General features: G+C 74.6%; 58 protein-coding genes and 1 pseudogene (1 of these 59 only partly in view). 18 read left to right on the forward strand and 41 right to left on the reverse strand.

Translation table 11 applies throughout. The features are described 5' to 3' along the window. The 3 genes and pseudogenes from NH342_RS02150 to NH342_RS02160 form a co-directional block, all read right to left on the reverse strand. Positions 1–265 (reverse strand): annotated as a pseudogene (locus tag NH342_RS02150) (hypothetical protein); the annotation flags it as partial. A 7-nt stretch (positions 266–272) separates the two neighbouring features. Next, positions 273–1,208, reverse strand: coding sequence for a siderophore-interacting protein (locus NH342_RS02155; RefSeq protein WP_253010799.1), 936 nt, complete (start codon positions 1,206–1,208; stop codon positions 273–275). A gap of 264 nt (positions 1,209–1,472) precedes the next feature. Next, on the reverse strand, positions 1,473–1,640 hold the full coding sequence (locus tag NH342_RS02160) for a hypothetical protein (RefSeq protein ID WP_253010801.1): 168 nt from the start codon (positions 1,638–1,640) through the stop codon (positions 1,473–1,475). 157 nt (positions 1,641–1,797) lie between these two features. Here NH342_RS02160 and NH342_RS02165 point away from each other — a divergent pair, with 157 nt between their 5' ends. Then, positions 1,798–2,814, forward strand: coding sequence for a LacI family DNA-binding transcriptional regulator (locus NH342_RS02165; RefSeq protein ID WP_253010803.1), 1,017 nt, complete (start codon positions 1,798–1,800; stop codon positions 2,812–2,814). Here NH342_RS02165 and NH342_RS02170 read toward each other — a convergent pair. Continuing rightward, on the reverse strand, positions 2,807–4,039 hold the full coding sequence (locus tag NH342_RS02170) for an acetyl-CoA C-acetyltransferase (RefSeq protein WP_253010805.1): 1,233 nt from the start codon (positions 4,037–4,039) through the stop codon (positions 2,807–2,809). The two genes, NH342_RS02165 and NH342_RS02170, sit on opposite strands and share 8 nt — an antisense overlap. A 17-nt stretch (positions 4,040–4,056) precedes the next feature. Further along, positions 4,057–4,389: a hypothetical protein gene (locus NH342_RS02175; RefSeq protein WP_253010807.1), complete on the reverse strand. Its 333-nt coding sequence runs from the start codon at positions 4,387–4,389 to the stop codon at positions 4,057–4,059. Positions 4,390–4,478: 89 nt separating this feature from the next. On the opposite strand from NH342_RS02175, the gene NH342_RS02180 reads away from it, so the two are divergent. From NH342_RS02180 to NH342_RS02195, 4 genes are read left to right on the forward strand one after another with little or no spacing between them, the layout of a single operon-like run. Then, a complete protein-coding gene (locus NH342_RS02180; protein WP_253010809.1) occupies positions 4,479–5,372 on the forward strand; it encodes an SDR family oxidoreductase in 894 nt (297 codons plus the stop codon). Then, positions 5,369–7,207, forward strand: coding sequence for a glycoside hydrolase family 15 protein (locus tag NH342_RS02185; protein WP_253010811.1), 1,839 nt, complete (start codon positions 5,369–5,371; stop codon positions 7,205–7,207). Before NH342_RS02180 ends, NH342_RS02185 begins: the two co-directional genes overlap by 4 nt. After that, positions 7,207–8,586, forward strand: a complete 1,380-nt coding sequence (locus NH342_RS02190; RefSeq protein WP_253010813.1) for an FAD-binding oxidoreductase — start codon at positions 7,207–7,209, stop codon at positions 8,584–8,586. Before NH342_RS02185 ends, NH342_RS02190 begins: the two co-directional genes overlap by 1 nt. Positions 8,587–8,635: 49 nt before the next feature. Further along, positions 8,636–9,856 carry an FAD-dependent oxidoreductase gene (locus NH342_RS02195; protein WP_253010815.1) on the forward strand — a complete coding sequence of 407 codons (1,221 nt, stop codon included), beginning with the start codon at positions 8,636–8,638 and terminating at the stop codon, positions 9,854–9,856. 61 nt (positions 9,857–9,917) lie between these two features. Here the strand turns inward: NH342_RS02195 and NH342_RS02200 are convergent, their stop codons facing one another. Further along, the gene (locus NH342_RS02200) at positions 9,918–10,604 is read right to left on the reverse strand and encodes a hypothetical protein (RefSeq protein ID WP_253010817.1); all 687 of its coding nucleotides are present in this window, start codon (positions 10,602–10,604) and stop codon (positions 9,918–9,920) included. Between the two features lie 128 nt (positions 10,605–10,732). Between NH342_RS02200 and NH342_RS02205 the strand changes: the two genes are divergently transcribed. Further along, complete coding sequence (locus NH342_RS02205) at positions 10,733–11,158, forward strand: YccF domain-containing protein (RefSeq protein ID WP_253010820.1); 426 nt, start codon at positions 10,733–10,735, stop codon at positions 11,156–11,158. Here NH342_RS02205 and NH342_RS02210 read toward each other — a convergent pair. From NH342_RS02210 to NH342_RS23840, 4 genes are all read right to left on the reverse strand, one after another. Continuing rightward, positions 11,155–11,940, reverse strand: a complete 786-nt coding sequence (locus tag NH342_RS02210; RefSeq protein WP_253010823.1) for an ABC transporter permease — start codon at positions 11,938–11,940, stop codon at positions 11,155–11,157. The two genes, NH342_RS02205 and NH342_RS02210, sit on opposite strands and share 4 nt — an antisense overlap. Before the next feature lie 2 nt (positions 11,941–11,942). After that, positions 11,943–12,746: an ABC-2 family transporter protein gene (locus tag NH342_RS02215; protein WP_253010825.1), complete on the reverse strand. Its 804-nt coding sequence runs from the start codon at positions 12,744–12,746 to the stop codon at positions 11,943–11,945. Further along, complete coding sequence (locus NH342_RS02220; protein WP_253010827.1) at positions 12,743–13,729, reverse strand: ATP-binding cassette domain-containing protein; 987 nt, start codon at positions 13,727–13,729, stop codon at positions 12,743–12,745. The genes NH342_RS02215 and NH342_RS02220 overlap by 4 nt, the downstream gene beginning before the upstream one ends. A 70-nt stretch (positions 13,730–13,799) precedes the next feature. Then, positions 13,800–15,692: a DUF222 domain-containing protein gene (locus NH342_RS23840; RefSeq protein ID WP_308200602.1), complete on the reverse strand. Its 1,893-nt coding sequence runs from the start codon at positions 15,690–15,692 to the stop codon at positions 13,800–13,802. 99 nt (positions 15,693–15,791) lie between these two features. Here NH342_RS23840 and NH342_RS02230 point away from each other — a divergent pair, with 99 nt between their 5' ends. After that, on the forward strand, positions 15,792–16,073 hold the full coding sequence (locus NH342_RS02230; protein WP_253010829.1) for a DUF427 domain-containing protein: 282 nt from the start codon (positions 15,792–15,794) through the stop codon (positions 16,071–16,073). A 7-nt stretch (positions 16,074–16,080) separates the two neighbouring features. Here NH342_RS02230 and NH342_RS02235 read toward each other — a convergent pair whose 3' ends face one another. Then, complete coding sequence (locus NH342_RS02235; RefSeq protein ID WP_253010831.1) at positions 16,081–16,815, reverse strand: hypothetical protein; 735 nt, start codon at positions 16,813–16,815, stop codon at positions 16,081–16,083. 193 nt (positions 16,816–17,008) lie between these two features. On the opposite strand from NH342_RS02235, the gene NH342_RS02240 reads away from it, so the two are divergent. Continuing rightward, a complete protein-coding gene (locus NH342_RS02240) occupies positions 17,009–18,172 on the forward strand; it encodes an RtcB family protein (protein ID WP_253010833.1) in 1,164 nt (387 codons plus the stop codon). A gap of 66 nt (positions 18,173–18,238) precedes the next feature. Here NH342_RS02240 and NH342_RS02245 read toward each other — a convergent pair whose 3' ends face one another. Continuing rightward, positions 18,239–19,207: a ferritin-like domain-containing protein gene (locus tag NH342_RS02245; RefSeq protein WP_253010835.1), complete on the reverse strand. Its 969-nt coding sequence runs from the start codon at positions 19,205–19,207 to the stop codon at positions 18,239–18,241. A gap of 189 nt (positions 19,208–19,396) precedes the next feature. Here NH342_RS02245 and NH342_RS02250 point away from each other — a divergent pair, with 189 nt between their 5' ends. Then, entirely contained in the window at positions 19,397–19,633 is a 237-nt protein-coding gene (locus NH342_RS02250) for a hypothetical protein (RefSeq protein WP_253010837.1), read from the forward strand. Positions 19,634–19,636: 3 nt separating this feature from the next. On the opposite strand, the gene NH342_RS02255 is transcribed toward NH342_RS02250, so the two are convergent. The 3 genes from NH342_RS02255 to NH342_RS02265 all read right to left on the reverse strand — a co-directional run bounded on the left by NH342_RS02255 (position 19,637) and on the right by NH342_RS02265 (position 21,910). After that, complete coding sequence (locus NH342_RS02255) at positions 19,637–20,626, reverse strand: LLM class flavin-dependent oxidoreductase (RefSeq protein ID WP_253010839.1); 990 nt, start codon at positions 20,624–20,626, stop codon at positions 19,637–19,639. 65 nt (positions 20,627–20,691) lie between these two features. Beyond that, entirely contained in the window at positions 20,692–21,471 is a 780-nt protein-coding gene (locus NH342_RS02260) for an enoyl-CoA hydratase/isomerase family protein (RefSeq protein ID WP_253010841.1), read from the reverse strand. A gap of 1 nt (position 21,472) precedes the next feature. Then, positions 21,473–21,910 (reverse strand): hypothetical protein, encoded by a 438-nt coding sequence (locus NH342_RS02265; protein ID WP_253010843.1) that lies wholly within the window; start codon positions 21,908–21,910, stop codon positions 21,473–21,475. Positions 21,911–21,944: 34 nt separating this feature from the next. Between NH342_RS02265 and NH342_RS02270 the strand changes: the two genes are divergently transcribed. The 4 genes from NH342_RS02270 to NH342_RS02285 all read left to right on the forward strand — a co-directional run bounded on the left by NH342_RS02270 (position 21,945) and on the right by NH342_RS02285 (position 24,963). Continuing rightward, entirely contained in the window at positions 21,945–22,379 is a 435-nt protein-coding gene (locus NH342_RS02270) for an SRPBCC family protein (RefSeq protein WP_253010845.1), read from the forward strand. Between the two features lie 79 nt (positions 22,380–22,458). After that, positions 22,459–23,349 carry an SMP-30/gluconolactonase/LRE family protein gene (locus NH342_RS02275; RefSeq protein ID WP_253010847.1) on the forward strand — a complete coding sequence of 297 codons (891 nt, stop codon included), beginning with the start codon at positions 22,459–22,461 and terminating at the stop codon, positions 23,347–23,349. A 67-nt stretch (positions 23,350–23,416) separates the two neighbouring features. After that, on the forward strand, positions 23,417–23,773 hold the full coding sequence (locus NH342_RS02280) for a YciI family protein (RefSeq protein ID WP_253010849.1): 357 nt from the start codon (positions 23,417–23,419) through the stop codon (positions 23,771–23,773). Further along, on the forward strand, positions 23,770–24,963 hold the full coding sequence (locus NH342_RS02285) for an RNA polymerase sigma factor (protein ID WP_253010851.1): 1,194 nt from the start codon (positions 23,770–23,772) through the stop codon (positions 24,961–24,963). Before NH342_RS02280 ends, NH342_RS02285 begins: the two co-directional genes overlap by 4 nt. Here NH342_RS02285 and NH342_RS02290 read toward each other — a convergent pair. Beyond that, the gene (locus NH342_RS02290) at positions 24,956–26,077 is read right to left on the reverse strand and encodes a serine hydrolase (protein ID WP_253010852.1); all 1,122 of its coding nucleotides are present in this window, start codon (positions 26,075–26,077) and stop codon (positions 24,956–24,958) included. The two genes, NH342_RS02285 and NH342_RS02290, sit on opposite strands and share 8 nt — an antisense overlap. Continuing rightward, a complete protein-coding gene (locus NH342_RS02295) occupies positions 26,074–26,823 on the reverse strand; it encodes an IclR family transcriptional regulator (RefSeq protein ID WP_253010853.1) in 750 nt (249 codons plus the stop codon). The genes NH342_RS02290 and NH342_RS02295 overlap by 4 nt, the downstream gene beginning before the upstream one ends. A 47-nt stretch (positions 26,824–26,870) precedes the next feature. Between NH342_RS02295 and NH342_RS02300 the strand changes: the two genes are divergently transcribed. Beyond that, a complete protein-coding gene (locus tag NH342_RS02300; RefSeq protein ID WP_253010854.1) occupies positions 26,871–28,715 on the forward strand; it encodes an FAD-dependent monooxygenase in 1,845 nt (614 codons plus the stop codon). Between the two features lie 116 nt (positions 28,716–28,831). On the opposite strand, the gene NH342_RS02305 is transcribed toward NH342_RS02300, so the two are convergent. The 15 genes from NH342_RS02305 to NH342_RS02375 form a co-directional block, all read right to left on the reverse strand. Further along, positions 28,832–29,524 carry a class II aldolase/adducin family protein gene (locus tag NH342_RS02305; RefSeq protein ID WP_253010855.1) on the reverse strand — a complete coding sequence of 231 codons (693 nt, stop codon included), beginning with the start codon at positions 29,522–29,524 and terminating at the stop codon, positions 28,832–28,834. A 43-nt stretch (positions 29,525–29,567) separates the two neighbouring features. Further along, positions 29,568–30,359 carry an IclR family transcriptional regulator gene (locus tag NH342_RS02310; protein ID WP_253010856.1) on the reverse strand — a complete coding sequence of 264 codons (792 nt, stop codon included), beginning with the start codon at positions 30,357–30,359 and terminating at the stop codon, positions 29,568–29,570. A 24-nt stretch (positions 30,360–30,383) separates the two neighbouring features. Next, a complete protein-coding gene (locus tag NH342_RS02315; protein ID WP_253010857.1) occupies positions 30,384–31,100 on the reverse strand; it encodes a class II aldolase/adducin family protein in 717 nt (238 codons plus the stop codon). Beyond that, complete coding sequence (locus tag NH342_RS02320; protein ID WP_253010859.1) at positions 31,097–32,323, reverse strand: FAD-dependent oxidoreductase; 1,227 nt, start codon at positions 32,321–32,323, stop codon at positions 31,097–31,099. The genes NH342_RS02315 and NH342_RS02320 overlap by 4 nt, the downstream gene beginning before the upstream one ends. A 1-nt stretch (position 32,324) precedes the next feature. Beyond that, entirely contained in the window at positions 32,325–32,519 is a 195-nt protein-coding gene (locus tag NH342_RS02325; protein ID WP_253010861.1) for a ferredoxin, read from the reverse strand. Positions 32,520–32,545: 26 nt separating this feature from the next. Beyond that, entirely contained in the window at positions 32,546–33,355 is an 810-nt protein-coding gene (gene hcaB, locus NH342_RS02330) for a 3-(cis-5,6-dihydroxycyclohexa-1,3-dien-1-yl)propanoate dehydrogenase (RefSeq protein WP_253010863.1), read from the reverse strand. Then, positions 33,352–33,729: a hypothetical protein gene (locus NH342_RS02335; RefSeq protein ID WP_253010865.1), complete on the reverse strand. Its 378-nt coding sequence runs from the start codon at positions 33,727–33,729 to the stop codon at positions 33,352–33,354. Before NH342_RS02335 ends, hcaB begins: the two co-directional genes overlap by 4 nt. Beyond that, the gene (locus NH342_RS02340; protein ID WP_253010867.1) at positions 33,726–34,304 is read right to left on the reverse strand and encodes a 3-phenylpropionate/cinnamic acid dioxygenase subunit beta; all 579 of its coding nucleotides are present in this window, start codon (positions 34,302–34,304) and stop codon (positions 33,726–33,728) included. The genes NH342_RS02335 and NH342_RS02340 overlap by 4 nt, the downstream gene beginning before the upstream one ends. Next, positions 34,301–35,749, reverse strand: a complete 1,449-nt coding sequence (locus NH342_RS02345; RefSeq protein WP_253010869.1) for a Rieske 2Fe-2S domain-containing protein — start codon at positions 35,747–35,749, stop codon at positions 34,301–34,303. Before NH342_RS02345 ends, NH342_RS02340 begins: the two co-directional genes overlap by 4 nt. 80 nt (positions 35,750–35,829) lie before the next feature. After that, positions 35,830–37,296 (reverse strand): aldehyde dehydrogenase family protein, encoded by a 1,467-nt coding sequence (locus tag NH342_RS02350; protein ID WP_253010871.1) that lies wholly within the window; start codon positions 37,294–37,296, stop codon positions 35,830–35,832. A gap of 30 nt (positions 37,297–37,326) precedes the next feature. Next, positions 37,327–38,100 carry an SDR family NAD(P)-dependent oxidoreductase gene (locus tag NH342_RS02355; protein ID WP_253010873.1) on the reverse strand — a complete coding sequence of 258 codons (774 nt, stop codon included), beginning with the start codon at positions 38,098–38,100 and terminating at the stop codon, positions 37,327–37,329. Continuing rightward, entirely contained in the window at positions 38,097–38,387 is a 291-nt protein-coding gene (locus NH342_RS02360; protein WP_253010875.1) for a hypothetical protein, read from the reverse strand. The genes NH342_RS02355 and NH342_RS02360 overlap by 4 nt, the downstream gene beginning before the upstream one ends. Continuing rightward, entirely contained in the window at positions 38,384–40,372 is a 1,989-nt protein-coding gene (locus NH342_RS02365; RefSeq protein WP_253010877.1) for a hydantoinase B/oxoprolinase family protein, read from the reverse strand. The genes NH342_RS02360 and NH342_RS02365 overlap by 4 nt, the downstream gene beginning before the upstream one ends. Before the next feature lie 13 nt (positions 40,373–40,385). Continuing rightward, positions 40,386–42,485 carry a hydantoinase/oxoprolinase family protein gene (locus tag NH342_RS02370; protein ID WP_253010879.1) on the reverse strand — a complete coding sequence of 700 codons (2,100 nt, stop codon included), beginning with the start codon at positions 42,483–42,485 and terminating at the stop codon, positions 40,386–40,388. A gap of 116 nt (positions 42,486–42,601) precedes the next feature. Then, entirely contained in the window at positions 42,602–43,975 is a 1,374-nt protein-coding gene (locus NH342_RS02375; protein WP_253010881.1) for an SLC13 family permease, read from the reverse strand. A gap of 151 nt (positions 43,976–44,126) precedes the next feature. Between NH342_RS02375 and NH342_RS02380 the strand changes: the two genes are divergently transcribed. The 3 genes from NH342_RS02380 to NH342_RS02390 are packed head-to-tail and all read left to right on the forward strand — an operon-like array spanning position 44,127 to position 46,992. Continuing rightward, a complete protein-coding gene (locus NH342_RS02380; protein ID WP_305884820.1) occupies positions 44,127–45,800 on the forward strand; it encodes a thiamine pyrophosphate-binding protein in 1,674 nt (557 codons plus the stop codon). After that, positions 45,797–46,015, forward strand: a complete 219-nt coding sequence (locus tag NH342_RS02385; RefSeq protein ID WP_253010885.1) for a hypothetical protein — start codon at positions 45,797–45,799, stop codon at positions 46,013–46,015. The genes NH342_RS02380 and NH342_RS02385 overlap by 4 nt, the downstream gene beginning before the upstream one ends. Then, positions 46,012–46,992, forward strand: coding sequence for a hypothetical protein (locus NH342_RS02390; RefSeq protein ID WP_253010887.1), 981 nt, complete (start codon positions 46,012–46,014; stop codon positions 46,990–46,992). The genes NH342_RS02385 and NH342_RS02390 overlap by 4 nt, the downstream gene beginning before the upstream one ends. 54 nt (positions 46,993–47,046) lie before the next feature. Here the strand turns inward: NH342_RS02390 and NH342_RS02395 are convergent, their stop codons facing one another. Both NH342_RS02395 and NH342_RS02400 read right to left on the reverse strand, forming a co-directional pair. Then, positions 47,047–48,279, reverse strand: a complete 1,233-nt coding sequence (locus NH342_RS02395) for a lipase family protein (RefSeq protein ID WP_253010889.1) — start codon at positions 48,277–48,279, stop codon at positions 47,047–47,049. 207 nt (positions 48,280–48,486) lie between these two features. Then, positions 48,487–48,936 (reverse strand): NUDIX domain-containing protein, encoded by a 450-nt coding sequence (locus NH342_RS02400; RefSeq protein ID WP_253010891.1) that lies wholly within the window; start codon positions 48,934–48,936, stop codon positions 48,487–48,489. Between the two features lie 59 nt (positions 48,937–48,995). Here NH342_RS02400 and NH342_RS02405 point away from each other — a divergent pair, with 59 nt between their 5' ends. Next, a complete protein-coding gene (locus NH342_RS02405) occupies positions 48,996–49,961 on the forward strand; it encodes a serine/threonine-protein kinase (protein ID WP_253010893.1) in 966 nt (321 codons plus the stop codon). Here NH342_RS02405 and NH342_RS24030 read toward each other — a convergent pair whose 3' ends face one another. The 7 genes from NH342_RS24030 to NH342_RS02440 all read right to left on the reverse strand — a co-directional run. Further along, entirely contained in the window at positions 49,962–51,221 is a 1,260-nt protein-coding gene (locus NH342_RS24030) for a HAMP domain-containing sensor histidine kinase (protein WP_253010895.1), read from the reverse strand. It abuts the gene before it with no gap. Then, positions 51,218–51,904: a response regulator transcription factor gene (locus NH342_RS02415; protein WP_253010897.1), complete on the reverse strand. Its 687-nt coding sequence runs from the start codon at positions 51,902–51,904 to the stop codon at positions 51,218–51,220. The genes NH342_RS24030 and NH342_RS02415 overlap by 4 nt, the downstream gene beginning before the upstream one ends. Positions 51,905–51,913: 9 nt before the next feature. Next, positions 51,914–52,306, reverse strand: coding sequence for a hypothetical protein (locus NH342_RS02420; protein ID WP_253010899.1), 393 nt, complete (start codon positions 52,304–52,306; stop codon positions 51,914–51,916). Then, positions 52,299–52,916 carry a hypothetical protein gene (locus tag NH342_RS02425; protein WP_253010940.1) on the reverse strand — a complete coding sequence of 206 codons (618 nt, stop codon included), beginning with the start codon at positions 52,914–52,916 and terminating at the stop codon, positions 52,299–52,301. Before NH342_RS02425 ends, NH342_RS02420 begins: the two co-directional genes overlap by 8 nt. Before the next feature lie 36 nt (positions 52,917–52,952). After that, a complete protein-coding gene (locus tag NH342_RS02430; RefSeq protein WP_253010901.1) occupies positions 52,953–53,975 on the reverse strand; it encodes an LLM class flavin-dependent oxidoreductase in 1,023 nt (340 codons plus the stop codon). Between the two features lie 99 nt (positions 53,976–54,074). After that, a complete protein-coding gene (locus NH342_RS02435) occupies positions 54,075–55,271 on the reverse strand; it encodes a dipeptidase (RefSeq protein ID WP_253010902.1) in 1,197 nt (398 codons plus the stop codon). Then, on the reverse strand, positions 55,268–55,836 hold the end of the coding sequence (locus NH342_RS02440; protein WP_253010904.1) for a M20/M25/M40 family metallo-hydrolase. It continues 772 nt past the right edge of the window; only the last 569 of its 1,341 coding nucleotides appear in the window; the start codon falls outside the window, past its right edge — the gene reads right to left on this strand; the stop codon is at positions 55,268–55,270. The genes NH342_RS02435 and NH342_RS02440 overlap by 4 nt, the downstream gene beginning before the upstream one ends.

Consider the following 55,836-nt stretch of genomic DNA (forward strand, 5'->3'; position numbering starts at 1 on the left):
GCAGGCCGCGGTCGGCGGTCACCACCACCAGCGGGGGGCCCAGCCGCTGCGCCTCGGCGGCCAGGGCGTCGTCGCCGCTGCCGGCCGCGCGGACCAGCCGGACGCCGGGCACCTCCGGGACATCGCGCGCCCGGCCCTCCACCACCGCGACCACGTCCAGGGGCAGCGTCGCGAGCCGGGTCAGCAGCCTGCTGGTCGCGCCGGCCCGGTCCCGCCACCAGCCGTCGGGCCGGGACCCGACGACGTTGGCGACGTCGACCAGCACCGGCGGCTCAGCCGCGGGACCCGACCTTCCAGTAGCCCATGAACGCCACCGCGTCACGGGGGACGCCCAGGTCGCGGACCAGCCGGCGGCGCAGGCCCTTCACCATCCCGGCCTCGCCGGCCAACCAGGCGTAGCACCCGGTGTGCGCCCCGGTCTCGGGCACCTCCCAGAGGATGCCCTCCTCGACCGGCTCACCCGGGTCGGCGCCGGGGACGTCGCGCGCGATGCCCAGCTCGCGCAGCGCGGTGTGCACGGCGGGCTCCAGCAGCTCGCCACGAGCCCGGGACCCGCGGGCCAGCCAGCGGACGTCGACCCCGGGCGGCAGGCGCAGGGCCAGGAAGTCCCCGACCTCGGGCACCTCCAGCACCGCCACCACCCGCGGGCCCGGGACCAGCGACTCCAGGACCGCGGCGATCGCGGGGACGGCCGTCTCGTCGCCGGCGAGGAAGAGGGTGTCCGCGTCCGTCGGCGGGGCCCACTCCACCCCCCACATCCGGCCCGACCCCGGCCGGTCGGGACCCAGCAGCACCATCGGGTCACCGGGCTGCGCGGCCGCCGCCCACAGCGCCGCGGGGCCGGCGTCGGGGGCGGCCGTGCCGTCGGGGCGGATGCCGTGCAGCACCACGTCGACGTCCATCTCGGCGACCTCGGGGCGCAGTGCGCGGACGGTGTAGGTGCGCATGTGCGGCCGGGCCCCGTCGGGCATCGCGCACCAGGCGGCGTACCAGTCGGGCCCGGCGACCGAGAGCAGCTCGGTGACGGGCGCCCCGTCGTCCGGGATGAGGAGCTTGAACCGCTGGTCGTCCCCGCCGGCACCGAACAGGTGCAGGTCGGGGCCGGTGAAGGTCAGCCGCAGGAAGCCCGGCGAGAGCCGCTCGGTCCGCGCGACGGTGGTCTCGAAGAACCGGTACGTCGGCTGCAGGGTCTCGGTGGCGGTGCTCATGCGCGCTCCCGGGTCGGCGGTTCGTGGAGGGTGCACAGGTGAGGCTAGCCTCACCTGTCGCGCGAGGGAACCGTGGGAGCCGGTCGACCGAACCGGTCGGGCCGTCCGGCCCGAACCCGTGGTGAGCCGCCACCCTCCGGGCACGGCGGCTGGACCTCTGTGGGAGGTCCGACGGTCGACGGCCGGGAGGTCTCTCCCCCGGTCGCCGACCGTCCCCGCCCCGGAGCGGGCGGCCCCTGACCCCGGCCGCCGTTCCGCGGGTGGTCAGGCCTGCGCGGACACCCCGGCGGCGGCCTCGTGGCGCCGCTGCTGGGCCCGGCGGAGCGCCACCCGCTCGGCCAGGCCGCGGGGCACCCGGGTCGACCAGCTCTCGTGGGCCTCGGCCGCCAGTTGACGGGCGGCGACCACCGACGCCGGCTCGTGCACGACCATCCTGGACCTCCTGCCCGGTGCGGCGCATCCCCCGTGTCGCCGAACCGCACCGTCACCGTATCGGTACCGACCGTGCGGGCACCAGGGGTTCCTGCGCGCCCCGTGCGCCGACGGGACGACCTGGCCGCTGCCGCACCGACCAGGGAGGATGGGCACCGTGCCGGTCACCCTCACCACCGTCGCCCGCCGCGCCGGGGTCAGCACCAGCACCGCCAGCCGGGCCCTCACCGGCCACCCGTCGGTGCTGCCGCACACCCGCCAGCGCGTCGAGGCGGCAGCCGCCGAGCTGCACTACCACCCGAACCGCATCGCCACCGCGCTGCGCACCCGCCGCTCCGGCCTGCTCGGCCTGGTGGTCAACAACCTGCGCAACGCCACCTTCCACGTCATCGCCGAGACGCTGCAGGCCCGCGCGGCCGCGCACGGCCTGCAGGTGCTGGTCTGCACCACCGGCGGGGACCCAGCCCGCGAGGCCGCCTTCCTCGACACCGTCCGCGCCCAGGGCCTGGACGGCGTGGTGGTGGCCGGGTCCGGTGCCAACGGCGAGCTGGTCAACACCCTGGTCGCCGAGGGCCGCGCCGTGGTCACGATGAACCGCGAGGTGGGCGGCGCCCACGCGCCGTCGGTGATGAGCGACTACGCCACCGCCGCCCGGCTGGCCGCCGAGCACCTGCTCGCGCTGGGCCACACCCGCATCGGCGCGGTCGAGGGACCGCCGGAGGTGACGTCGGGGCGGCTGCACCACGCCGGGTTCGTCGCCGCCATGGACGCCGCCGGGGTCCTGCTGGACCCCACGCTGGTCCGCCGCGGCCCGTTCCGCGCCGGTTTCGGCCGGGACGCCGCCCGCGAGCTGCTGGACCTGCCCGAGCCCCCGACGGCGCTGCTGGTGAGCAACCACGAGGCCTCGTTCGGGGTGCTGGCCGAGCTCTCCCGCCGCGCGGTCGCCGTGCCCGGCCAGCTGTCGGTGGTGTGCACCGAGGACGAACCGTTCTGGGAGTTCTGGACCCCGCCGCTGACCGTCGTCGACAACCGGGCCGCGGTGCTCGGCGAGCGGGCCGCGGACCTGCTGCTCGCCCAGCTCGACGAGGACGCCGGTCGACCGGAGCCGGCCGCCGAGCAGGTGGCCCCCGAGCTGGTGCTGCGGGGCTCGACCGCCCCGCCGCCGGTCAGCTGACCCGCTCGAAGACCGCAGCCAGCCCCTGGCCGCCGCCGATGCACATCGTCTCCAGCCCGTAGCGGCCCTCCCGGCGGCGCAGCTCGTGCGCCAGGGTGGCCAGGATGCGGGCGCCGGTGGCGCCGACCGGGTGGCCGAGGGAGATCCCGGACCCGTTGACGTTGACCCGCTCCCGGTCGGCCTCGCCCAGCTGCCCCGACGACTCCCAGGCCGCCAGGCAGGCCAGCACCTGGCTGGCGAAGGCCTCGTTGAGCTCGATGAGGTCCATGTCGGCCAGCGTCAGACCGGTGCGGGCCAGCGCGGCGGCGACGGCGGGCACCGGGCCGATGCCCATGGTCTCGGGGTCCACGCCGGCGACGGCCCAGCCGCGCAGCGACAGGAAGGGGTCCCAGCCGCGGCGGTCGGCCTCGGTGCGGGTGGTGACCAGGCACATCGCGGCGCCGTCGTTCTGGCCGGACGCGTTGCCGGCGGTGACCGTGGCGGCGGGGTCGACGGCGGCCATCACCGGGCGCAGCGCGGCCAGGTCCGCCATGGTCGTGCCCGGCCGGGGGTGCTCGTCCTCGGTGACGACCCGGGCGGGGGCCTTCCGGGTACCGGGCACCTCGACGCCGACCACCTCGTCGGCGAACCGGCCCTCGGCGATCGCCGCGCCGGCCCGCTGCTGCGAGCGCAGCGCCCAGGCGTCCTGCGACAGCCGGTCGACGTCGTGCTCGCGGCGCACGTTCTCGGCGGTCTCCAGCATGCCGCCGGGCACCGGGTGGTGGATGCCGCCGGCGGTCTCCCGCGCCCGGGCGAGCCGGTCGTGCAGCATGGTGCCGTCGCCGCGGACGCCGGTGCGCAGACCCAGCGCGTAGTGCTCGACCTGGCTCATCGACTCCACGCCGCCGGCCACCACCGTCGTCGCCGCGCCGGTGGCGACCTGCATGCACGCGTAGAGCACGGCCTGCAGGCCCGACCCGCAGCGCCGGTCGACCTGCAGCCCGGGGACGCCGGTGCCCAGGCCCGCGTCCAGCGCCGCGATGCGGCCGATCGCCGGGGCCTCGCCGTTGGGGTAGCACTGCCCGAGCACCACGTCGTCGACGTCGCCCTCGGCCAGACCGTTCCGGGCGACCAGCTCCCGCAGGACGGTGGCCGCGAGCGAGGCGGCGGTGAGGCCGGCGAACACGCCGCCGAAGCGGCCGACCGGGGTGCGCAGGGGCGAGCAGACGACGACGTCGGTGTCCATGCCTCGACCCTGCCACCTCACGCCGCGACGAGGCAGAGCACCTCGTCCGGGGTGGCCGACAGGCCGCCGGCGGAGTAGCTGGCCGTGGAGCGCGGGAAGACGCCCGCGCAGACGGGTTGGGACTGCAGCGGCGGGACGTCGTCGAGCACCCCGATGACCCGGAAGGCGGCAGCCGGGTCGCCGCAGTCCACCACCACGACGGTCTGGTCGGGGCCGGCCGCGACGCAGTCCCCCACCCCGGGCGAGCGGCCACCCCGCACCAGCAGCACCCCGACCACGACGAGCACGACGGCGACCGCGGCGAGCACGACGCGGGCACGCAGCACCCCGCCGACGGTAGGCGAGGTCACCGGTTGAGGACGGCCCGCCCCGGGCAAGGGCGTCCTGGTCGTTCAGCCACCAGCGGCCCGTCTGAGCAGACCACGACCACGGAGGCCTCGTGCCCGACCAGTACACCTTCACCAACCCCGTCGACCAGTACCGCACCGACGGCTACCCCGAGCAGGGCATCGCCGAGCCGGGCCTGGAGTCGCAGCTGGAGGTCCGCGCCGACCACGGCGAGGACACCTACCGCGGCACCGGGCGGCTGACCGGCCGCAAGGCGCTGGTCACCGGTGCCGACTCCGGCATCGGCCGCGCCGCCGCCATCGCCTACGCCCGCGAGGGCGCCGACGTCGTCCTGGCCTACCTGCCCGAGGAGCAGTCCGACGCCGAGGCCGTCGCGCGGCTGGTCGAGGACGCCGGCCGCCGGGCCGTGCTCGCCCCCGTCGACCTGTCGGTGGAGAGCGAGGCACGGCAGCTGGTGCGCACCGCCGTCGAGGAGCTCGGCGGCCTGGACGCGATCGTGCTGGTCGCCGGCAAGCAGACCTGGGTCGACGACCTCGCCGACCTGACCAGCGAGCAGTTCGACGCCACCTTCAAGACCAACGTCTACTCGGTGTTCTGGGTGGTCCAGGAGGCCCTCCCGCACCTGCCCGCCGGTTCGACGATCGTCACGACGTCCTCGATCCAGGCCTACTCCCCCGCCCCCGGGCTGGTCGACTACGCCACCACCAAGGCCGCCATCAACACGATCTCCAAGGCCCTGGCCCAGCAGCTCGCGCCGAAGGGCATCCGGGTCAACGTGGTCGCCCCCGGCCCGTTCTGGACGCCGCTGCAGGCCTCCGGTGGGCAGCCGCCGGAGAACCTGCCCGAGTTCGGCAAGGAGACCCCGCTCGGCCGCGCCGGGCAGCCCGCCGAGCTGGCCGGCGCCTACGTCTACCTCGCCTCGGCCGAGTCGGGCTACACCATCGGCGAGACGCTGAACGTGAACGGGGGCATGCCCACCCCGTGAGCACGAACCTGGGGGCCGCCCCGGCGCAGCTGCGCTGGGGCGCCACCGGCCCCGGGCCGGTGGACGAGCGCGACGAGGACGGCTACGCCGACCTGCGCACCTACGCCGCGATCGGCGACGGCCGCGCGCTGGCGCTGGTCGCCCGCGACGGCAGCATCGACTGGCTGCCCCTGCCGGCGATCGACGCCCCGCCGGTGTTCGGTGCGCTGCTGGACGCCGAGCGCGGCGGCTGCATCGAGCTGCGCCCGGTCGAGGAGTTCACCTGCGAGCGGGCGTACGTGCCCGGCACCAACGTGCTCACCACGACGTTCTCCACGGCCTCGGGCAGCGTGCGGGTCACCGACGCGCTCAACACCGGCGTGGCCGGGCGGCTGCCCTGGTCCGAGCTCGCCCGCCGGGTCGAGGGCCTGAGCGGCACGGTGCGGATGCGGGCCGCCGTCCGGCCGGGGACCTGTCTGGGGACCGCGTCGCCCTGGGTCGAGGAGACGGTGCACGGCGTGGTGCTGCGCGACGACGGCCTGACCATGGCGGTGCGCACCCTCGGCGAGGACCGCGTGGTCACCGGCGACCAGCGGATCGACGTCGAGTACACCGCCACCCCCGGCTCCCGCGCGCTGCTGGGCCTGGTCGCCACCGAGCGCGAGCCGTTGTTCCTGCCCGCCCCCGAGATGGTGGACGCCGGTATCGACCGGACCGTCCGCAACTGGGCCGCCTGGGGCGAGGAGTTCCGCTGGGAGGGCGAGTTCGACCGGTCGGTGCGGCGCAGCGCGCTGGCGATGAAGCTGCTCATCCACGCCCCCAGCGGGTCGATGGCGGCCGCCGGCACCACCTCGCTGCCCGAGGACCTCTCCGGGGGCAAGAACTGGGACTACCGGTTCGCCTGGGTGCGCGACTCCGCCTACGCCCTCACCGCGCTGTTCCGGTTCGGGCTGCGCGAGGAGACCCACGAGGCGATGAGCTGGCTGCTGGGCACCATCCGCCGGCACGGCCCGGAGCCGCGGGTCTGCTACACGCTGGAGGGCGAGCTGACCGACGGCGTGCACGAGCCCGACGTCCCCGGCTGGCGCGGCATCGGCCCGGTGCAGGCGGGCAACGCCGCGGCGCAGCAGCTGCAGCTCGGGGTCTACGGCGATCTGTTCTCCATCGTGTCCCTCTACGTCGAGCACGGCAACGTGCTCGACGCCGACACCGGCCGGTCCCTGGCCGCCATCGCCGACACCGCCTGCGACCGCTGGCAGCAGAAGGACTCCGGCATGTGGGAGCTGCACGACCTGCAGCACTTCACGACGTCCAAGCTGGGCTGCTGGCAGGCGCTGACCAAGGCCGTGCAGCTGGCCGAGGCCGGTCAGATCCCCGGCGACCCGTCCCGGTGGCGGGCCGAGGCCGGCCGCATCCGGGCCTGGGTCGAGGAGCACGCCTGGGACGACGACCGCGGCGCCTACCTCATGCACCCCGGCAGCGACGCCCTGGACTGCTCGATCCTGCTGCACGCGATCAGCGGGTTCGACCGCGGCGAGCGGATGAGCTCCACCCTCGACGCGCTGCGCCGCGAGCTCGGCGTCGGCCCCCACCTGTACCGCTACACGGGGATGGACCGCGAGGAGGGCGTGTTCCTGGGCTGCTCGTACTGGATGGTGTCGGCGCTGCAGCTGTGCGGGCGGGGCAGCGAGGCGCGCATGCTGATGCAGGAGCTGGAGGACGGGACGGCCAACGACGTCGGCATGCTGGCGGAGATGCTGGACCCGGCCGACGGGGCGTTCCTGGGCAACCTGCCGCAGGCGCTGTCCCACCTGGCGCTGGTCAACGCAGCCATCACGCTGGAGGAGCACTCCTGATGACCCTCACCACCGGTGTCGTCGACACCCTCCGGGACGCCGTCCCCGCCGACCGGTTGGTCACCGACCCCGACGTCCTGGCCTCCTACGCCCACGACGAGGCCGAGTGGGCACCGTGGGAGCTGCCCGCCGCCGTCGTCCGCGCCCGCACGGCGCAGGAGGTGCAGGCCGTCGTCCGGGCCTGCATCGAGCACCGGGTGCCGGTCATCGCGCGCGGTGCCGGCACCGGCCTGTCCGGCGGGGCGAACGCCGTCGCCGGCGCCGTGGTGGTCTCCCTGGAGGCCATGGACGCCGTGCTGGAGGTCGACGAGCTGGAGCGGTTCGCCGTCGTGCAGCCCGGCGTGGTCAACGACGACCTGCGGGCCCGGGTCGCCGAGCACGGGCTCTGGTACCCCCCGGACCCGGCGTCCTCGCCCTGGTCGACGATCGGCGGCAACGTGGCCACCAACGCCGGCGGCGTGTGCTGCGTGAAGTACGGCGTCACCCGCGACTACGTGATCGGCCTGCAGGTCGTCACCGGCACCGGCGAGCTGGTCCGGCTGGGCCGGCGCACCGCCAAGGGCGTGGCCGGCTACGACCTGACCGGCCTCCTGGTGGGCAGCGAGGGCACGCTGGGCATCGTCACCGAGGTCACCGTCAAGCTGCGGCCGCTGCGCGACCCCGAGCGCACCGTGGCCGGCTACTTCGACTCCGTCGTCGCCGCCGGCGAGGCGGTCACCGCCGTCGCCGCCGCGGGGCTGACGCCCTCAGCCCTGGAGCTGGTGGACCGGCACTGCCTGGCCGCCGTCGACGCGTGGAAGAACATGGGCCTGTCCGCCGACGCCGAGGTCGTGCTGCTGGGCCGGGTCGACACCCCCGGGGCCGCCGGCGACGCCGAGGCCGAGCAGTTGCTGGCCGCCTTCGAGGCCGGCGGCGCGTCGTGGGCCGCGGTGAGCACGGACGCCGAGGAGGCCGACGCGCTGTTCGCCGCCCGCCGGCTGGCCTACCCCGCCCTGGAGCGGCTGGGCCCCCTGCTGACCGAGGACGTCTGCGTGCCGAAGGCCGCCGTCCCCACCATGCTGGCCCGGATCGAGGCCATCGGCGCCGCGCACGACGTGCGGATCGCCAACATCGCGCACGCCGGCGACGGCAACCTGCACCCGCTGCTCTCGACCCCGGCCGGGGACGACGCCGCCCGGGAGCGCGCGCTGCTGGCCTTCCACGAGATCATCGCCGCGGCGCTGGAGCTCGGCGGGACGGTCACCGGCGAGCACGGCGTGGGTCTGCTCAAGCGCGACGGCCTGGCGGCCGAGGTCTCCCCGGCGGTCCTGGACATGCACCGCGCGGTCAAGGCCGCGCTCGACCCGCACGGCATCCTCAACCCCGGCAAGGTCGTCTGACCAGCACTACCCGGGGTTACCGGGGCCGCCTCCCGGGCACGAGGGTCGCGTGCAACGCGACTACGACTACCTGATCATCGGCGCCGGCATGGCGGCCGACAGCGCGGCTCGCGGCATCCGCGAGTCCGACCCCGACGGCAGCATCGGGATCGTCGGCGAGGAGGTCGACCCGCCGGTCGCCCGCCCCTCGCTGTCCAAGAAGCTCTGGACCGACCCGGAGTTCGACCTGGAGAAGTCCTGGCTGGGCACCGAGGAGACCGGCGCGGCCCTGCACACCGCCACCCGCATCCGGTCGGTCGACCGCGCGGCCCGCACCGCGACCGCCGAGGACGGCGACGTCTTCGGGTACAGACGCCTGCTGCTGGCCACCGGCGGCCACCCGAAGCAGCTGGACCTGCCCGCCGACGACCGGGTCGTGCACTTCCGCACCATGGAGGACTACCGCCGGCTGCGCGGTCTCTCCGGCGAGGGCCGGCACGTCGCCGTCGTGGGCGGTGGCTACATCGGCACCGAGCTCGCCGCGGCGCTGGTGCAGAACGACACCCGGGTGACCTTCGTCTTCCCGCAGGAGTTCGTGGGCGGTGCCTCCTACCCCCGCGAGCTCGCCGAGCAGCTGTCCGAGGACTACGCGTCGCACGGCGTGCAGCTGAGGCCGGGAACCCGGGTGACCGGTGGCTCGGCCGACCAGGAGGGCGTGCACCTGGAGCTCTCCGACGGCAGCACGCTGGACGTCGACGGCGTCGCGGTCGGCCTGGGCATCGCGCCCGCGGTGCAGCTGGCCGAGGACGCCGGCCTCGCGGTGGACGACGGCATCGTGGTCGACGCCTGCGGCCGCACGGAGGACCCGGCCGTCTACGCCGCCGGCGACGTCGCCCGGTGGCCGGACCCGATCCTGGGCCGCACCCGGGTGGAGCACGTGGAGAACGCCACCGACATGGGCACCGCCGTCGGCAAGGCGATGGCCGCGGACCTGCGCGGGGAGGACGCCGAGCCCTACACCCACACGCCGAGCTTCTACTCCGACCTGTTCGACGTCGGGTACGAGGCGGTCGGCACGCTGTCGGCCGACCTGGACCTGGTCACCGACTGGAAGGTGCCGCCGGGCACCGGGGAGATCGCGCAGGGGGTCGTCTACTACCTCGAGGGCGACCGGCTGCGCGGCGTCCTGCTGTGGAACGTGTGGGACAGCACCGACGCCGCCCGCGAGCTGCTCGCCGCCGAGCGCGGGTACACCGCAGACGACCTGGTCGGCGCGATACCGAACGGCTGACCCCGCAGACGCCACCACCCCGGCACCGCGTCGGCGCCGGGGTGGTGGGTGGGGGCTCAGCTCAGGAGACGGGCTCGAGGCAGATGCCGGTGCCCTTCTCGTCCGGGTCGGTCTCCGACACGGCGTAGGCCGCGGAGTTCGGCCACTGGTCCAGGCACAGGGCCGGGTTGTCCTGCAGCTCGTTGCTGCTCACGTCGTCCACCGTGCCGGCCACGCGGTAGGCAGCCTCGGCGGAGTCGCAGTCGACGACCTGCAGGTCGGTGGTGCTGGCGTTGGTGCAGTCCCCGGCCTCCGGCAGCCCGCCGCCGAAGATGCCGTTGCGGAACAGCGCGAGCGCGACGGCGACGACGACCGCGCCGATCACCAGCGGCAGCCGCTTCTGCCACGCCGGGCGCTCCTTCTTCGGCGCTTCGCCGGAGAACTGCTGCCCGCCCCACGGCTGCTGACCGGGGCCCTGCTGACCGGGCCCCGGCTGACCGGGACCCTGCGGACCGGGCTGGCCCGGCTGCTGGCCGTAGCTCTGCTCCCCCGGCTGGCCGTACTGGCCGGGCCCGGGCTGGCCGTGCTGCTGCTGGCCGTACTGCTCCTGGCCCGGCTGCTGCGGCTGGCCGCCGGGGGGCGCCCACTGCTGGCCCTGCTGGTCGGCCGGGCCGGGCTGCGGGGTGCCCTGCGGCCCGGACGGCGGCTGCTGCCCCCAACCCTGGCCGGAGTTCTGCGGCGGCTGGTCGCCTGAGCCGGGAGTGGTCACGGGATGTCCTCCAAGGGGTTCGTCGGGCCGCACGATCATCCCCGCCGGACCGCACGGTCCGCACATCGGGTGCGCACAGGATCACCCCGCGGTGGGAACGCACCCGCGCCCCGGGTCGTCGTCCAGGCATGGACGGACTGCGGCTCGTGCTCAACCTGGTCTGGCTGGTGCTGCACGGCTGGGTGCTGGCGGTGGCCTACCTCGTCGCCGGCGCGCTGGCCTGCCTGACGGTGGTGGGCATCCCGTTCGGCATCGCGGCGTTCCGGCTGGCGTTCTTCGTCGTCCTGCCCTTCGGCCGCACCACCGTGCCCGCCCCCGGCGCGGGTGTCGCGTCGGCGCTGGGCAACCTGGTCTGGTTCGTGCTGGCCGGGTGGTGGCTGGCAGTGGTGCACGTGCTGGCCGGCCTCGTGTTCTGCCTGACCATCATCGGCATCCCGTTCGGCGTCGCCTCCTTCAAGCTGGCCGCCGTCGGCCTGTTCCCCCTCGGCAAGCAGGTCGTGGAGACGAACGCGCCGCAGAGCTGGTTCGGCGCCGGGCAGGCGGTCGTACGCTAGGCACTGGCGCCGCTGTACGCGCGGACGCCGACGGTCCACACCCACCGGGTCAGCGCCACGAGCACGGCGGTGAAGGCGGCGGCGCCGAGCAGCAGCCAACCCGGCAGCCGTCCGGTGAGGGCCTGTGCGGGCACCGTGATGGCGAAGGCCAGCGGGACCAGGAAGGTGAACCCGATCCGCAGCCAGCCCGGGTAGATCGTCACCGGCCACCGACCGGCCTGGTACATCCCCGACAGCAGCTCGACCAGCGAGTCGGTGCGCACCACCCAGAACGCCGCGGTGGTCAGCAGCAGCCAGAACGCCCACAGCACGACCACGCCGAGGGCCAGCGCGACGGCGAACCCGACCACCGCCAGCGCGCTCGGGGCGGTGTCCAACCGGGTCAGCGCGTAGCCGACGATGCCGGCGCCGACCAGCACGTCCACGGCCTGCCACAGCTCGATGCGGCGGATGCTCACCAGCAGCATCGCGTCGGCGGGCTTGGTGAGGACGAAGTCCAGGGTGCCGTGCTGGACGTCGTCCATCAGCTGGGTCATCGAGGGCTGCACGACGCTGCGCAGCACCCCGCCGAGCAGCACGTAGATGCCCATGACCACCAGCAGCTCGTCGCTGGACCAGCCGCCCAGGTCGTCGGTGTGGCTGAACACCAGCGCCAGCACCGCCAGCGACGTCCCTACGGCGACCAGCGACTGCACGATGCTGAACAGCACGTTCGACCGGTACTGCAGCTCGGTCTGCACCCCCACCCGCAGGTAGGTGCCGACCAGCCGCAACGCCTCCACGATCAGTTCCCCACGGCCGAGTAGCGCCGGACGCCGAACCGCCAGACGAGGGCGACCAGCCCCGCGCCGATGGCCACCCACGCCGCCTGCGCGGCCAGCCCGCCCCACAGCTGCGCCGTCGTGAGGTCCCCGGCCAGCACCTCGATCGGGTAGCCGAAGGTGTAGCGGAAGGGCAGCCAGTCCGACGCGGTCGCGGCCCACGCGGGCAGCAGGGCCAGCGGCAGCAGCCGGCCCGACAGCAGCAGCTCGGCGGTGAAGTACAGCTCGTAGAGCGCGCTGACCCGGGTGGTCCAGAAGGTGACCATGCCGAGCACCCACAGCAGCATCGACCGGATCAGGTACGCGCCCCAGATCGCGACCAGGAAGACCAGCACCTCGACCAGGCCGACGTCGAAGGTGGGCCGGAAGAGCAGCGCCAGGACGGCGGCGATCGGCACCCACAGCAGGACGACGACGACCTTCCAGCCGGCGAAGTAGGCCAGGTCGAAGTGCAGCGGGTGCACCGGCTGCACCAGGCGGCCGGACAGCTCGCCGCGCCGGATCCGGTCCTCCCACCCGTAGGGCGTGAAGACGATGTTCATGTTCCGGACCAGCGTCCAGACGATGTAGTAGGCGGCGAAGTCACCGGCGGTGATGCCCTGCACGGACCCGCCCTGGGCGTCGGCGACGGTCTGCCAGACGACGAGGTAGACCACCGGTTCGGCGACCATGCCGAGCATGAACAGGTAGTTCGACGTCCGGTACTGGAACTGGGTCTGCACCGCCGTCCGGCCGACGACGGAGTACAGGCCGGGCAACCCGTTCATGCCGGCAGCCCCGAGCGGTCGGCGAAGGCCTGCTCGATGACGTCCTCGATGGGCGGGTCCTCGATGGTGAGGTCGGTGACCGCGTGGTCGGCCAACAGCCGGGCGGCGACCGCGGAGGTCTCGGCCTTGGGCACCTGCACCGCCACGCGGCCCTCGGCGTCGGAGACCACCGTGCCGTAGCCGGTGAGGTCGGCGCCGGGGACGGCGAGCTGGACGGTGATGGTCTGGTGCGGGGAGAACCGGGCGGTGAGCTCGCGCAACCCGCCGTCGAAGAGCACCTGGCCGTGGTCGATGACCACCACCCGGGGGCACAGCGCCTGCACGTCGGCCATGTAGTGGCTGGTGAGCAGCACGGCGGCGCCGTACCGCCGGTTGTACTCGGCGACGAACCCGCGCAGCCGCTTCTGCGCGCCGATGTCCAGGCCGATGGTGGGCTCGTCGAGGAAGAGCACCTGCGGCCGGTGCAGCAGCGCGGCCGCGACCTCGGCCTTCATCCGCTCCCCCAGCGACAGGGTGCGCACCGGCTTGCGGACCAGGTCGCCGATCTCCAGCAGCTCGACCAGCTCGTCGCGGGTGCGCCGGAAGTCGGCCTCGGGGATGCGGTAGACGGCGCGGTTGAGCTCGAAGCTGTCCAGCGCGGGGATGTCCCACTGCAGCTGGTTGCGGTTGCCCATGACCAGCGTCATCCGGCCCAGGTAGGCCTTCTCCCGGCGGGAGGGTTCGTGCCCGAGCACCGACACCTCGCCCGAGGTCGGCACGAGCAGGCCCGACAGCATCTTCAGCGTGGTGGTCTTGCCGGCGCCGTTGGGGCCGAGGAAGCCGACCACCTCCCCCGGCGCGACGTCGAAGGAGACCCCGCCGACGGCGTGCACCTCGCGGTACCGGCGGCGGACCAGGCTCCTCACCGACGCGGCCAACCCGGCGTCCCGTTCCGGCACCCGGAAGGTCTTGCGCACGTCCCGCACCCGGATCGCCGTCTCCACCCGGCGACCGTAGCCAGCAGTCGTCCCACGGCCCAACGAATTCGATCCACGCTCCCCGCGGCGCTCGGGCTCAGAACGGCGGTGGATCCTCCGCCGCGGCGCGCGCCGCGAGATCCCGCACGGCGTCGCGGCGGTGGCGGGCGGTCGCAGCTGCAGGTGCCGCTCCGCCGGTCCCGACCTCGTCGGGCTCCTCGACCAGCCCGAGCACGGGTGGCGGGCGCGTGGTGACGGTCCGGCCGGTGGGGGTGGTCCAGGTCAGACCGGTGCCGTCGCCGTCCCGGGACAGCGTCCACCCCGGAGCCTGGTGCGACAGGCGGTGGTGGTGGGTGCACAGGCACGCCAGGTTGCACTCGGCGGTCGGCCCACCCTGGGCGAACGGTTGCTGGTGGTCCACGTCGCAGACACCCGCGCGGACCCGGCACCCCGGGAACCGGCAGCGCCGGTCCCGCAGCCGGATGAACGCGTCGAGGAGGGCGCCGGGCCGGTACCCGTCCGTCGGGGGTGGCGGACCCAGGCCCGCACCCTCGCGCGCTGCCCGACGCAGGCCCGCCACGTCGGTGAGCGCGGCGAGCTCGCCGGTCCGCTCGTCGACGACCGCGATGCGCGGCACCCCGGCCAGGCCGGTGCCCGCCGTCCTGCGCCGGGCGAGCAACGCCCCGACCGTGTCGGCCCCCGCATCGTCGTCGGCACGGGTCCCCTCGTCGCGGGTGTCGTCGCAGGTGTCGTCGCTGGTGTCGTCGTCGCGGGCCCGACCGTCGGGCTTCCCGGGCTCCGGCAGGAGACCCAGCGACCGGAGCAGGTCACGGACCATGGCGGCCGGCACCACGTCGCCGGACACCTCCCCCGGCTCGTCGTCACCCAGCAGCGTCTGCAGAGCCACGACGACGGTGAGCTCGGCCTGCACCGCGGTCAGGCCGTGCGCGCCCGGGTCGAGGACGAACGCCACGAGGCAGTCGGCCATCCGCTCGCCGGCCGAACGCTGGTCGTCGGCCGTGCGCGCGGCCCGCGCGGCGCGGCGCAGACTGTCCTCGACGGCCCGGGCGACCGGCAGCGGCAGCGTGGCCGCGAGCGTCGCCATGCCGTCGGCACCGGGGTGCACGGCCACCGTCCGGTCGCGCACCGCCTGCGCGACCCGCCGGGTGATCGCCTCGGCATCGGCCTCCAGGACCCACCGCCGCACCACCTGACGCCAGTCGGAGGCGGTGCGGCCGGTGGCCCGCCCCAGCAGGTCGGCCTGGGCACGGTCGCGCAGCTCGGCGGACAGTCCGCCGAGCAGGTCGCAGGCCACCCGCACGTGGTCCCAGGTGATCCGGCCGTCGGCGAGCGCTGCGAGCACCAGGGGCAACCGCTCGACCAGGAGCACGCACTCGGTGAGCAACCGCTCGGCCCGCTGCGGGGGCAGGGTCATCCCGGCAGCGACCTCGTCGACGCAGAACTCGCTGACCGCGGTGAGCGCGTCGGGGCGGCGGGCACGGGAGTCCCTCGCCTGCGCCCCCACCGCGTCGTCGGGGAGGTCGAGGGTGGCCGGCCGCCGGGCCGCGAGCGCCGCCAGGGCGCGCGCCTGCTCGGCCTGGGCCGCCCCGATGACCCGCTGGGCGGACCGGGCCGTGTCCAGCAGCGCGGCGTCGGCGTCCAGACCGGAACGGAACGCAGCGAGGACGTCCTCACCGAGCGAGCCGCCGGCCCCGGGACCGGGAGCCCCGGGAACGGGAGCCTCGAAACCGAGAGCGTCGGGGACGGGAGCGTCGGGACCGGGCGCCGCGGGGCGGACGTCGGGGTCGGCGGTCCGGGCCAGGCGGACCGGACCGATCAGCCGCTCCGGGGTCACCGGTCGCCATCCACCGACCGGGGGGACCAGCACGACGGGCACCGGCCAGCTGCGCCGGACCACGAGCCCGGGCGGCCGGCTGCCGAGGCGGGACCGCAGACCCGCCTCGAGCACCGACGGCCTGTGTTCGAACACGTGTTCGATGATAGCCCCCGCAGGACGCCCTGGCCAGTCGTGGCCGGGAGCTGTGGACGACCGGCTGCGCGAGCGACCGGGCCGGCGGACGATGGGCACATGACCACCGCTACCTGGAACGGCACCGTGATCGCCGAGTCCGACGACGTCGTCACCGTCGAGGGCAACGCCTACTTCCCCCTCAGCTCGGTGAAGGAGGGCGTGCTCACCCCGACCGACACGCACACCACCTGCCCGTGGAAGGGCGAGGCGAGCTACTTCTCCATCGAGGCCGGCGGGCAGACCAACACCGACGCCGCCTGGACCTACCCGCAGCCCAAGGAGGCCGCGAAGGAGATCACCGACCGCGTCGCCTTCTGGAAGGGCGTCGAGGTCAGCTAGTAGGGGGTCAGCTGACGGTCTCGCGCTCGGCGGCGACCCACACGGGGGCGGCGTCGGGCGTGAGGCCGGCCAGCTCGGCCGCCGTCGGGCCGTCGTCCACCGGCTCGGCGACCTCGCCCTCCCAGGGCGAGGGCTGGTCCAGCAGCACCAGCGCGTGCTGGGCCATGACCAGGCTCGGTGCGGCCTCGGCGATCACCAGCAGGTCGCCGTGCAGCTGCTTGTGCACCGTGCCCAGCCGGCGCAGGGCGGCACGGCAGGAGGCCCGGTCCCCGGTCTCGGTCCACACCAGCTGGTCCACCAGGGCCCGCTGGTCGGCGACGGCGTCGGCGAACTCGGTACCCCCGGCCAGGCGGTTGAGCAGGTCGAGGTGGGCCTGGTGCCGGAAGCCGGCCGGCTCGCGACCGGGCTCCCGCTTCGTGCCGACCCACGCGCGGTGGGCGGCCAGGCCGTGCTGGGCGAAGCGTCGCTCGGCCTTGGCGGCGAACCGCTGGTCGCGCAGCTCCCAGGTGGCGTGGCTGTCGTCGAAGCGGAAGAACAGCAGGGCGAACCCGCGCCGGTTGAGCTCGCGCATCCGCGAGAACGGCAGCGGGACGACGTCGCCGCCGACGGTGCAGCAGTAGAGCGCACGGTCGGTGAGGACGGCGGTGCGGGCGACGTCCTCGGCCGGCGCGTCGAGGGACTCGGTGAGCGGCACGCAGTCGGTGACCGCCACGACGGACTCGCCGTCGGCCAGCGCGGACACCAGCCGTGTCGGCGCGCGTCGTGTTCCCCAGCTCACCTCTGCGTTGTCGGCCGACACGCCGGTTCCTCAAGCCGAATCCACCCTCTCGGGGCACGGTGGCCAGCCGTCCGGGGGACGGCGGGAAAACCGGGAGCGCGGAGCGTGAGCAGCAGGTTGACTCCACCGGCCCCACCCCACCGATCGAGGAAGGACCATGCAGACCATCACCGGACGCCTGCTCAGCTGGGCGTCCATCCTGGAGGACACCACCCGGGAGCAGGCGTTGCGCACCGCGCGGATGCCGTTCATCCACCCGCACGTCGCCCTCATGCCCGACGCCCACCTCGGGCTGGGCGCCACCGTCGGCTCGGTGATCCCGACCGACGGCGCGATCATCCCGGCCGCGGTCGGGGTCGACATCGGCTGCGGCATGGCCGCCGTCCGCACGCAGTTCACGCGGACCGACCTGGCCGGGCGCGACCTCGCGCCGCTGCACGCCCAGATCAGCCGGTCGATCCCGCTGTCCGCCGGCGGGCGCAATCGGAGCATCCGCACCACCGCGGAGCCGCGGATCGAGGAGCTGCGCGCGCTGCCGGGTGCTGCGCAGGCCGACGCGGTGGCGAAGCACTGGCCGCAGCAGCTGGGCTCGCTGGGCTCGGGCAACCACTTCATCGAGGTGAGCCTCGACGAGTCCGACCGGGTGTGGGCGTTCCTGCACTCGGGGTCCCGCGGCGTGGGCAACAAGCTCGCGCAGAAGCACATCGCGGTGGCCCGGGAGCAGTGCCGCCGGCGGTTCGTCGACCTGCCCGACCGCGACCTGGCCTACCTGGTCGAGGGCGAGCCCGAGTTCGACGCCTACCTGGAGGCTCTGATGTGGGCGCAGCGGTTCGCGTTCCTCAACCGGGAGGAGATGGTCGACCGGGTGCTGGACCAGCTCGGCCGGTTCCTGCAGGCGGACGTCGAGCGGCTCGAGGAGGTCCGGTGCCACCACAACTACACCGCGCGCGAGCGGCACTTCGGGCGCGACGTGTGGCTGTCCCGCAAGGGCGCCATCTCCGCGCGGGCCGGTGAGCCGGGGCTGGTCCCGGGGTCGATGGGGGCGGCGTCCTACGTCGTCGTCGGCAAGGGTGACCCGCGGTCGCTGCACTCGGCCCCGCACGGGGCCGGGCGGAGCCACAGCCGGACGGCGGCCCGGAAGCTGTTCGACCGGGCCGACCTCGACGCCCGGATAGCCGGTGTCGTCTGGGGCGAGTCGGACGCCTTCCTGGACGAGCACCCCGACGCCTACAAGCCGATCGACCAGGTGATGGCCGACGCCGCCGACCTCGTGGAGGTCCGGCACACCCTGCGCCAGGTCGTGAACGTCAAGGGCGACTGAACGGGCGACTGAACAGACGAGGCCCGCACCCCGGGTGGGGTGCGGGCCTCGTCGTCGTGCCGGGTGTCAGCTGACGCCGACGGCGTGCTTGGCCAGGGCGGCCAGCCGGGCCTGCGCGGCGCTCACCACGGACGAGCGGTCCTTGTGCTCCTCCTCGTACCGGATGACGGCCTGCAGGTCGGCGGCGCCGTCGAGCTTCTTCACGGCCTCGACGGCCTTGCCGACGGTCAGCTCGTCGTACTCCGGGATCGGCAGCTCGGCGGCGTCCAGGGCACCGAGCTCCCGACGGGTCTCGTGCAGGGCCTCGGCGGTGTCGCGGGCGCCCTGCTGGCGGGCCTGCTGCTCCGCCTCCTCCAGCGAGGCGTCGCGGCCGACGGACAGGGACTCGCGGACCGCGCCGGCGAAGGTGGTGGCCCGGGCGGCCGCGGCGTCGATCGTGGCCTGGGCGGCGTCGGCGGCCTGCTGCGTCGAGTCGATGACCTTGTTCACCGAGTCGGCCGCGTAGCGGGCCGGCATCGAGGCCAGGCGGGCGGCGCCACCGGCAACGCGCTGCAGCGGGGTGGCCCGCAGCGCGGCGGGGCCGCCGAGGGCGGCTTCGGCCAGCACGACGGTCAGCCACTCGACCGTGGCGGTGTGCGCGGCGACGAGCCGCTCGGCCAGGCGGACGACCCGGGGCAGCTCGGCGGCCTCGGCCAGCACCTTGAGGTACGTGGCGCGGTCGAGCAGCTGGTGCTCCAGCGAGAGGTCGGACAGCAGCGCCTCGTCCAGCGGGCCGGCCTGCTCGACGGTGGCCTTGACCACGGCGCCCAGCCGGCCGAGGGCCGGGGTCACGACGTCCGGGACGCCGCCGAGCTCGCGGAGGGTCCGGGTGATGGCCTCGGTGCGCGAGGCCGCGTTGTCGGCGTTCTGCTGCAGCTCGCGGCGGACCGCGTCGGTGCGTGCCTGCGCGGTGCGGGTGCGGGCGACCTGCTCCTCGGTCCGGGTCAGCAGGAGGAGGGCGCGGAGCTGGGCGGTGAGGACTGTGGTGTCGGCCATGACGTCTCCCTGGGGTGTGGACTCGGTGGGCCGCACCGGAGATGCCCTCCTGCTAGCGGTAGCAAGCACGCAGCTAGCGGTGTTCTCGGTCACCGCCCCGGGTGACGGGAGGGACGCGTGGGACGACGTGCCCGACGGACACGGGCCACCTCCGCGGACCCGGCGCGCCGCGGCGGCACCCTGGGGCGCATGGGGTTCGTCTACGGCACCGCGCGGGCCGAGGTGATGGTCGGCTCGTTGGTGGGTGCCGGGGCGCGGCCCACCCTGATCGGCCCGGCCCACGCCACGATCGGCAGTGCCGCCGGCGGCCGCCGCAACGCCCTCTGCGGGGCGTGGGTCACCCACGACGACGACCTGTCCTGGCCGCCGGACCCCCACGAGGTCGGTGCGCTGTGCCCGATCTGCGAGGAGATGACCCACTGGTGACGGTCAGGCGCTGACGGTCTCCATCGCCTCGGCGAGCAGCTGGACCGAGCGCAGCCGCTGCTCCACCTGCGGGGAGGCGTGCCCGACGATGAGCTCGTCGGCGTCGGCGAACCGGCGGAACTCCACCAGCTGCTCGCGCACCTGCGAGGGCGTGCCGACGGCGGAGTGGGTGAGCATCGAGTCGACCTGCCGGCCCGCGCCGGACTCCATGAGCAGGTCGGTCTCGGCCTCGGTGAACTGCTTGCCGCGGCCGAACAGCCGGGTGGCGCGGTCGCGGCGCATCGCGGCGAACTGGGCGCGGGCGTCGTCCTCGTCGTCGGCGGCGAGGACGTTGACCCCGGCGATGACGTGCGGGGCGGCCAGCTGCGCCGAGGGCTGGAAGTCGCGCCGGTAGATCTCGACGGCGGCCTGCAGGGCCTGCGGCGCGAAGTGCGAGGCGTGCCCGTAGGGCAGGCCGAGCGCGGCGGCCAGCTGGGCGCCGAAGGTGGAGGAGCCGAGGATGTAGAGCGGGACCCGCGAGCCCTTGCCGGGGACGGCGTCGACACCGGGTACCCGGGTCTCCCCCGCCAGGTAGGCCTGCAGCTCCAGCACGTCCTGCGGGAAGCGGTCGGACGAGCGCGGGTCGGTGCGCATGGCGTACATCGTGTTCTGGTCCGAGCCCGGAGCCCGGCCCAGGCCGAGGTCGATCCGGCCGGGGTACATCGCGTCGAGGGTGCCGAACTGCTCGGCGATCACCAGCGGCGAGTGGTTGGGCAGCATGACCCCGCCCGAGCCCAGCCGGATGGTCGAGGTGTGCGCCCCGACGTGGCTGATCAGCACGCTGGTCGCCGAGGAGGCGATGGACTCCATGTTGTGGTGCTCGGCGTACCAGACCCGGGTGTAGCCGTGCTGCTCCGCGGCCTGCGCCAGCGCGACGCTGTGCGCGATCGACTGCCCGACGGTCTCCCCGGGGGCGACGGGGGCGAGGTCGAGGACGGAGAGCGGGAACGACATGGGTGGGGCCTCTCTGCGGGGGTGCTTCTACCGGGGCCAGCGCGCTCCTCCGCGCGGTTGTTCCCTCAGCGACCGGTCCACCGCGGCGCGCGCTTGTCCAGCTGCGCCGCGATCCCCTCCTTGCGGTCCTCGGAGGTGTAGGGGTTCGGCCCGACGTCCAGCCGCAGCGCCTGCCACAGCGGCAGCTCCAGGCCCTTGACCGCGGTCTGCTTCATCCGGCGGACCGAGACCGGGGCGTTGCCGGCGATCGTGGCGGCGATCGCGAGCGCGGTGTCGAGCACCTCCTCGCGCGGCGCGAGCCGGTTGACCAGGCCCCACCGCTCCAGGACGTCGGAGTCGACGTAGGCGCCGGTGTAGAGCATCTCCAGCGCGACGCCCATCGGGATCCGCTTGGGCAGCACCACCGAGCCGAAGTTGGCGCCCATCCCGATCTTCGCCTCGGGCAGGCCCATCGGGACGCCGGGCGCGGCCACCCGGAGGTCGGCCGCCAGCGCCAGCTCGAACCCGCCGGCCACGGCCGCGCCGGTGATGGCCGCGATGACCGGCACCGGGCACTCGGTGACCACCTCGAACAGCGACCGGCCCGGCCGCTCCATGGGCGGCCGGAAGGGCTCGCCGCGGTCGTCGGCCGCCCGGATCTCCTTGAGGTCGAACCCCGCGCAGAACGCCGGTCCGTTGCCGGCCAGCACGACCACCCGGGTGCCGTCGGAGCCCGCGGTCAGCAGCTCCTCGACCAGGTCGGCCTGCAGCGCCGAGGACAGCGCGTTGCGCCGCTCGGGCCGGTCCAGGGTGAGCAGCCGGACGTGGTCGCGGGTCTCGACGACCAGGCCCGAGTCGTGCCGCACGTCAGGCCGGTCGCGGGCCGGCGAGCTGGCGGGCGGTGTCCGCCGCGCCGGAGTCCAGGCCGCCGGGGCCACCGCGCCGGTGCAGCTCGAACTGGTCGCGGATCCACCGCTGGTGGGCGTCCCACGCCAGCCCCGCGTCGCCGTCCAGGGCGGTGGCGATGTCGGCCCAGCTGGCGCCCTCGCGCAGCGCGGCGTGCATGCCCAGGTGCCGGCTGTCGTGCGCCTTGCGGTAGACCACCTCGCCGAGCGCGAGCAGCTCCAGCGCCTCGTGCCGGTCCAGCGAGGTGCCGGTGTTGCGCAGGTCGGCGAGGAAGTCGTCGGCGTCGTCGGGGGCGGTCGCCTCGACCACGCCGGCGTCGCGGCGGGACAGGAAGTCGATGCGGTTGGCGGCGACCTGCAGGGTGACCTCGTCCTCGAGGTCCCGGGGGCTGATGGTCATGCCGACATGCTCCCCCACCCCTAGCGTGGTCCGCATGGCAGCACGCACCGCGTCCGGTTCCGTCGTCGTCCCCGCCCCGCCGTCGGAGGTGTTCGCGCTGCTGGCCGACCCGCGGCGGCACACCGAGATCGACGGGTCGGGCACCGTGCAGGCGATCGTGGACGCCCCCGAGCGCCTCGAGCTGGGCTCGACGTTCTCGGTCGCCATGCAGATGGGCGCGAAGTACCGGACCACGAACCGGGTCGTGGAGTTCGAGCCCGACCGGCGGATCGCCTGGAAGCACTTCGCGCCGCACCGCTGGCGCTACGAGCTGGAGCCGGTCGAGGGCGGCACCCGGGTCACCGAGACCTGGGACGCCAGCCGGTACAACGCCCTCACGTTCCTGCCGGTGCGGGCCCTGGGGTTCCCGGCCAAGGCGCAGGCGGGCATCGACGGCACCCTGCAGCGGCTGCGCGAGCGGTTCAGCTGACCGCCCGGACCACCCCGGCGAGCACCAGGTCGTGGGCGACCTGAGGCGCGCGTCACACCGGAGACCCTAGGGTCCGGCCATGACGACGACGACGTTGCTGACCGGTGGATCGTTCTTCGAGGGCCCACGCTGGTACCAGGGCCACTGGTGGGTGTCGGACTTCTACCGCGGCACGGTCAGCCGGGTGACGCCCTCCGGCGAGGAGACCGTCGTCCTCGAGGTCGCCACCCAGCCCTCGGGCTCGGGCCGGCTGCCCGACGGGTCGCTGGTCGTGGTGTCGATGACCGACCAGCGGGTCCTGCGGTGGGACGGCAGCGCGCTGGCCACCTACGCCGCGCTCGCCCCGTACTGCGGCGGGCTGCTCAACGACCTGGTGGTCGACGCCGCCGGGCACGTCTTCGTCGGCGACTTCGGCTTCGACCTGATGGGCGGCGGAGCACCCGGCCCGGCGACGCTCAAGCGGGTCGACCCCGACGGCACGATCACCGTGGTCGCCGGGGACCTGCTGTTCCCCAACGGCATGGTCATCACCGCCGACGGCGGGACGCTGCTGGTCGGGGAGACCTTCGGGAACCGGTACACCGCCTTCGACCTCGCCGGGGACGGGTCGCTGTCGAACCGCCGGGTGTGGGCCGAGTTCGGCCCGGTGCCCACCGGGTCGACCCTGGAGGAGGCGCTGGGCCAGCTGGTCGTGGCCCCGGACGGCTGCACCGGGGACGCCGAGGGCCACCTGTGGGTGGCCGACGCGGTCGGCGGCCGGGCGGTGCGGGTGGCCGAGGGCGGCGAGGTCGTCGACGAGGTCCGCGCGCCCGAGGGCCTCGGCGTCTACGCCTGCGCGCTGGGCGGCGAGGACGGCCGCACCCTGCTGCTGTGCTGCGCGCCGGACTTCCTGGAGCACAACCGCCGCGCTGCCCGCGAGGCCGTGCTGCTGACCGTGGAGGTAGCCGTCCCGCACGCCGGCCGGCCCTGACCTGTCGATCCGCGACCCCGCCGTTCGTGCAGGGGGTGCACGCACACCCCATCCAGGAGGAACCGCCATGACCCAGTACCTGCTGTCCGTCGTCACCCCGTCCGCCGGCACCGGCGAGCACGTCCAGCCCACCCCCGAGCAGCTCGCGCCGATCATGGCCCGGGTCGACCAGCTCCGCGCCGACATGCAGTCCGCCGGCGTGTGGGTGTTCGCCGGCGGCCTGGAGGCGCCGTCCACCGCGACCGTGCTGCGGCCCTCCGGCGACGAGGTGCTGCTGGTCGACGGCCCGTTCGCCGAGGGCAAGGAGTACCTCGGCGGGTTCACCGTGGTCGACGTGCCCGACCTGGACGCCGCGCTGGAGTGGGGGCGGCGGACCGTGGCCGCGATCGGGCTGCCGATCGAGGTCCGCCCGTTCAGCTGGTGACCCCGCTCGAGCAGGTCTTCCGCGAGGTGCACGGCCGGGCGGTCGCCGTCCTCACCCGGCAGCTCGGGGACCTCGACCTCGCCGAGGAGGCGGTCGCCGAGGCCTACGCCGCGGCGGCCGCCACCTGGCCCGACCGCGGGGTGCCGCCGTCCCCGGCCGGGTGGGTGATCACCACCGCGCGGAACAAGGCGGTCGACCGGTTGCGCCGGGAGGCCGTGGGGACGGCGAAGCTCGCCGAGGTGGCCCGGCTGGCGGCAGAACCAGAGGTGGAGGAGGTGGGCGCGGTGCGCGACGACCAGCTGCGGCTGCTGTTCACCTGCTGCCACCCCGCGCTGGCGCCCGACGCCCGGGTCGCGTTGACCCTGCGGATGGTCGGCGGGCTGACCACCGCGGAGATCGCCCGCGGGTTCCTGGTGCCCGAGCCGACGATGGCCGCCCGGATCACCCGGGCCAAGCACAAGATCGCCCGGGCGCGGATCCCGTACCGGGTGCCGACGGCGGCCGACCTGCCCGCGCGGCTGACGTCGGTGCTCGCGGTGGTGCACCTGGTCGGCACGGAGGCGCACGCCCCCGCCACCGGGGACGCCGGGGTGCGCGACGACCTGCTGGCCGACGCCGTCCGGTTGGCCCGGCTGCTGGTCGAGCTGGTGCCCGAGGAGCCGGAGTGCCGCGGCCTGCTGGCGCTGCTGCTGCTGACCGCGGCCCGTCGTCCGGCCCGGGTGGACGACGACGGCGCGCTGGTACCCCTGGACCGCCAGGACCGCGGTCGCTGGTCACGGCCCCTGGTCGAGGAGGGCCAGGCCCTGGTCCGGGAGTGCCTGCGCGCCCGTCGACCGGGGCCCTACCAGGTGCAGGCCGCCATCGCGGCGGTGCACGCCGATGCCCCGACCTGGGCCGACACCGACTGGTCACAGGTCGTGGCGCTCTACGACCAGCTGCCGCCGACACCGGTGGTGCAGCTGAACCGGGCCGTGGCCGTCGCCGAGCTGGACGGCCCGTCGGTGGGCCTCGCGCTGGTCGACCGGGTGGACCTGGACCGGTCGCCGGTGCTGCACGCCGTCCGCGCCGACCTGCTGCGCCGGCTCGGCCGGGTCGAGGAGGCGCGGTCCGCCTACGACGCCGCACTGGCCCGCAGCGGCAACGCCGCCGAGCGCGCCGACCTGCACCGCCGCCGGGCCGCCCTCAGCTGACCGCGTCGTGGGCGGCCTGCCAGAACTCCTCGGGGCCGTCGTGCGGGCCGGTCATCACCCGCTGGGTGAGCAGGACGGCGACCAGGTCCAGCGTGGGGTCGCAGTACGCGCTGGTGCCCGTGCCGCCGACCCAGCCGAACCGGCCGGGCGTCGTCCAGGGGTCGGTGACCTGAAGCGTCAGCTCCAGGTTGCCGGTCGCCCAGGTGCGGCCGGGGCCGAGGAAGGCCTGCGCGGCGGCTCGCTGGACATCGGTCAGTCCGTCGTGCAGCACGTCGGCAGCGCGGACGCCGCCGGGCAGCGCGTCGTCGGCGACCGCGCCGAGGAGCGCGCAGACGTCGGCCGCGGTGGAGACCAGCCCGCCGCCGAGCGACGGGAAGGCGGGCGGTGCGGACCAGACGCCGTCGGCCGGGTCGAGCACCTGCAGGCCGTCGTCGCCCGGCGCGTACTGCACGGGCAGCGGGCGGTCGGTCCAGAACCCGGTGCCGGTCAGCCCGAGCGGGCCGGTGACCCGCTCGGCCAGCAGGTCGGGCAACGGCCGGCTGGTGGCCCGGGCCAGCAGGACGCCGAGCAGGTCGCTGCCGGTGTGGTACCGCCAGCCCTGCCCGGGCTGGTCGGCCAGCGGCAGGCCGGCCAGCCGGGCCACCCAGGTGTCGGGGTCAAGCCCGGTCGGCACCGGACCCGGGCCGACCCCGGCCTCGGCGATCGCCCGGGCCAACGGCGAGCCGGTCATCAGGGCACCGGTGCCGCAGGTCATCTGCAGCAGGTCCCGCACGGTGATCGGCTGCTCGGCCCGCACGGTGTCACCCAGGTCCGCGTCGGGGTGCCGCAGCACCCGCGGGTCGGCGAGCTCGGGCAGCCAGCGGGCGACGTCGTCGTCCAGGTCGAGCGAGCCGTCGGCGACGAGCGACAGCGCGAGCAGGCCGCCGAACGGCTTGGTCAGCGACGCCACCCGGAACGGGGTGTCCGTCACCACCGGCTCGGTGCCGCCGACGGCGAGGGTGCCAGTGGCGTGCACGGTCGTCCTCCCCGCGTGCCGGACGGCGACGACGGCCCCCGGGTAGCGGCCCTGGGCGACCTGGTCGTCGACGAGTGCGAACAGCTCCTGTGTGCTCATGCCGACGATGACCCGTGCGACCACCCGGGCTCATCGGTCAGCCCGACGGCGACGGCGACGGCGGTGTCGGTCAGCGCAGCCACCCAGCCGGCCAGCCGGTCCCGGGAGAACCGGACGCGGGGCATGGCGAGCGAGATGCCCACCCCGCCGCCGGGCACAGCCACGCCGACCGCCGTCAGCCCGGCCTCGGTGGCCTGGTCGTTGACCGCGAACCCGCGCCGGCGGACCGACCGGAGCTCGCGGTGGGCGCGGTCCGCCTCCGCCGGGGGCAACCGGGACAGCAGCCCGGCCAGCTCGTCGGGGTCCAGCGCGGCCAGCAGTGCCTTGCCTGCTGCGCTGCGGTGGGCGGGCAACGTCCGGCCGGTGCGGTCCCCCACCCGCAGGACGGCGTCGCACTCCACCGTGGCCACGAACCGGACGTCCGCTCCGGCGCGGACGACGAGGTGCGCGCTCTCCCCCTGCGCCGCGACCACCGCCCGCAGGTGCGGCAACGCCACCGCGTGCAGGCGGGACGCCGGCACCGGCGCCGCGCCCAGCTGCGGGCCTGCCGCGTAGCGACGGTCGGGCAGCTGGACGGCGAAGTCCCGGTGCACCAGCGCGGCCAGCAGCCGGTGCGCGGTGGAGGGGGCGGTGCCCAGCCGGGCCGCGGCGTCGGTCAGCCGTAGTGGGCCCTCGTCGCGCAGCACCGTCGCCAGCAGCAGGGCGGTGTCGACCGAGCTGACCGGGTACGTCGGCTGGTTCCGCATGGCAGAAAAGACTGTGCCAGCTGCGACCCCCCGGCGCACCGTCGGGCGTGCAGTTCTACCTCGACGGCTACCGCCCCGGCGACCCGCTCGTCGCCCCGCCCGCACCGGGCGCGGACGACGGCGCCGGCGGTCTGCCCGACCGCACCGACGTCCTCGTCGTGGGGGCGGGCCCGGCGGGCATGGTGCTCGCCGCCCAGCTGGCCCGCTTCCCCGACCTGCAGCTGCTGGTCGTCGACCGCCGTGAGGGGCCGCTCGCGGTCGGCCAGGCGGACGGCGTCGCCTGCCGGACGGTCGAGGTGTTCGAGGCCCTGGGGTTGGCCGACCGCCTCCTCGCCGAGGCCTACTGGGTGAACGAGGTCGCCTTCTGGCGACCGGACCCGGCCGACCCGTCGCGCATCGTGCGGACCGGCCGGGTGCCCGACACCGAGGAGGGGCTGTCGGAGTTCCCGCACGTGATCGTCAACCAGGCCCGGATGCTGGCCTGGCTGCGCGAGGACCTGGACCGCCAGCCCGGCCGCACCACCGTGCAGCACGGCTGGACGGTGGCCGGGCTGCAGGTGCGAGAGGACGCCCCGGACGGCTACCCGGTGACCGTCGAGCTGGCCGGGCCGGCCGGCACCGCTCGGGTGCGGGCCCGCTACGTGGTCGGCTGCGACGGCGCCCACAGCGCCGTGCGCACCGCGATCGGCCGGGAGCTGCGCGGGGACCGCACCGACCAGCGGTGGGGCGTGATGGACGTGCTCCCGGTGACCGACTTCCCCGACATCCGGCTGAAGGCGACCGTGCACTCGCACGCCGAGGGCAACATCCTGGTGATCCCGCGCGAGGGCGGCTACCTCGTCCGCTTCTACATCGAGCTGGACCAGGTCCGGGACGTCGGCGAGGTCGACCCGGACCGGCTGACCGAGATCGCCAACCGGATCCTGCACCCGTACACCGTCGAGGTCCGCGACGTCGGCTGGTGGTCGGTCTACGAGATCGGCCAGCGGCTGTGCGACCGTTTCGACGACGCCCCGGACGACGGCTCCCGCCCCCCTCGGGTGTTCATCGCCGGGGACGCCTGCCACACGCACAGCGCCAAAGCCGGCCAGGGCATGAACGTGTCGATGCACGACGCCTGGAACCTGGGCTGGAAGCTGGCCGCGGTGCTGCGTGGCACCGCCGGTCCGGAGTTGCTGCACACCTACACCGCCGAGCGGCAGGTGGTCGCGCAGGAGCTCATCGAGTTCGACCGCCGGTTCGCCGCGCTGTTCAGCCGGCCGCCCGAGGAGTCCGACCCCGAGGAGTTCGAACGCTACTTCGTGCAGCAGGGCAGGTTCACCGCCGGTGTCGCCACCCGGTACGGGCCCTCGGCGATCACCGCGTCGGACGCCCACCAGCACCTGGCCGCCGGGTTCGAGGTGGGCACCCGGTTCCACTCGGCCCCCGTCGTCCGGCTGGCCGACGCGCGGCCGGTGCAGCTGGGACACGCAGCCCGGGCGGACGGCGCCTGGCGGCTGTACCTGTTCGCCGACCGGGACGGGACCGCACTGCGCGCGCTGTGCGACCGGCTCGGGGCGCCCGGCTCGCCGCTGCGGCGGCACACCCCGGCCGGCTGGGACACCGACTCCGTGCTCGACGTCCGGGCGGTCCTGCAGCAGCACCACCACGACGTCGAGGTGGGGTCGCTGCCGGCCGTGCTGCGCCCGGTCAAGGGTCCGCTGGGGCTGGTCGACCAGGAGAAGGTCTACTGCCCCGACCCGCGGGCCGACGACGTGTTCGACCTGCGCGGCGTGGACCGGTCGGGCTGCATGGTGCTGGTGCGACCAGACCAGCACGTCGCGCACGTGCTGCCGCTGGACGGCGACGACGAGCTGGCCGCCTTCCTCGCCGGGGTGCTGCGACCGGCCTGACCCCGGGTCAGCCGCCGACGAGCCCGACCACCCCGGACGCGAGCCGGGCCCCACGGGTGACCAGCACCAGCCCCACCAGCACGGCGACGGCGAGGACCTCACCCACCGGTCATGGACTACAGGCCGCGGACGAGGAAGTCCCAGACCGCCCCGAGCGCGCGCTCGTTGTAGACGTGCTCCCGCTTGGCCATGGACTCCTCCGGGGGCGACCAGGTGGGCCAGCCGCCCGCCGTCTGCGTGAGGATCTGCTGCCGGCACGCCTGCTCCAGCACGACCGCGGCGACGGTCGCCATCCGCACGTCCGGCCCCACCGCGACGACCCCGTGGTTGACCAGGAACACCGCCCGCGCCTCGCCCAGGGTCAGCGCGACCGCCCGGCCCAGCTCACGGGTGAGCACCAGGTCGGCGGTGTCGGTGAAGCGGGGGACGCCCGGGGGGACGAAGAGGTTGGCCGCGTGGCTCACCGGCCGCAGCTCCTGGCCCGTCGCGGCCAGGGCGACGGCGTGCGGCGGATGGGTGTGCACCACTCCGCCGACCTCGGGCCGGGCCGCCATGACCTCGGTGTGGATCGGGAACTCGCTGTGCCGTGCCCCCTCCCCCTCGAGGACCTCGCCGTCGGGTGACACCAGGTGCACCCGGTCGGCGGTGACCTCGCCCAGCCCCCACTCCGCGGTCTTGAGCCACACCCCCCGGCCCTCGGGGTCGCGGGCCGAGGAGTGACCCCAGATGAGGTCGTCCTGGCCGGCGGTGGCGAGCACCCGGCAGGAGGTGGCGACGTCGTCGCGCAGCTGGTCGGTGGTGGCGCTCACGGGGTCTCCGTCCGTCGGGGGTGGACCCGGCGGACGCGGGTCCCTAGAGCAGCAGCCGGTCGATCTCCTCGACGGCGGCGAACAGGTGGTCCAGGACGTCCTGCCGGACATCCGGGGTCAGGCGGCTCAGCGGCGCCGAGGCGTTGATCGCGAGCCGCGGCGAGTGCCGGGCCGGGAGCGCGACGGCGAGCGAGCTGACGCCCTCCTCGCTCTCCTCGTCGCTGGTGGCGAACCCCTGGGCCCGCACCTGGTGCAGCACCTCCAGCAGCCGGGTACGGGTGCCGATCGAGTGCGGCGTGAGCTGGGGCAGGGGCTCGTCGGGGTAGAGCCGGAGCAGCTCCGCCTCGTCCAGCCCGGCCAGCAGCGCTTTCCCGTTGGACGTGCAGTGCGCGGGGATCGAACGGCCCAGCCGCCCGCCGACGCGCAAGGCCCTGCTGCTCTCGATCGAGTCGATGAAGTGCACGTCGGTGCCCTCGAGCCGGCCGAGGTGGACGGTCTCCTGCAGGTCGGAGTTGAGCTTCTCGAGCACGGGCCGCGCCCGGGCGCGCACGTCCAACCGGCGGAGCACACCCATGGCCAGCCCGTCGAGGGTCGGCCCCGGCACGTAGCCGCGGGTGGGGGCGTCCTGCCGGACGAAACCTCGGTACTGCAGCATCGCCAGCAGCCGGTGCGCCGTCGAGGAGGCCACGCCCAGGTACTGGCTGACGTCGGTCAGCCGCAACGCCGGGCGCTCGCCGAGCAGCAGCAGCACCTTGAGCGCGTTGTCCACGGACTCGATCGGGTACTGCGGCACGGCGCCGTGCTCCGGCGCGGGCGGGAACTGCGCACCGTCCATGCCCGCAGCCTAGGTGGCCGTCGATCACGGCAGGTTCGCCAGTTCGTGCCGCCAGGCGGTGGCGTGGTTGAACCCGGCGCCGAGGTCGGGCAGCTCGGCCATGTCGTCGGCCGGCAGGTCGACCAGCGTCCCCCCGGCCGAGACGACGGCCAGCTCCAGGCGAGCCAGGCGGTCCACCGACAGGGCGGAGAGCACTGCCTCCTCGACGCTGCGCCCGGCACTGGTCAGCCCGTGCCCGCGCAGCAGCACCACCGGCCGGTCGCCCATCGCGGCCACCATCTCCCCGGCCAGCCGGCGGTCCCTGACCAGGACGCCCCGCGGGTACACCGGGACGCCGCCGGCGGCCAGCTTGGTGCCGGGCATGTCGAAGGCGCCCACGACCGGGCGGATGGCCAGCCCGGCGAGGTCGGCGGCCACCACGGCCGGCGGGTGGGCGTGCACCACCGCGGCCACGTCGGGCCGGGTCCGCAGCACCTCGGTGTGCAGCGGCAGCTCGTTGGGTACGGTCCACTCCCCCAGTTCGCCCTCGCCTCCCGGCCCGCCGTCCAGGGTGACCAGGTGGACGTCGTCGGCGGTGGTCCAGCGCAGGCCGCGCTCCTGCGGACCACGGCACCGGACGAGCAGCAGGTCGTCCTCGACCCGCAGGCTGACGTGGCCCAGGTAGCCGTCGGCCAGTCCGCGGGCGGCCAGTACCCGGCAGGCGTCGGCGACGAGCTGCCGCTGCGCGGCGATCGTGCTCATGCCGCGGCCCGGGCCGGCGGCAGCGCTCTGACCTGGGCGACCGCGTCCGCGAACCCGGTGCCGGCCGAGACCAGCCGCCGGCAGGTGACCAGTGCCCTCGGCCAGTTCACGGTGACCGCACCGCGCAGCCGGCCCTCGTCGTCGGTGTAGAGGACCGCACCCCGGGCGGTGGCGCCGTCCAGGTTGCCCACCAGCTCGTGCCGGGTCGCGCGGGCGGGCCGGCCGACGATCTGGATGCGCCAGTCGTACTGGTCGCTCCAGACGTACTCGACGGGTTCGTGCGACCGGAGGTCGTCGGGGTGGGCGATGTTGTGCGCGGCCACCACCGCCGAGTCCACCGCGTTGGTCCAGTGCTCGACCCGCAGGTGCTCCTCGTGGCCGGGGTGGAACCAGCGGGCCAGGTCGCCCACGACGTAGACGTCCGGGGAGTCGACGGCGCGGCAGTGCTGGTCGCAGGTGACCCCGTTCTCCACCAGCAGGCCCGAGGTGGCCAGCCAGCCGTCGTTCGGGGTGGCCCCGATCCCGACCACGACGGTGGCCGCGGACAGCGACGTCCCGTCGGTGAGGGTGACCGTGAGGTCCCCCGCACCGCCGGTGACCGACTCGACCCCGGTGCCGAAGCGGGCGTCCACCCCGTGCCGGGCGTGCAGGGCGGAGAAGTGCTCGCCGACCTCGTCGCCCACGACCCGCCCGATCGGGGTGGGGAGCGGGTCGACCACGGTGACGTCGTGGCCCAGGGCGTGCGCGCTGGCGGCCACCTCGGCCCCGATGAACCCGCCACCCACCACGACGACCGGGCCCTCGTCGGCCAGGTCGTCCCGCAGCGCCCGGGCGTCGGCGAGGGTGCGGACGACGTGCACGCCCGACCCCACCCGCCAGGGCGAGGGCCGGGCGGCCGCTCCGGTGGCCAGCACGACGACGTCCCAGGCCAGCGCCGAGCCGTCGGCCAGGTGCAGCTGCTTCCCGGCCACGTCCAAGCGCTCCGCCGCCACCCCCAGCCGCAGCTCGACGTCGAGGTCGGCCGCCTGCTCGGCGGTCAGGAGCCGGATCTTGTCGGTGTCCCAGGTGCCGGCCAGGAACTGCTTGGACAGCGGCGGCTTGTCGTAGGGCAGCTCGGACTCCTCCCCCACCAGCAGGACCCGCCCCCCGAACCCGCTGCTGCGCAGCGCCTGCACGGTCCGCACCCCGGCGACCGAGGAGCCCACCACGACGACGGTGGGCACGTCAGTCCTCGACGGCCAGCGCGCTGACCGGACAGCTGCGCGCGGCCTCCTCCACCCGGGCCCGGTCGGACTCGGGGATCTCGTCCCTCAGCAGCACGACGACGCCGTCGTCGTCGATGTCGTAGACGTCGGGTGCGCCGGTGATGCAGTTGCCGTATCCCTGGCAGGCCTCGTGGTCGGCGGTGAGCCGGGGCATGGTGCTCTCCTCTGCTGTCGGGTGGTTCAGGAACGCTTGCGCGGGGCGGCGCCGAGGCCGATCCCGCCGTCGGGGTGCACCGAGCCGCCGGTGATGCCGCGGGCGCGGTCGGAGGCCAGGAACACGTAGCTCCAGGCGTGGTCGGCGGCGGTGAGCGCCACCTGCAGGGGCACCCGGGCAGCCAGCTCCTCCGCGCGCCCGGGGGTGTCACCCAGGCTGCGGCCGGCGGTGCCCAGGGTGGCCGGCCCGCGCAGGTCGGTGCCCAGCGTCCCGCCGGGGGCCACGGCGTTGACCCGGACCTCGGGAGCCAGGTCGTGGGCCAGCGCGGTGACCAGCCCGCGCACGGCGAACTTCGACGCCAGGTACAGCACGCCCCCGCGACCGGGGTGGTAGGACGACGTCGACTCGGTCAGCAGGACCACCCCGTTGCCGGCGGCCTGCAGGTGCGGGAGCGCGGCCTGCACCGACCGGAGGTGGGACAGCACGTTGGTGTGGAAGACCTCGTCGAAGGCGGACTCGAGCAGGCCGGGGTCCAGGTCGACGACCGAGCGGTAGAAGTCGAAGATGCCGACGCAGTTGACCAGCAGGTCCAGCCCGCCGAAGGCCTCCACCGCCGCGGCGACGGCGGCCTCGTTGGCCTCCTGCGAGGTCGCGTCGCCCGCCGTGACCGGGACGTCGGGTTGCTCCGCCCGCAGCGCAGCGCACTTGTCCTGGTCGCGTTCCAGGACGGCGACCCGGGCGCCCTCGGCGAGGAAGGCGTCGACGACCGCCCGGCCGATGCCGGACCCGGCGCCGACGACGAGCGCCCGCCGTCCCGCGAGCCACCCGGCGGTCACTGGCTGCCGCCCTCGACCGCCTCGGGTCCGCCGCCCTCCCGGACCGAGCCGTCGGTGACCACACCGGCGCTCGCCTCGGGGATGAGCGGCCCGAACGGGTTGGCGATCATCGCCGAGAAGGTGGCGGTGCCCTGCCAGGTCAGCGCCTCGACCTCCAGGGGGTCCAGGGCGACCCACTGCCCGGACTTGGGCGACTCGACCAGCAGCCGGGACCCGTTGCGGGTGTCGACCCTCAGCACCCGGACCTCGGCGAACTCGTTGGCGATGGTGATGGGCTCACCGCTGGCACCGGCGACCAGGGCGGCGTGCTCGGCCGCTGCGCGGCGGGCCGCGGCTGCGTCGACGTCCTCCCCCTCCCAGGACAGGCCGGTCACAGGAAGATCGCCAGGTTCTGCATCCGCATGACCGAGTCGTCGACCATGATCACCCTCCGGGCGAGCTGCCAGCCGTCGTCGACCCGGCGCAGCAGGTCCTCCCGGCCGGCGGACACGAACGACCCTTCCCGGACGTCACCGCGGTTGCGGAACAGCAGGGTCGCCGACTCCACCACCAAGTGGTCGGGGTCGTCGGTGGCGAAGGTGCGGACGTTGGACAGGTGGTGCCGCAGCCGGGACGGCGGGTCCTCGGTCCAGGCGTGCTCGGTGAGGAAGCGGGCCACCCGGCGGGACAGGGAGTACTTGTCCTCGTCGAAGTGCGCCATGCCCCGCGCGGTGTCGTAGCCGGCGCCCAGCGCGGTCGTGACCCGCACCGGCATCAGGTAGTGGACGTCGTCGGTGATGAGCTCCAGCCAGTCCTCGTAGGCCTGCTCGTCGAGCAACCAGGCCTCGTCGACCAGCCAGTGGTGGGCCTGCAGGTGGCGGGGGTCGTCGAAGGGCAGGCTGCGCCCGGTGCGCTGCACGCGCGAGGCGTGCCGGCCGAGGGCGGACTGCTCGCTCAGGGCGCCGCTCATGCCTGCGCCACCGCCTCGCCGGGCACCTCGACGTCCGAGGCCTGCGGGGAGGTACGGCCCTGGTCGTCCACGGCCCCGCTGCCCTGCGCGCCGACGGTGAGCGTGGCGGCCTGCACCGGGGGCTTCTCCAGGTCGTCGGCCCAGCGGTTGAGCAGTGCCCGCTGGTTGTGCTCGGAGTAACCGGTCCGCGCCTCGCCCGGGCCGTGGAAGGCGTCCGGACCCAGGGGCGGGGTGACCGGCTGGTCGTCCTCGAGGATGCCCATCCGGCTGTTGAGCAGCAGCCGCCGCGCCATCGAGCCGGCCGCGGTGTTGGTGAGGGAGACCCAGTTCTCCACGTCGTCCTGCTCGAACATCCCGGTCGAGCCGAAGCACATGAGGTAGGCCTTGTAGCTCAGCGCCTTGAACTCCTCGGGCGCCTGGGCGTCGACGGCGAACCAGGACAGCACCTCGGTCTCGTCCTCGCTGATGGGTTGCCACTGGCGGATGGAGATGAAGGGCAGCACGTCGTCGGACTCGCCCACCCGGGGCCAGTTGTGCACGAAGGAGAGGTTCGGGTAGACCGACGCGGCGCTGATCATGAAGCCGTCGTCGCCGATGAGGCGCAGCTGCTCGTCGGAGAACTGCTCCTTCATCCGGTCGACCATCTCCTGCGGGTAACCCACGTACCGCAGCCGCTCGTCGAGGTCGCCCTCGGGCAGCTTGTACGTTGTGCCGCCCCCGGCACCGGCCCAGTAGGTGGCGCCGTCCTTGCGCTTCTCGGCCTTGGGCTCGCGGAACAGGCCGATCTCCACGACCGAGGTGTGCGTCTGCGGGGTGTGGTACATGTCGCCGGCGAAGTTCTCCGCGCCGATCTTCCAGTTCGCCTTAACCCTCCAGCGCTGCGGACCGCGCAGCTCGATGCCCGAGGCCGACTGCTTGGTGTAGTAGTCCAGGTAGAAGCGGAAGTCGCCGAGGAACTCCTCCAGCGGGGGCGCGTCCGGGTCCATGGACACGAAGACCATCCCGTTGTAGATCGCCAGGTTCGGCGCCGGGAGCAGGCGCTGGCCCTTGCGCGCGAAGCCGGCCTCGCCGCCGTACGCGTCCTTGTGGAACGGCAGCCCGACGATGCGGCCGTCGTTGCGGTAGGACCAGCCGTGGTACGGGCAGCGGAAGTGGCTGGCGTTGCCGACCTCGGCGCGGCAGACCTGCATGCCGCGGTGCAGGCACATGTTGAAGTGCGCGCGGACCTCGCCCTGCTCGTCGCGGGTGACGATGAAGGAGTCCTCCAGCACCCGCCGGACGACGTAGTCACCGGGCTGGGCGATCTCGGACTCGTGGCCCACGAACACCCAGGCGCGGGAGAAGACGCGCTCCTTCTCCAGCTCGAAGACCTCCCGGTCGTTGTAGATGTGCGCCGGGATCATGCCGCGCCGCACGTCGGCCAGCACGGTGGTCTGATCGGTCATCCTGAGCTCACCCTCCGTCGTTCTGTCTGACAGAACTTCTCTCTCTCTAGTAGAGACCAGGCCACCCGGTCCGTCAACCGTCACTCCAGGACGACGGTGACCGCCTTGGTCTCGGTGTAGGAGAGGAGCTCGTCGACGGACTCCTCGCGTCCCACGCCGGAGGCCTTGACTCCCCCGAACGGCAGCCCCCAGTAGTGCCGGGAGGAGCCGTTGACCCACACGTAGCCGGCCTCCAGCGCGGCAGCCATCCGGTGCGCCCGGGTGACGTCGGAGGTGAAGACCCCGGCCGTGAGGCCGTACCCGGTCCGGTTGGCGATCGCCACGGCCTCGTCCTCGTCGCGGAAGGTGAGCACCGACAGCACCGGGCCGAACACCTCCTCCACGGCAGTGGGGTTGTCCGCGGCCATCGGGCCCAGCACGGTCGGGGCGACGTACCAGCCCTCCTCGCCGACGGTGTCCGGCCGCCCGCCGCCGACCAGCACCGGGGCCCCGGCGGCGGTGGCCGCCGCGATGGCCCGCATCGACTTCTCGTACTGGGCGCGGTCGACCACCGGGCCCATCTGCGTGCCGGGCTCCAGCGGGTGACCGACCCGGATGGCCCGGACCTGCTCGACCACCGCGGCGAGCACCTCGTCGGCGACGGACTCGTGCAGCAGCAGCCGGCTGGTCGACCCGCAGGACTGCCCGGCCGTCGCCGTGAAGTTCATCCCGAACACCGCGGCGTCGGCTGCCCGCGCCAGGTCAGCGTCCGGCATGACGACCAGGGCGTTCTTCCCGCCGAGCTCCAGGCTGACGTGCTTCACCCCGTGCTCGGCGGCCTCCCGCTGGATCAGCCGGCCGGTCGGCTCGGCACCGATGAACCCGATCCGTCGGATCAGCGGGTGGGCCACCAGCGCCGCACCGGTCGTCGCGCCCCGGCCGCTGACCACGCCGCACAGGTCCGGTCCGAACACGTCGGCGGCCAGTTCGGCCATCCGCAGGGCCGACAGCGGGGTCTGGTCCGGCGCCTTGAGGACGACGGCGTTGCCCGCCACCAGCGGGGCGGCCACCTTGCCGGCGGCGAAGAACAGCGGGTGGTTGAACGGGACGATCCGGCCCACCACCCCGTAGGGCTCCTGGGTGGAGTAGTGCAGGTTGCCCGACAGCGGGTAGGTCGACCCGCCCAGGGACAGCGCGTGGTCCGCCATGATCTCCAGCAGCACGGCCGCGGCCCCCACGTCGGCCTGCATGACCGGCAGCGGGAACCCGGCATCGAGCGCATCGAGGGTGGCCAACTCGTCGGTGTGCTCGCGGAGGAGGGCTGCGAACTCCCGCACCTTCCCGGCCCGGGCCCGGGCCGGCAGCCGCGCCCAGGCCCGCTGGGCCTCCCCGGCCGCGCGGACGACGGTGTCCACCTCCGCGGCCGAGCAGTCGGGGGCGTCGGTCAGCCGCCGGCCCGTCGTCGGGTCCTCGACGTCGTACCGGGCGGCCGTCGGCACCGCCCGTCCGCCGAGCAGGATGTCCAGGCGACGGTCCAGCACGGTGCTGGCTGCCTGCAGATCGGTCACGGTTCTCCTCGGTCGTCGGGTGCGGGTAGGTCAGCGGTGCAGGACGCCGCCGTTGACGCTCACCGTCTGGCCGGTGACCCACCGGCTGTCGTCGGAGAGCAGGAAGGCGACCACGCCGACCATGTCCGCAGGTTCGGCATCCCGGTGCAGCGCCTGCGCGGCCTGCATCGCGGTTCGCTGCTCCGGGGAGACGGTGGAGCGGGGCACCTCGGTGTAGGTCGGTCCCGGCGACAGGGAGTTGACCCGGATCGAGTCGCCGCCCAGCTCGTGCGCCATGGCGTGGGTCATGCCCGCCACCCCGCCCTTGCTGGCGATGTAGTGCAGGTAGCCCGGCCGGCCCAGCCAGACGGCGTCGGAGCCCACGTTGACCACGCTCGCACCGTGGCCGGTCCGGGCTCCCTCGCGCAGGGCGGGCAGCAGCGCGCTGGTGACCAGCCAGGGACCACGCAGGTTGACCGCCATGAGCCGGTCCCACTCCTCGGGCGGGATCTCCCAGAACGGGCGCATCGTGATCGTGGAGAAGATCGCAGCGTTGTTCACCAGCCCGTGGACTGCGCCGAACCTCGCCGTCACGGTTTCGGCGAAGGCGCCCACCGCCGCCGGGTCGCCGACGTCGAGGGGCACGGAGGTCGCCGCACCCCCGGTCGCGTCCAGGTCCGCGACGACCGCGGCGGCCTTCTCGGCGTCCAGGTCGGCCACCACGACCGTGCCGCCGTCGGCGACGATGCGCCGGGCGTAGGCCCGGCCCAGGCCCTGCGCACCCCCGGTGACGACGACGACCCGGCCCGCCAGCGGGCCGGTCACCGGGCCACCACCGAGCGGGTGCGGCCCGACGGCTCGTCACCGGGGACGATCTCGGACTGCAGGAGGGTCAGGCACCCGGGGCAGAAGGTCTGCCGGAGGACGACGGGGCGGTCGGCGAAGTGCGCGGAGCCTGCCCGGACGGACGGTCCGGCGGTCCGCGGGTCGGACTCGCGGACGCAGGCGTCGCGCAGCGGCTGCTGTGCCACCCCGAGGGCGGCGTCGCAGTGCCGACAGCTCACCACCCCGTCGTCGCCCTGGACCAGGTTCTCGTCGATGTGCACGCTCACGCCGGGACCTCCTCGGCCTCGAGGCCCGCCCGGCTGCGCCGCAGCGCTGCACGTCGGGTCGTGGTGGCGCCCTCGTCGACGGCGCCCTGGTCGTCGACGAGGACCCCGTACACCTCGTGCGCACCGGCCACGGACACCTTGTGCGCTGCCACGTCCGCGGCCACCGCGGCCGGGTCGCGGCGCAGGGGATCCCCGTAGCCACCCCCGCCCTGCCAGTGCGTGTAGTAGACGTCGGCGGCGCCGAGGTCCGTCTCGTGGTGGGTGGGCACCAGGTCGGTGGTCCCGGTGAGCTCGTCGAGGGACGACGGGATGCGCCCGGAGGCGAACCGTGCGTGCACGTCGGTGTCGCGCACCAGGACGTCGTGCTGGGTCCCGGCTGGCAGCCCGCCGGAGAGCCCGGCGGCCAGCGGCAGGGCCTTGCCCGGGGCCGAGACCACCAGGTGCACGCCGCCGAGCGGGCTGTCGTACGGGATGAAGCAGCTGGAGGCACCGACCCCGCCGCGGAACCGGCCCGGCCCGCCGGAGTCGGGCTCCTCGCGCCGCCACAGGTAGAGCATCGGGAAGGCGAACTCGTTCATCTCGACGTCGGCCACCCGGCCCATCGGGATGCAGGCCAGCCCGCCGGTGTCCACCCCGTCGGAGTCCGACCGCGCCCCCAGCCCACCGGCCATGGAGTCGCAGAGCATGGTCACGAAGCCACCGCCGCGCTGGTCGACCCCGGCGAGCAGCGCGAAGTCCCACGTGCCGCAGCAGACGCTCATCAGGCGCTTGCGGTGCTCGGGGTGGGTGTCGAGCATGCCGGCGAGGCACTCGGTCGCGACGTTGGTGGTGGCCCAGCCCGAGGCAACCGACGCCTTGCCGATGCCGGCCGGGAAGGTGCAGTTGTTGATGGTCCCGGGCTCGCTGATGACCTCGATGCAGCGGTAGATGCCACCGCACGCCCACGGGATGTCCCCGCACACCATGGTCAGCAGCACCGGCATGATGCCCCCGCGCAACCCGGCGAAGGTGCAGTTGATCAGCCCGTCGACCTGCGGGTCGGTGCCGGTGAAGTCGAAGACCAGCCGGTCGTCGGTCTTGGTCAGAGTCAGCGCGATCCGGTAGATGCCCCGGTCGCCGGAGCGCGCGGAGTCCTGGTGGGCCACCGCGCTCCACGAGCCGTCGGGGATCTCCCGGAGCTTGGCCCGCAGCCGCTGCTCGGCGTCGTCCATGGTCCGGCGCATCACGGCTTTGACGACGTCCGCGCCGTACTTGTCGCACAGCGCCCGCAACCGCTCGTGCGCAACGTTGTTGGCGCCGATCTTGGCCCGGAGGTCGAGCGCGACCAGCTTCGGGACCCGTGACCGGCGCAGCCAGACGTCCTCGATGTCCTGCCGGATCTCCCCGCCCTCCACGATCTTCACCGGCGGCGTGGGCAGGGACTCCCAGAAGACGTCGGTCGCGCCCACCGACCAGCTGCCGGGCGAGACGCCCCCGAGGTCGACCTGGTGGGCCACCGCGCCGGTCCAGCAGAACAGTTCGCCGTCGACGAACAGCGGCGCGAACAGGCTGGTGTCGTTCTGGTGCAGCCCACCGCCGACCCAGGGGTCGTTGCACAGGAACATGTCGCCGGGGGCGATGCCCGGCCTGGCGCACCGGTTGCGCAGCGTCCAGTTGGCAGCCATGTCCAGCGACGCGGCCAGCTCGGTGTTGTAGAGACCGACCTGGACCACGTCGCCGACCTCGTCCATGATCGCGGCGTCGAAGTCGTTGCAGTCGGTGACCACGACCGACCCGGACATGCGCTTGAGGGCCTCGCCCATCTCCTCGGTGATCGAGGTGAGGCGGTGCCGGACGACCTCGTAGGTCAGCGGGTCCAGGGCCTCGACCACCGACCTGTCGACGTCGTGCAGCCGGACCGAGTCGCCCACGACGCGGCGGGTCTCCTCCGGGCTGGTGGGGGCGTTGGCGAACTTCTCGGAACCGGCGACGGGGATGACGGGCACGTCAGCTGTCCTCTCAGGCCTGGGTGTAGCGGATGACGAGGTTGCCGAGCCGGTCGACCCGGCCGACGCAGCCCTCGGGCAGGGCGACGGTGGTGGTGGGCGCCTCGACGACGGCGGGGCCCTTGATCTCGTGGCCCTCCGCGAGGTCCCGGTAGTCGTGGATGTCGGCGTCCTGCCAGCCACGCCGCGGATCGAGGAACACCCGGCGGCTGGTGACCGGACGGGCATCGCCGTCCGCAGCACCGACCGGGGTGAGCCGGGGCCGGATCGGGAGCACGCCGACCGCCTGGGTGCGGTAGGTGATCAGCTGCAGGCCGGCCTCGGCGAAGCCGGACCCCTTGCCGTAGAGCTGTTCGTACCGGTCGCCGAAGGCGTCACCGACGCCGCCGAGGCCGGCGGCGTCGAGGTCGCCGACCGGGACCGGCGTCGCCACCTCGGCCAGCTGCATCGTGTAGCGCAGGTCGGCCTCGGAGCGGTACTCCACGTCGGCGAAGCGCAGCTGCTGAGCAGCGAGCCGACCGTCCAGCTCGGTGCGCAGCTGCTGGAAGGCGCCGTTGAAATCGGCCGGGTCGGGCGGGAAGTTCGTCGGGGACGAGAGCTCCGCGGTCAGCACGATGTCCGACGCCGCGAGCCCGTAGGCGGAGAACACCGCGGCGGTCGGGCCGAGGGGGACGACGACCTCGCCGATCTCCAGGTCGGCCGCGTAGCTGGCGCAGTGCATGGGCCCGGCCCCGCCGAAGGCGTAGAGCACGAAGTCGCGCGGGTCCTGCCCCGACGTCACGACCACCTTGCGGACCAGGTCGGCGGTCTGGGCGTTCTGGATGGCGTAGACCGCGGCGCACGCCTCGTCGACGGTCAGGCCGAGCGGTTCGGCGATCCTCGCCCGGACGGCGTCCGCGGCCAGCTCGACCGAGAGCTGCTTGCGGCCGCCGAGGAAGTTGTCCGGGTTGACGATCCCGAGCAGGAGGTCGACGTCGGTGACCGTCGGATCCGTCCCGCCCTCGCCGTAGCAGGCGGGCCCGGGGCGTGCCCCCGCGCTGCGCGGGCCGACGTGCAGGTTGCCCCCGGCGTCGACCCAGGCGATCGCGCCCCCGCCGGCACCGATGGTGTGCACGTCGACCATCGGCACGTTCACCTGGTACTGGTTCAGCACCGTGCTCGTGGTGGAGACCGCCTCGCCGTCCACCACCAGGCCGGCCAGGAACGTCGTCCCACCCATGTCGGTGGAGATCACGTTCCGGTGCCCGAGCTCGTCGGCCAGCCGGGTGCAGCCGACGACCCCGCCGGTGAGCACCGAGCCGATGGTGGTGATGGCCCGGGACGGGGCGTCGGCGGAGTCGACGCACCCGCCCGAGCCCTGCATCACGAGCAGGGAACCGCCGAACCCGCGCTCACGGAGCTCGGCCTCCAGCGGGCGCAGGTAGTCCCGCAGCCTCGGCCCGACCTGGGTGTTCATGATCGTCGTGGCGCTGCGCGCGTACTCCCTGATACGCGGGCTCACGTCGCTGGACAGCGCCACGTACAGACCTGGGGCCTCCTCGGCCACGATCTCCCCGACGCGCTGCTCGTGCGCCGGGTTGCGGAAGCTCCACAGCAGGCTGACCGCGATGGCCTCCGCACCGGCCGCGACGAGTTCGCGCACGGCGGTACGTGTCCCCTCCTCGTCCAGCTCCACGACCACCGCACCCTTGTGGTCGACCCGCTCGTCGATCTCCCGGACCAGCTGCGGAGGCACGAGCGGGCGCGGCTTGTCGGTGCGGACCATGTCCTGCACCCGGTCCGAGCCCAGTCCGGCGTAGCGGCCCTCGAGGTTCATGATCGCGATGGAGTCGCCGTGGCCGCGGGTGGTGAGGAACCCGACCGTCGCGACGTCCCCGGTGACCAGCGCATTCAGCGTCGAGGTCGTCCCGTGGACGATGTAGTGGGTGTCCGTGAGCAACTCGCCCGTGCTCGTGCCGAGGGCGTCGGCCAACTCGTCGAGCACGGTCAGGAAGCCCTGGGCGAAGTCCGGCGGGGTGGACGGGGTCTTCGTCCCCGCCACCCGCCCCTCGCCATCCGCGACGAACGCGTCGGTGAAGGTGCCGCCGATGTCGATGCCGATCACGTAGGCCATGTCGTCTCCCGGAGGCGTGGCGACCTTCGCCCGTGGGCGACCGGTCTGTGAGGTGGACCACCAGCAGAGCAGGAGGAAGCTCTGCTGTCCAGCAGCTTGTTCCTGTGAGCAGAGAACTAGCTGCTGGGCAGGATGAAGACGAGCCAGGTGATCGCCGGGGCCGTGACGACCATGGCCATGCCCCAGGCGAGCATCGTGCGGAACAGCGGACCCCGGTCGGCCTCGGGTGCGTTGGCGAGCGTCAGCGCGCCGACCGAGGAGAACGGCGTGGAGTCCACGACCGTGGCCGACACGGCGAGTGCGATCACCATGGCGGTGACCCCGACCTCGCCCTGGACGAGGAAGGGCACCGCCAGCGGGATCAGCACGCCCAGCAACCCGGCCGAGGAGGCGAAGGCCGAGGTGATGGCACCCACCAGGCAGAGCAGGAAGGCCGTCAGCAGCGGGTTGCCCAGCCCGGCGATGCCGTTCCCGACCACGTCGATGGTCCCGTAGCGCTGCAGGGCACCCACGAACGTGACCACACCGCAGATCAGCAGGACGACGGACCAGACGATCCGCCGGTCGGCCTGCTCGAAACGGCTCGGGAAGAGCAGGTGAAGCAGGGCGGCGGCGACGAGGGCGAGGAACCCGATCTCCAGGTCGAAGACCAGGGCGCCGATCGCGACGCCCAGGATGACGACCAGGGTGATGATCTGGTCCAGCCGTAGCGGGGTCTTCACCGGGGCCACGTGCGGGGCGCGGGTGGTGGTGCGCGCCCCGCCGGCCGCGGTCTCACCGTCCGCGGTCTCGTCGGCACCGACACCGGCGACCACCGGGTCCTCGACGGCCGGCCGGGTGCGGGCCTGCAGGTCACCGGCCGAGGCGACGCGGTCCCGACCCTCCCGGATCAGGGCGCGGCCACCGAACACCAGATAGATGACCACGGCCAGACCGACGTTGTAAGCCGCGTTGCCGAAGAACAGCTCGGCCGCGGACACCTGCAGACCGTTGGCCTCGGCCACCTGCCGGACGATGATCGCCAGGCCGTTCAGCGGCGAGAAGTTCCCCAGGCAGGACCCGTGCATGACCATCAGCGCGGCCATCCGGCGGTCGACGCCGTAGCGCTCGCCCAGCCGCAGGCACAGCGGGGCCAGCATGGCGACACCGGCCGGGCCGAGGGCGCCGGCCAGGGTGGGTACCGCGGAGAACACGAAGATCAGCCACGGCACCAGGGCCGGACGATCACCCAGCAGACTGATGGCCCGGTCCACGAGCCACTCCAGGGTGCCGTTGACCGCCGCGAGCCCGAACAGGTAGGTGACGCCGACCAGGAGGACGAACAGGTCGGGCGGGAACCCGGCCAGCAGTTCGTCGACGGTCTCGTTCGCGACGAGCGTCCCGATGAAGAAGGTGGCGATCAGCGCCAGCGCCCCGATGTTGATCGGTCGGAGCGTGCCGACCACGAACACCAGGACGAGCGCCACGACACCGATGACGTGGATGGACACGGGGTCTCCAGCCTGAGCGGGGAGCGCCGGCGAGGCGGGGCCCCGGCCGACGGCGGACACATTCGCAGCTTATTTCTGCGGTGCAGAGGTCCTTTCTGGCATAGTCACCCGGGAGGTGTCAACCGTCACAACGGATCCGCCCGGAGGCCCCATGGGAACGAACCCACCCGTTCGCACCGGTAGCGACCTGGTCGTGGAGTGCCTGACCGCCGAGGGGGTCGACCTGGTCGCCGGCGTCCCCGGCACCACCGTCATGGACCTGATCGACAGCCTGGCCAGGCAGGACGCCATCCGGTTCGTGCACACCCGGCACGAGCAGGTGGCCGGGTTCCTGGCCGACGGCCGGTCGAGGGCCGGGCAGCTGGGCGTGGCCCTGGTCTCCCGCGGGCCCGGCGCGGCGAACGCCGCCATCGCGGTGCACAACGCCTACGACGAGTCGGTGCCGCTGCTGCTGCTGGTCGGGCAGGTCCCCGGGTCCATCACGGAACGCCGCTCCTTCGAGGAGATGGACGTCGTCTCGACGTTCGCGCCGATGAGCAAGTGGGTGGTCGAGGTCCACCGGGCCGACCGCATCCCCGAGCTCCTCCAGCGAGCCGTCCGCACCGCCGTCACCGGGCGGCCCGGCCCGGTCGTGGTCTCCCTCCCCCTCGACGTCCTCCAGGCCGAGGTCGCAGCCGACGTCCAGCCGGCGCGCCGGGTCCGGGCGCACCCGCCGGCACCCGCGCCGACCGCGGTGCAGGACGCGGTCGCGCTGCTGTCCGCCGCGCAGCGGCCGGTGCTGGTCGTCGGCGGGGGCGCCACCGGCCGCACGGCCGAGCTGACCCGGCTGGCCGACCGGCTGGCCGCGCCGGTGATCACCACCTGGTTGCGCCAGTCGTTGGTCTCCCACGACCACCCGGGCTTCCTGGGCGCCCTCGGCTACGGCGCGCACGACGTCACCGAGCAGACCGTCCAGGAGGCCGACGTGCTGCTCGCGGTCGGGTGCCGGTTCTCCGAGTTCAGCACCAAGCGGTGGACGCTGGTGGACCCGGCGACCCGCATCGTCCACGTCGACGTCGACGCCACCGAGCTCGGCCGCGTGCACCTGCCCGAGGTGGGCATGGTCGCCGACGCGGGTCTGGCGGCCACGGCCCTCGCCGATGCGCTGCCACCCCCCTCGCAGGCCAGGACGGATCGGCGGGACGAGCTGCGGCAGCGCTACCTGGCCGCGACGTCGTTGGACTCACCGGCACTGGCCGACGACGACCCGGCCGGCAAGGTCAGCAGCACGGCCCTGGTCCGCGCGCTGCAGGAGCTCGCCGACACCCCGGGGCACCTGCTGGTGCAGGACGCGCCGAGCTTCGGCCCGTGGAGCCACCGCTACCTCCGGCTGCCCCGCGCGGGCAGCTTCGCCGGGTCCGCCGGCGGGGCGATGGCCTGGGGTTTCCCGGCCGGGCTGGGCATGGCGCTGGCCCGCCCGGACCTCCGGGTGGTGACCGTCAGCGGCGACGGCAGTTTCTGGATGGTCGCCCAGGACCTCGAGACCGCGGTGCGCGAGCGCATCCCCACCGTGAACGTCGTCGTCAACAACGACGCCTACGGCAACACCCGCGACCGGCAGCGCTCCGCGCACGGCGGCCGCTACCTGGGGGTCTTCTACGGCAACCCCGACTTCGCGGAGTTCGCCCGGTCGCTGGGGGCGTTCGGCGCCCGGGCGACCACCGACGAGGAGGTGGGCCCGGCCCTGCGGGCGGCGCTGGCCCAGGACCTCCCCGCGGTCGTCGAGGTGGTGCAGGACCAGATGTACGGCCTGCCGCCCGGCCTGCTCCCCCCGGCCGCCCGGTGAGCACCCCGCCGAAGGGCCGACCGCGCTGGCTGACGGCGCTGGTGGTGTGGGCCGGCCTGTTCCCGTTCTCCATGGTCTACGGCCTGTGGGCCGCCCCTGCACTGGCCCACCTGCCGGTGGTCGTCCAGTCCCTGGCCAGCTCGGCGGTGCTCGTCCCGCTGGCCGTCTTCGTCGGCATCCCCGCCGTCGACGCCCTGCTCCGGAGGCTGCCGTGACCCGCCCGCACCTGACCATGGCCGTGCAGGCCTACGACCGGTTCCGCCCGCTGTTCGACGGTCGCGTGCAGGTCGCGGGCGTCGACCTCAACTGCCTGGACCTGCCGGTCGAGGAGACCTTCCACCGGATGGTCGCCCACCAGGAGTTCGAGGTCGCGGAGCTGTCGATGTCGACCTACGTGCTGACCCTCTCGCGCGGGGCGCCGTTCGTCGCCGTCCCGGTGTTCCCGTCGCGGGCCTTCCGGCACAGCGCCGTCTACGTCCCCACGGACTCCCCGGTCACCGACCCGGCTCAGCTGGCCGGTGGGCTGATCGGGGTGCCCGAGTACCAGATCACCGCGGCCGTCTGGGTGCGAGGGATCCTCGCCGAGCACCACGGCTTGCCCGTGTCCGCGGTGCGCTACCGGTCCGGGGGGCTCGACACCCCGGGACGGGTGGAGAAGGTCCCGCTGGACCTGCCCGAGGACGTCGAGGTCCAGCCCATCGGCCCCGGGGCGACGCTGTCGCGGATGCTGGCCGACGGCCAGCTCGACGCCGTGCACAGCGCCCGCAACCCCGGCACGCTCGGCTCGGGGGTCCGCCGGTTGTTCGCCGACCCGCGCGCGGTCGAGGCCGACTACTTCAGGCGCACCGGGGTCTTCCCGATCATGCACGTGCTGGTGATCCGGCGGGACGTGCACGAGCGGTACCGGTGGCTGGCCCAGGAGCTGGTGAAGGCCTGCGCCGAAGCCAAGCGGGTCGGCGTGGCCGGCATCGGCGAGACGGCTGCCCTGCCCTCGGCCCTGCCCTGGTCGTGGGCCGAGGCCGAGCGGACGGTCGAGGTGCTGGGCGAGGACTGGTGGCCCTACGGGGTGGAGCGCAACCGCACGACCCTCGACACGTTCCTCCGCTACTCCCACGAGCAGGGGTTGGCGGCCCGCAGGTACGAGCCCGAGGAGCTGTTCGCCCCCGAGTCCCTGTCCTCGGTCGTGGTGTAGGACGCCCGGTGTCGACATGTCGGTTCGTCGCCGTGTCGACACCGGTGCCCGCGGTCAGCAGGAGGGCACCACCGGGAGGCCCCGCGACAGCGCCCCCAGCCAGGCGCCGAACAGCGGCAGGCTCTGCGGCAGCCCGGTGACGTGCTCGGCGGGCAGCAGGTCCAGCCGGGTGGTGACCCCGGCCGCGCACCAGGTCTGGTGCAATTGCTGCGCCTGGCCGAGCGCGACGACCTCGTCGGCCCCGGCGTGCGACTGGTGGATCGGCACGGTCGGCGCGGGCCGGGCGCCGAGGTCGTTCTCCGCGATCACCGCGGCGATGTCGGGATCGGCGAGCAGCTGCTCCAGGGTCGAGCCGTCGGCGGTGTAGTCCTGCACCGAGCTGAACGCGGTGGTCAGCGTGCCCGCGCCGCCCACGCACTCGGTGCGCAACTGCGCCACCAGGGCCCGGCCGCGGTCGCTGAGCCGCCCGTCCAGCCGGACGGCGTCCGGGTACGCGGCGTCCAGGCCGATGACGCCGAGCAGGCCGAAGTAGGCGGCCGGTCCGCCGTCCAGGCTCCGGGCCAGCGCACCCAGGTCGGCCGGCACCCCGCCGACCGCCGCGCCCCGCAGGTGCAGGTCGGGGGCGTACTCCGGGGCCGACGACGCCGCCCACGCCGCACCGCCGCCGCCCTGCGAGTAGCCCTGCAGCAGGACCGGGGAGTCGTCGGTGCTGCGGGCACCGGGGACGGCGGACGCGGCACGCGCCAGGTCGAGGACGGCGTGCGCCATGGCCGGGCCGGTCGTGTAGGTCGGCGAGCCCCCGTTCAGGTAGCCGTCGTAGTCGGTGACGGCGACCGTCCACCCCTGCGCCAGCCCGGCCGCGACCGAGGCGAGTTCGTACTCGGTGCCGGCGACGAACTGCCTGCTGGGTGCGCACTGCGGACCCAGCCCCTGGGTGCCCGGCGCGATGGCCAGCACGGTGCCCGCGTTGCTGCCCAGCACGGGCGTGAAGACCGTGCCCGAGACGACCTCGGGCTCCCCCGTCGCGCTGGTGGAGGTGTAGAGCACCGTCGTCGCGGTGAACGGCAGCACGCCGGCCAGCGGGACGGCGGCCGGGCGGGTGCGCAGCACGGTGCCCGGCCCGCCGGTGGGTGCGGGCGGGTCGTAGAAGGGGTCGACCTGGGCGGTGGGCGCGGGGACCACGGTGGCGGGGGTCAGGTCCGCCACGGCCGGGGCGGCCTGGGCCGGTGAGGTCGTGAGCGCGAGGGCGCCAGCGGTGAGCACGGCGAGGGCGAGACGACGGGACATCAGGCGACTCCGGTGTCGGTTTGTCCGTGACGGTCATTCACACCAACGAGCCGGCCTGCCCGAGGTCACGCCCCGGCCATCGCCACCCGCCGGGCGGGACACCTTCTGCGCGGACCTCGCGCTCTGCCCACACCCGGTGGGCAGCGCACGACGTCGTGGGGGAACACCCTGCCGTCGCGAACCGGGACGGAGGGTGACCGGCCAGGTTCAGCGCGCCAGCTCCGCGAGCCGGTCCAGGAACGGCAGCTGACCCTTCACCAGCTTCGTGCGGGCGGTCTCCAGGTCCAGCCAGGCGGCCCGGTCGATCTCCGGGTAGCTCTGCAGCCGGCCCGAGCGCGGTGGCCACTCCAGCTCGAAGGTGTTGCTGACGACGGCGTCGGCGTCCAGGTCGCCCTCGGCGGCCCAGACGGTGAGCACCTTGGACCCGCGGACGACACCGAGCGGGACCAGCAGGTCCGGTGCGGGGTGGCCGGTCTCCTCGGCGAACTCGCGGCGGGCGGCGGCCTCGGCGTCCTCGCCGTCGTCGTGCTCGCCCTTCGGGATGGACCAGGCGTGGTCGTCCTTGCGCGCCCAGAACGGCCCGCCCATGTGGCCCAGCAGCACCTGCAGCTCCGGGTCGCGGCGGAACAGCAGGATCCCGGCACTGCGTCGTGGCACGGACCCATCTTGACCCGGTCTTTGCCCGGCCTTGACCCTGGGCGGGCGACGGTCAGGGGGTGGCTGCTCCCCCCGCACTGCTCGCCGACCGCTACGAGCTGGGCCACCTGCTGGGCGCCGGCGGGATGGCCGTGGTGCACCGCGCGCACGACCGGGTGCTCGACCGGCCCGTCGCGGTCAAGCTGCTCCCCCCGGACAGCCCGGCCGACGCGGTCGACCGGTTCCGGGCCGAGGGACGCCGGCACGCCGCGGTGCGCCACCCCGGCGTGCTGCCGGTGCTCGACGCGGGTGCCGACGCGGGTTGGCACTACCTGGTCCTCGAGCTGGCCGCCGGGTCGCTGGCGCAGCTGCTGCACCGCCGTCCGGTCCTCCCGGCCGCCGAGGCCGGTCCACTGCTGGTCCAGGTCGCCCAGGCACTGGCGGCCGCGCACCGGGCCGGGGTCGTGCACCGCGACGTCAAGCCGGGCAACGTCCTGCTCGACGCGGGCGGCCGGGCCCGGCTGACCGACTTCGGCATCTCGCTGGGCGCCGGTGGCGTCGACGGACTGCCCGCCGACCAGCTCCTGGGCACCCGCGAGTACCTCTCCCCCGAGCGGCTGCTCGGCGCCCCGGCGACGCCGGTCGACGACGTCTGGGCGGTCGGCGTGCTCGGTCACCAGCTGCTCACCGGCCAGCGCCCGACCGGACCCCTCCCGCCCCTGCCCACCGGTGTCCCCGTGCCGCTGCGGGCCGCGCTGGCACGTGCCGTGCACCCCGACCCGGCCTGCCGGCCCGTCGACGGCGACGCGCTGGTCGCCCTGCTCAACGCGCCCGGGGCACCGGAGCCGGCCGTCGCGCAGCCCCGCGTCGCCCTGTCCGTGGTCCCCGTGCCGTCCGCCCCGGACGGCGGGACCCGCCCGCTGGAGCCGGTGCGCCGACCACGCGCGACGGGCCGGTGGGCGGCGGCGGCGCTCACCGGGTGCGTGCTGCTCGGCGGCTCCCTGGCGACGGCCTTCCCGGGTGTCGCCGCGGTGCTCACCTGCTGATCAGGCCGGAGGCCCGAGCTCCAGCACGACCTGCGTGCCGTCGGCGCCCGCGACCGTGGCCGCACCGCCGGAGGCCTCCGCGGTGCGCCGGGCGATGTCCAGCCCCAGCCCGGTCGACCCGCGGCCGGAGACGCCGCGCTGCACGGCGCCCGTCGCGTGCACGCCCGGCCCGCGGTCGGCCACCACGAGCCGGGCCCCTCCGCCGGCCCGGGGTGCGACGGTGACCGCGAACGGGGTGCCCGCCGGGGTGTGCGCGAAGACGTTGCCCAGCAGCGCGTCGACCGCGGCGGCGAGGTCCGCGGCGGGCAGCCGGACCGGCAGCGGCCCCGGGGCCACGTCGACGTCGACCACCCGGTCCTCGTCCTCGGCCAGCACCGCCCAGAAGGCGACCCGGTCGGCCACCACGGCGACGGCGTCGCACTGCGCCTGCAGGCCCGCGCGGACCGGGCGGCGGGCCTCGGAGATGACCGCGTCGACGGTGCGGGACAGCTCGTCGACGTCCTCGACCAGCCGGTCGCGGCCGGCGCCGGCGGGCAGGGCGTCGACGTCCAGCCGCAACGCGGTCAGCGGGGTGCGCAGACGGTGCGCGAGGTCGGCGGCGTTCTCCCGCTCGGCGACCAGCAGCTCCCCGATCCGGCCGGCCAGCCGGTTGACCGCCGTCCCCACCGCGCGGATGTCGGCCGGTCCGGCGGGTTCGACCCGGGCGTCCAGTTCGCCGCGGCCCAGCCGGTCGGCGGTCGCGGCCAGCTCGCTGACCGGCCGGGTGAGCGAGTGCGCCAGCCGGTCGGCGACCAGCAGGGCGAGGGTGAACAGCACGACGCCGAGGCCGCCGAGCACCAGCCAGGTGCGCAGCACGCCGGCCCGCAGCACGTCGTCGGGCACCCGGACGGTGACCACCGCGGTGCCGCCGCCCCGGGCGACGGGCTGGACCACGACGGTGCCGCCGTCGACGTCCACGGTGGTGGCGGTGCTCGGGACCGCCGCCGGGAGCACCGCGGCCGGGTCGCCGACGAGGGTGCCGTCGGGCCAGACGACGGCGACCTGCCGCCCGGCGGCGAGGCCGGTGTCCACGGCGGCGGTGACGCCGTCGAGCCCGGGGGCGAGCGCGACCACGGGGAGCAGGGTCTGCACCTGCTGGCGGGCGGCGTCCAGCGCGCGGGCCTCGGCGACCCGGGACACCAGCGCGGCCGCCGGGAGCAGGAAGGCCAGCAGCACCACCGAGGTGGTCGCCGCGACCAGCAGGGTGATCCGGCGCCTCACGCGGCCGGCCCGGCCAGCCGGACGCCGACCCCGCGCACGGTGTGCAGCAGCCGCGGTGAGTCGGCGCTCTCGCCGAGCTTGCGGCGCAGCCAGGAGAGGTGGACGTCGACGGTCTTGTCCGAGCCGCCGTAGGGCAGCTGCCACACCTCGGCGAGCAGTTCCCGCTTGCTGACCACCGTCCCCGCGCGGGCGGCGAGGTAGGCCAGCAGCTCGAACTCCTTCGGGCTCAGCGGCACCTCGGCACCGGCCAGGGTCACCCGGTGGGTGCGGACGTCGACCGACAGGTCACCGACGACCACCGGCCCGGCGTCGACGTCGGGGCCGGTGGCCCGGCGCAGGACGGCGCGGATGCGGGCGTCGAGCTGGCCGGCCTGGAAGGGCTTGACCACGTAGTCGTCGGCGCCGGCGTCCAGCGCACCGACGACGCTGGCGTCCTCGTCGCGGGCGGTGGTGACGATGACCGGCACCGCCGACACCGCCCGCAGCATCCGGAGCAGCTCGACCCCGTCCAGGTCGGGCAGGCCGAGGTCGAGCAGCACCAGGTCCGGACGGCGGTCGAGCACCTGCTGCAGGCCGGCGAGCGCGGTGCCGGTGGACTCCACGACGTGGCCGCGGTCGCGCAGCGCACGGATGACGGCACCACGGATGCGATCGTCGTCCTCGATCACGAACAGGGAGGCCACCGGGGAACGCTAGCCGGGCCGTCGCGCCAGCGACCAGGCCAGCACCCAGACCGACCCGACGGTGAGCACCAGCGCGCCCGGGACGTGCGCGGCCATCTCCCCGGAGCTGCCGAGCGCGGCCTGCACGAAGCCCGCGGCGAACACGGCCACGGCCACCACCGATGGCCACAGCGGTCCGGAGGTCCGCTGCCGCAGCCACAGGGCGGCGGCCGCGGCGGCCAGGCTGACCACGTGCAGGGCGATCGCGCCCGCGGCGTGCAGGTCGTCCGAGCCGCCGGGGCCGATGAGCTCACCGGCGGTGACGAACTGCCAGGCCAGCACCACGACGGTCGCCGCGGCGGCGACCCGTAGCGCGAGCAGCGGGGTCGCCGTGCCCGGCCGCGTGACGGTCCGCTCAGTCATCGGAGCCGTGCCCGCCGGAGCCCGAGTCGTCGGACCCGGAGTCGTCCGAGCCGTGCCCGCCAGAACCGTGGTCGTCGGCGGTGGGTGACGCGGACGCCGGCGAGCTGGACGGCGAGGACCCGGGAGCCGGGGTGACCGCCGGGCGGTCGTCGTCCCCGCCACGGTCGTCCCCGCCGCGGTCGTCGGTGCCGTCGTCGTCGCCGCCCTCGGCGACGGAGAACACCGGGCCGGCCGGGCCGCAGGTGGCGGTGACGTGGATGCGCCGGTCGCCGCCCTTCAGCTCGACGGCGGTGGCGGTGGAGGAGTCGTCGACCTCCCAGCCCGGCGCCGGGGCACTGCCCAGCTGGAGCTGGCCGTCGACGCAGGAGCCGTACACCGTGCCGCCGTCGGTGGCCTGCTGCCCGGTGAGCGGGGCCGGCGGCGAGACCTCGGGGGACGAGGACGACGACGGGCTGCCCGCGGACGGCGTGACCGCGGCGGTGGTGACGGCGGCGGCGGCCGAGGCCGGCACGGGGTCGGCGTCGAGCAGCCCGACGGCGAAGAAGCCGAGGCCCACCGCAGCGGTGGCGGCGCCGGCCCAGGCGGTGGCGAGGAGAGGTGTGGTTCGCATGCAGGTCACTCTCCGGTCGGCGGGCTCAAGGCCAGGCTAAGGCTGTGCTGTCCCTGAGCCCGGGTCCCAGCCCAGCGCGGGACCCAGTCGGGTGGCCATGTCGGTGAGGATCTGCACGTAGTCCTCGTGCTCGAAGCTGAACGGCAGCGCGAAGGCGACCTCGTCGACCTGCCGGAAGCCGGCGTGGGCGTGCAACTGCTCGGCGATCTGCTCCGCCGTCCCCACGACGTCCGGGGCGAACAGCAGCCTGCCCGGGCCCTGGGGTTCGCGTGTGCGCGGCAGCCGGGCCGCGGCGTAGGCCTCGTACTTCTCCCGCTGCTCGCGCGTCGCGGTGTCGGTGGGGATGACGACCAGGCCCTGGGAGACCCGCCCGGCCGGGAACACGGCGCGGTAGGCGGCGATCTGCTCGCCCTGGATGGCCGCGAAGTCGGTGCCCTCGGCGCCGGTGACCACGCTGGAGGTGAGCAGGTTCAGCCCGTTCTCGGCCGCCCAGGTGGCCGAGCGCAGGCTGCCCGCGCCCAGCCACACGCGCTCGCGCAGGCCCGGGCTGTGCGGCTGCACCCGGTCGGAGAACACCTCGATGCCCTGGGTGCCGGCGGTGGCGACGGGGTCGCCGCCCACCGCGCGCAGGAAGCGGTGCACCCGCTCGTAGGTGAAGTCCTCGACGTCGGCGGTGTCGGGGTAGACGAGGTCCTTGATGTCGTCCCAGCGCATGGGCAGGCCGGCGCTGACGCCGGGGTTGATGCGGCCGCCTGCGAGCAGGTCGACGGTGGCCAGGTCCTCGGCCAGCCGCACCGGGTTCTCCCAGCCCAGCGGGGTCACCGCCGTCCCGAGCTCGATGCGCGAGGTGCGCTGGGACGCCGCGGCCATGATCGCCACGGGACTCGAGACGCCGTACTGCAGGTGCCGGTGCCGCAGCCACGCCGAGTCGAAGCCCAGCTTCTCCCCCAGCTGAATCTGCGCGAGCAGGGCCTCCATCCCGGGGCGCGGGTCGTCGCCGTCGAAGGTCCCGATGGTCAGGAAGCCGAGCTTGCGCAGGGGCTGGTCAGCGGTGGGCACGACCGGTGAACCGCGGTGTGGCCCCCGGCGTTCCCGAGGGGCTGCCACCGGGCCCGGACCAGGTCAGGCGGGCCCGGCGGCAGCGGTCCGGTCAGGCCCTCATCGGGCCCAGGTCGCCCGCAGGGCGCGCAGCACGTTGCCGCCGAGCACCTTGCGGACGTCGTCGTCGTCGAAGCCGTGGTCCAGCAGCCAGGCGGCGACGTTCGGGAAGCACTCGGCCGGGTTCTCCATGCCGTCCACCCAGGCCACCCGCTCGGGCTCGGGCGCACCGGGCCGGGGCGCGGTCTGCAGCAGCGACGAGAACGTGGTGTGCAGACCGACGTGGTCGCCGAACAGGGTGTCCGGGCCGAGGCCGACGTGGTCGATGCCGACCAGGTCGATGCAGTGCAGCAGGTGGTCCATCACCGACGCCAGGCTGTGCGCCCGGTGGTCGTGCGACACCGTGGTGTGCGGCGCCGCGGACATGCCGATCACCCCGCCGGTGCCGGCCACCGCGCGCAGCAGGTCGTCGGACTTCAGCCGCGGGATGTCCCACACCGCCTTCGCCCCGGCGTGCGTGCACAGCACCGGTGCCTCGGAGACGGCGCAGGCGTCGATGCCGGTGCGGTCGGAGGAGTGCGCGACGTCCACCGCCATGCCCAGCCGGTTCATCCGCCGCACCGCGGCCCGGCCCAGCGTGGTGAGCCCGCCGTCGACCGGCTCGTTGCAGCCCGAGCCCAGCGCGTTGGCGTCGGAGTAGACCAGCCCGCAGTGCCGGATGCCCAGCCCGTAGAGCACGTCGAGCTTGTCCAGGTCGTTGCCGATCGGCGTGGCCGCCTCCAGGCCGAACACCAGCCCGACCTTCCCGGCGGCGTGCACGGCCTCCGCCTCGGCGACCGACCGCACCACGACGACGTCGTCGGAGTGCGCCAGGTCGGCCAGCCGCATGCCCAGGTCGACCACGACGTCGTCCCACTGCCAGGGCGCGTTGCCGGTGACGCAGGCGGTGCCGTCCATCATCCCGTCGAGCACGATCGTGATGCCCGAGCTGCGCAGCCCGGCGAACGCGGTGTGCTGCCGGCCCGTGCGGTTGTAGCGCGGGGTGTCGGCCATGTCGGCGGGGAAGAGCACCGGATGGTCGTGCAGGCTGACCGTCAGCGACTCCTCGACCAGCACGCGGGCCCGCGCCACCACCTCGGGCGCCGGCGGCGTCGTCCACGGCGCGACCCGCGGACCGTCGGGGGCCAGCGGCACCATCGGCAGCGGCAGGTCACCGCGCAGGTAGTCGTAGGACGCGTAGCCCCCGTCGGCGCTCACGACCCCTCCCCCAGCCGGTCGAGCAGCCCGGTCCAGGCCGCGATCCCGGCGCCGATCCGGGCCACCCGGAAGAACTCGTCGGGTGCGTGGTGCTGCTCGTCGGCGGTGGCGAAGGAGAAGAACAGCGTCTTGACCCCCAGCACCTCCTCGAACAGCGCGGTGCAGGGCAGCGTGCCGGCGATGACCGCCAGCAGCACGTCCTCGCCCGGGTGCACGTCGGCCAGCGCGGCCCGGCCGGCGACGACGGCCGGGTGGTCGGGCGGGATCCGGTAGGCGGGCACCCGGACGCCGTCGTCGACCACCTGCACCGCCACCCCGGCCGGGGCGTGGGCGTGCACGTGCGCGATCACCGCGGCGACCACGGCGCCCGGGTCCTGCTCCCCCACCAGGCGGCAGGTGACGTGCGCGGTCGCGGTGTGCGGGATGACCGAGTACTTGCCGCCGCCGGTGACCCCGTTCACCTCCAGCGTCGGCCGCTCCCAGAGCCGGGTCAGGGTGTCGAAACCGGCCTCGCCGGCCAGCGCGGGGACGCCGAGCCCGGCCCGGTAGGCCTCCTCGTCGAACT

It is taken from the genome of Klenkia sp. PcliD-1-E (assembly GCF_024124375.1).
Taxonomy (GTDB): Bacteria; Actinomycetota; Actinomycetes; order Mycobacteriales; family Geodermatophilaceae; genus Klenkia.

Coding starts and splice junctions, on each gene's coding strand:
- NH342_RS02155 (WP_253010799.1), bottom strand. CDS start 1,208: ATGAGCACCGCCACCGAGACCCTGCAGCCGACGTACCGGTTCTTCGAG.
- NH342_RS02160 (WP_253010801.1), bottom strand. CDS start 1,640: ATGGTCGTGCACGAGCCGGCGTCGGTGGTCGCCGCCCGTCAACTGGCG.
- NH342_RS02170 (WP_253010805.1), bottom strand. CDS start 4,039: ATGGACACCGACGTCGTCGTCTGCTCGCCCCTGCGCACCCCGGTCGGC.
- NH342_RS02190 (WP_253010813.1), top strand. CDS start 7,207: ATGACCCTCACCACCGGTGTCGTCGACACCCTCCGGGACGCCGTCCCC.
- NH342_RS02205 (WP_253010820.1), top strand. CDS start 10,733: ATGGACGGACTGCGGCTCGTGCTCAACCTGGTCTGGCTGGTGCTGCAC.
- NH342_RS02215 (WP_253010825.1), bottom strand. CDS start 12,746: ATGAACGGGTTGCCCGGCCTGTACTCCGTCGTCGGCCGGACGGCGGTG.
- NH342_RS02230 (WP_253010829.1), top strand. CDS start 15,792: ATGACCACCGCTACCTGGAACGGCACCGTGATCGCCGAGTCCGACGAC.
- NH342_RS02240 (WP_253010833.1), top strand. CDS start 17,009: ATGCAGACCATCACCGGACGCCTGCTCAGCTGGGCGTCCATCCTGGAG.
- NH342_RS02245 (WP_253010835.1), bottom strand. CDS start 19,207: ATGGCCGACACCACAGTCCTCACCGCCCAGCTCCGCGCCCTCCTCCTG.
- NH342_RS02250 (WP_253010837.1), top strand. CDS start 19,397: ATGGGGTTCGTCTACGGCACCGCGCGGGCCGAGGTGATGGTCGGCTCG.
- NH342_RS02255 (WP_253010839.1), bottom strand. CDS start 20,626: ATGTCGTTCCCGCTCTCCGTCCTCGACCTCGCCCCCGTCGCCCCCGGG.
- NH342_RS02265 (WP_253010843.1), bottom strand. CDS start 21,910: ATGACCATCAGCCCCCGGGACCTCGAGGACGAGGTCACCCTGCAGGTC.
- NH342_RS02270 (WP_253010845.1), top strand. CDS start 21,945: ATGGCAGCACGCACCGCGTCCGGTTCCGTCGTCGTCCCCGCCCCGCCG.
- NH342_RS02275 (WP_253010847.1), top strand. CDS start 22,459: ATGACGACGACGACGTTGCTGACCGGTGGATCGTTCTTCGAGGGCCCA.
- NH342_RS02280 (WP_253010849.1), top strand. CDS start 23,417: ATGACCCAGTACCTGCTGTCCGTCGTCACCCCGTCCGCCGGCACCGGC.
- NH342_RS02290 (WP_253010852.1), bottom strand. CDS start 26,077: ATGAGCACACAGGAGCTGTTCGCACTCGTCGACGACCAGGTCGCCCAG.
- NH342_RS02295 (WP_253010853.1), bottom strand. CDS start 26,823: ATGCGGAACCAGCCGACGTACCCGGTCAGCTCGGTCGACACCGCCCTG.
- NH342_RS02310 (WP_253010856.1), bottom strand. CDS start 30,359: ATGGACGGTGCGCAGTTCCCGCCCGCGCCGGAGCACGGCGCCGTGCCG.
- NH342_RS02315 (WP_253010857.1), bottom strand. CDS start 31,100: ATGAGCACGATCGCCGCGCAGCGGCAGCTCGTCGCCGACGCCTGCCGG.
- NH342_RS02325 (WP_253010861.1), bottom strand. CDS start 32,519: ATGCCCCGGCTCACCGCCGACCACGAGGCCTGCCAGGGATACGGCAAC.
- NH342_RS02340 (WP_253010867.1), bottom strand. CDS start 34,304: ATGAGCGGCGCCCTGAGCGAGCAGTCCGCCCTCGGCCGGCACGCCTCG.
- NH342_RS02345 (WP_253010869.1), bottom strand. CDS start 35,749: ATGACCGATCAGACCACCGTGCTGGCCGACGTGCGGCGCGGCATGATC.
- NH342_RS02370 (WP_253010879.1), bottom strand. CDS start 42,485: ATGGCCTACGTGATCGGCATCGACATCGGCGGCACCTTCACCGACGCG.
- NH342_RS02380 (WP_305884820.1), top strand. CDS start 44,127: ATGGGAACGAACCCACCCGTTCGCACCGGTAGCGACCTGGTCGTGGAG.
- NH342_RS02395 (WP_253010889.1), bottom strand. CDS start 48,279: ATGTCCCGTCGTCTCGCCCTCGCCGTGCTCACCGCTGGCGCCCTCGCG.
- NH342_RS02420 (WP_253010899.1), bottom strand. CDS start 52,306: ATGACTGAGCGGACCGTCACGCGGCCGGGCACGGCGACCCCGCTGCTC.
- NH342_RS02425 (WP_253010940.1), bottom strand. CDS start 52,916: ATGCGAACCACACCTCTCCTCGCCACCGCCTGGGCCGGCGCCGCCACC.